Consider the following 57,671-nt stretch of genomic DNA (forward strand, 5'->3'; position numbering starts at 1 on the left):
TAAAACTTCTTTTTGTTTCCTGCAAGAAAAACTTGAAAAATTTTTGAAGCTTTTTTTTCGCCTCATTTCTTTTGTTTTCCTCCCAGTCTATCAATGAACTTTCCGTGTTTTGCGGGGTGCAAATGTAGAAAGCATTTTCAAATCTCGCAAGCTTTTTCGAATCTTTTTTTTTGAAAATTTCTTTCCGTCCGATTCTCCTTTCCTGCCAGTATTTCGATGAACGCCTTCGCTGTTGCGGGTGCAAAAGTAGAACCTTTTTCCGCTTGCGCAAGCTTTTTCAAAGAGTTTTTTTGATATTTTTTCCATGTTTTTCTTAACATTCTAATAACTCGCCGTTTACAGCACAAACTTTTTTTAAGCCTTGTAGGGTTTTTCTGCACTGCTCCATTGTTTTGGCATTTTCCGCCCGTTTCGGCATTCGCTTTTTATGGGGTTTTCAGCCTTTAAGCCCATTTTTTGAAGAAATTCCATGTTTTCAAAAGCAGACATCTTCCGTTTTTAATCCCCCAAAGGCGCAGAGGCGCGAAGCTTTTCCCTCCCTCCCTTCCAAAACCCGCCCTTTTCCCCTCTAAGCCGCCTCTGAAAACCGGCGCCCTAGCCCCGATAGAAGCGGAAATCCTTTTGTGCCGGGGTTCGGCACAAAAGATTGGAGCGGATAGCGGGAAACAGCTCCTGATAAATGCCAAATCTCAATTTTTTAAAATCCAAAATTCCAAATGCTGCCGCGAAAATGGCTTCGGCTTCACTCAGACGGACAAGCTAGATTTTCTCCTTATATATATGTATAAACAATAAACCCGACTGGTTTTGAAAAACTGTCGGGTTGGATATTGTGCTTTACTTTTTAATTAGTCGAAACGGATCGCTTTTACAGGTGATATTTTTGTTATTATATAAGAAGGTATTAATAGCACCAAGAAACAAACACCAACCGTAAGCAGGTTTAACAATAGTATATACATCCAATTTAGATAAACTGGTGCTTGATTTACATAATAGTTTTCAGGATTGAGCTTAATTATACCGAATTGCTGCTGTATTAACAGAATTGAAATTCCGATCAAATTTCCCCAGAATAGTCCACGCAGAATTAGATAAAAGGCATTATATAAAAATATCTTACGTACTGACCAGTTATTGGCCCCCATTGATTTTAAAATTCCAATCATTTGAGTTCTTTCTAAAATGAGAACCAGCAATGCCACTACCATATTAATTGTTGCCACAAGAATCATGACCCCTAAAATGATTACTATATTAAAATCAAATAGCTTAAGCCAGTCAAAAATATAACTGTATTTTTCTACAATGGTTTGTGTATCTAGATTAGAAGAGGTTTTTTCGTAAATTTTATTTCCTGTGGATTTAATTTCATTAAAATCCTTCACAAAAATCTCAAATGCTCCAACTTGGCTCTCACTCCACTTATTGATTCTTTGAATATGGCGAATATCTCCAATAATATATGTTGCATCAAAATCTTGGAATCCAGAATTAAATATTCCGACAATCTTAAATCTACGGCTATTGGGAAGCTTACCTTGCTCTTCTTTTATAAAAAAAGTATTGAATTGGTCTCCAATTTTTAAATTTAAACGATCTGCAAGAAATCTTGAAATAATAACATCTTCATTCAATGCTTTTGCAAAATCTGGAAGTTTACCTTCAACAATATATTCTTTAATATTATTCCAATCGTAATCTGCTCCTACACCTTTAAATATAATTCCTTCAAAAGCATTTTCTGTTCTAATTATTCCAGCTTTACTGGTCACTGCTTGGATATGGCTTACTTCTGGAACTGACTTAAAATTAGGATAAAAATCTTGTTGCTTTGAAATTGGAACTGTTGTAACTTCTGAATTATTATTGTCATAATTAGAAATTATGATTTGGCCATTAAAAGCAGAAACTTTATCGCGAATTTTCTTTTGCAAGCCTATTCCCGTGGCAACAGAAACCATCATCATGATTATTCCGATTGCAATTGCAGAAATCGCAATTTTTATAATCGGCGCCGAGATACTGCTTTTATAATCTTTTGCAGTAATAAGTCTTTTGGCTATGAAATATTCTAAATTCAAATTATGAGTTTTCTTTATGTTGTTTAATTATTTCCTTTCTCAAAAATACATCTTAAAAAAGGAAATCAAGATATTCGTAGAAACAATTGCCTGTTTATTCCATTATAACGGCAGCTTCTTTTTCATTTCCTCGACGATGTTGAATGCTGCTGGACAAATTTCGACGTTTTTCAAAGTTAAATTAGAAATCTGATAAAATTTGTTTCGATCTGTGTGAGGAAACTCTCTACAGGCTTTCGGACGAACATCATAAATCATACAATAATTTTCATTATCTAAAAACGTACATGGAACACTTTGCAAAACATAATCTTTGTCTTCATCAATTCGCAAGTACTGATCAATAAATTGCTGAGGCTTTTGTCTAAAGTGTTTAGAAATTCGTTCTATATCTGCCAAAGTAAACAATGGTCCTGTCGTTTTACAGCAATTAGCACACTTCAAGCAATCCGTCCTTTTAAATTCGGCATCATGCAAATCCTGCATAATGTAATCTAAATTCTTTGGCGGTTTCTTTTTAAGCTTATCAAAATACTTTTTATTCTCGTTATGCTTATCTTTGGCTAACTTACTTAAATTATTTAAAATCTGTTTCAAGTTTAGTATTTAAAGTTGATTTGCAAAATTAAACAACTTTGAACTTGAAACCTTAAACTTTGAACTAAAACAATGAAAGATCTTTTTGGGAAAGCAATATTTGATTTTTACACCAAAAATTCACCTGAAGACATTATTACTGAAACTTCTATTTCTGAAGAAGATGAAATGAGTGTCGAATATCTTTTCCGCTCTTATAACGAAATGCCTAAAATTGAGCAAAAGGCTTTGCAATTGGCAAAAGGAAAAATATTGGATGTAGGGTGCGGAGCTGGAAGTCATGCTTTATCCCTGCAAAATGAACGCAGTTTAAATGTAACCGCTATTGATATTTCTGAAAAAGCAATTGAGACTTGCCGTCTTCGAGGAATAAAAAACGCTAAAGTTGAAAATATTCTCGATTTTGATGGAGAAAAATTCGATACAATTTTACTTCTAATGAACGGAACAGGAATTTTTGGCCAGTTAAAAAACTGCAATTCCTATTTAACTAAACTAAAATCTCTTTTAAATCCTGGCGGACAAATTTTAATTGACAGCTCGGATATCATTTATATGTTTGATGAGGATGAAGATGGCGGAAAATGGATTCCGTCTGAAAATGATTATTATGGAGAGCTCGTTTTTAATATTAGCTATAAAGGAGAAAAAGAAGAACCTTTTGATTGGTTGTATTTGGATTATAACACGCTTCAAAATGCAGCGATTGCCAATGATTTAAATTGTGAACTTGTTCTAGAGGGCGAGCATTATGATTATTTAGCTAGACTTACCATTTAAAAACAAACCATAAAAAACCTATGAAAGAACTAGATTTAGAGAAATTAAAATATCCTGTCGGAAAATTTATTGCTCCAGAAATTTTTTCAGCAGAATATCTTTCTGAAAAAATTAAAGAAATTGAAACTCTTCCAGAAAGATTAGCAAAAGAAACTATTCATTTAACAGATGAACAATTAGACACGCCCTATCGTCCTGACGGATGGACTGTTAGACAAGTCATTCATCATTGCGCAGAAAGTCATATGAATTGTTTTATCAGAATTAAGTGGACATTAACAGAGAACAATCCCGTTATCAAAGCTTATGACGAAGTTCTTTGGTCTGAATTAAAGGATAGCTTAACAATGCCTATTCAACCAACTTTGGAATTATTGAAAGGACTTCATTTCAGACTAGGCTATCTTATGAAAAATTTATCTGAATCTGATTTAGAAAAAACGTTTATACATCCTTCAGATAATTCGGAAAACAAACTCAAAAAAATTATCGGAATGTATGCTTGGCACGGAAACCACCACCTGGCGCATATTACCGCTTTGAAAAACTATAAAAACTGGAGATAATCTGGCGTTTACTTTTTACACAAAACTGTATACTTGTATAAAACAAAAAATCTCTTCAATAGAAGAGATTTTTTGTTTTATGGTATATTAAGATACTTATGTGTCTGCAATGAAACCCTCCATTTTGGATTGTTCATTACATAATCAACAATAAGCGGAGTCATTTCTTCTTTTTTGCTCCATTCTGGCTGAAGGAATAAAATTGCATTATCGTTTACTAATTCTGCCTGCTCTTCTGCAAAAATAAAATCGTGTTTATTATAAATAATCACTTTTAACTCATGAGCATTATCATACACGGTTTGTGTTGGCAGTTTGTTCTTTTTTGGCGAAAGACAAATCCAATCCCAAGTTCCTGATAATGGAAAAGCTCCAGAAGTTTCAATATGAACTTTTAGATTCTTTTCTTTTAATCGTTTTGTTAAAAATGTCATATCCCAAGATAAAGGCTCTCCACCAGTCACTACAACAGTATCGGCATATTTTGCAGCATTTTCAACAATTAAATCCACACTTGTTGGCGGATGAAGCTCGGCGTTCCAGCTTTCTTTCACGTCACACCAATGACATCCTACATCGCATCCACCAATTCTAATAAAATAAGCAGCTCGTCCTGTATGTGAACCTTCTCCTTGGATGGTATAAAACTCTTCCATCAAAGGAAGCATTGCTCCTTTATTTACTTCTAATTGTATTTCTTTTGGTAACATTTTAATATTTTAAGAGTGCAAAGATAGTCAATAATATACGGAACAAAAAAACCGATAGTTTTTTGAACTATCGGTTTTTATATTCTCTTTAAATTTTCTAATTATTTTAAAGCTTTTATAGATTGTGTAGCATATGAATTTGCAGGATCTAAAACTAAAGTTTTATTAAAATATTCAATAGCTTTAGCTTTATCTGTATTAGCATAAGCTGCACCAATACCATTGTAAGCTTCAATAAATTTCTTAGTTACAGCTGGCTTAGCCACTTCTTCAGCACCTTTTGCTGAAATTTTAGTAACGTATTCTTCGTAGTTTTTAATGATTAAATCATCTTTATCCAATAACGAATTAATTCTTGCTTTGTACAAGTATGCTTCATCATAGCTAGGAGCAGTTACTAAAATTTTATCAAAAGCTGCATCAGCTTTCCCTAAAGCAACAGTATCACGGCTTTCCTTTGGTTTACTAGCATTACCATAGTATAAAGAAATTCCATAATAAACGCTGTCATCTAAGTAATTTTTAGACTCAGAATTACCTGCTCCAAGTTCAAAAATAGCAGCAGCTTGTGCGTATTGCTTTTTACCAAATAACTCTTTTCCAAAATCAGCGAATTCTTCTACTACTAAAGGCTCTAATTCAACTGCTTTTTTGATATCAGCTAAACCTGCATCAAAAGCTGCTTGATCTACTGTACCATCAGCTGCAGTTCCTTTTTTGATTTTAGCTAGACCTAAATAGTAGTAATCTCTACCGATAACTTTGTTTCCTGGAGCTTTAATGTAATCTTCAATAGATTTAATAGCTACATCAACATTTCCATTTTCGTAAGCAGCATATCCTAAATATCTGTAGATTCTAGGATTTACTTTATCCTGAGCAATCATTTTGTTTGCAACAGTTTCTAATTGTTTGTAATCTTTAACCAAGATTAAGAAATCTGCATGACGCATTTTAGAATCAAGAGAGTAATCTGTCAAACTTAAGTACTTCTCGTAGTTTGTAATTGCATTTTGCAAGTTAACTTTAGCAGTAGAAGGTTTGTTTCTTGCCCATTTGTAGTATGTTTCAGCAAGTTCTCTGTAAACTGGTCCGTAATTAGCATCTAGCGCGATAACTTCATTAAAAGATTTAATTGCTTCATCGTAAGATTTAGCACCTTTTAATAAAACTCCTAATTGCATTTTCGCTCTCAACAAAGTATTATCAGCTGTAAAAGCATCACGATATGCTTTGTAAGCATCGTTTTGGTTGTTTGCTCCGTAGTAAGCATCTCCAATTGCCAAAAGCGCTTGTGCATTTTGAGGATCTACCAATAAAGCTCTTTTCAAAATGTCAGTAGCACTTTTATAATCTGGATTCTCAGAATTCATATAAGCTCTAGCGATGTAAATAAATTCATTTACATCTTTTTTCTTCATGTCTTTGGTTGCTAAAGTAAAATTAGCTTGAGCAGCAGCAGTATTCTTTGCATCAAGGTCTAATTGTCCTAAACCAATGTAGCTTAAATTTTTCTTATCTGAAGCTTGTAATCCATTATTGTAATAGATTTTTGCAGAATCGACAACTGATTGATTTAAATAAACATTTCCTAAAACAAAATTTGCTTCCCCATCTGAAGGTTTAGCTTTGATGATTGATTTAAGGATCGTTTTTGCTTTATCAAATTGTTCAGCATCAATTGCCTTCTTTGCTTGGTTGATATCTTGCGCACTTGCCGCGGTAGCCGAAGCAACTAATGCAAGACTTAAAATTTTAAATTTATTCATCTTTATTGTAATTAATTTATTCTTTATCTTTTATAATTTCATTTCTAATTTTTAGCTTTCGCCCTGGAGTTTTGTATGGTAACAGGCCTGATTTCAAAATTATTCTTTGGCCAATGTCACCTGCTATGAATGAAGCAAACCCCATTCCTAGCCCAGAATAACCTTGACAATTGATAATAAACAAATCACGTGCCAAAGGGTATTTCCCAATTTCCAAGTCATTTTGAGTTGGACTATAATATTCATTACTGTTCAAACCTTTAACATAAAGAACATTAATTTTATTAATAGTCTCTGTCATATCAGGAGTTGGCTGATAAAACCAATTAATACCAATAACACCAATCATTCCTTCATTTTCTGAAACAAATTTGATTACCTCATTATTTGTTTTAAATGAGAAAACTCCCGATTTAGGTATTTCATTCACTTTTGCTAATTCTTTCATGTAACGAACCGTACTTGAATTAGGATTATCGAAAACAAGGCCTTTAATTTTGCCATCTGTTTTGCCCTGCATGAAATCAATCACAGTTTTCAACGCGATTAATGTATCATTATTGCTTTTGCTTGAAATAAAAGCAATAGCATCATGAGCAAAAGGAGTTACTCTTGGATTAATTTTACTTTTGTCAAAACGAGCTTTTTCTTCTACAGTTAGATCGCGAGTTGTAATTGCGACCTTAGCCTTTTGATTTAACAAATCATTAATTACTTCAGCTTCTGATTCTGGTTTTACCTTAATTTTTGCATCATAGTAAGTACCTTCAAAAACAGCAACCTGATCGTCCACAATTTGTTTTACTGTTTCGTCAACCGCAAGATCAAGTGATCCTTTCAAAATGGTCTCTTTTTCAGTTTCATTCTTGCTTTTTTGGTTGCACATGGCAAACAAAAAGACAAAAACAACCAAACCTAAAGGCTTACTATATTTCAACATAATTATTATTCTTTTGAATTAATTAATCTTAAAAATCTTATTGCAGAGTACACAATTAGTAATCCACCAAAAGCATATCTGTATTTTGGTTCCATGTTAAGTGGGAGTTTTTCCCAAAACATAATCATTAAACCGAGCACAAGATAAATTAAAAAAAACAGTATTCCTAAAACAAGAAGAAATCGCTCTTTGAGCGATTTCTTCTGAATATTATTAAGCATATCTTTTAACATTATTCTGCAGATTGAATAGTAATAGGAAGAGAGTATAATACCCTAACTTTTTTACCATTTTGCTCGCCGGGAGTCCATTTTGGACATTTTTTAAGAACACGAATTGCTTCTGCTCCTGTACCATAACCGATATCTCTTAAAACTTTAATATCTGTTAATGACCCGTCTTTTTCAACTACAAACGTAACGTAAACTTTACCTTTTAAACCTTCTTCTTCTGGAGTTTTGTAGTTGTTTCCTACGAATTTGTAGAATTTCTCAATACCTCCTGGGAAGTCTGGTTTTACTTCGATACCAGCTGTGTTATATACAGTGTTATCTTCTTGTACCACCTCTGCTACTGGTCCTTTTCCAACTGGCTCATCAACAGTTAAAACTGCATCTGGATCTCCTTTGATAGTCTCAGCACCAACTTTTTTGTCTTTTAACTCAACAATTTTTGGTGGGTCTTCAGTTACTTCTTCCGCTTTTGCAACCACAGGTTTAACGAATTTAACCTGATCCACTTTTGGTGGCGGTGGCGGTGGCGGTGGCATGTTAGGCTTAATTTCCTCTTTTTTAGGAGGTAATTTTACCGCAGCCATCTTAACCTCTTTTACCTCTTCTTCTTCTGTTGAGTCTGGCAACAAACTCGCGATAAGAGGAGCAGCAACAGCAGCACTAAAGATAAGAGAACCAATAACAAGTGCTTTCACAGTTGTTTTTCCGTTTGATTTTCTCAGCTCGTATGCTCCATATATCTTATTACGTCCTTCGAATACGATATCAAGCCACTGATTTTTTATAATATCTAATTTCATACTTCTTGATTTTTAAGTCGATAAAACTAAGATTGCTCTTATTTTTTATCTATCACTTTTGTTTCTTCTGGTGTAAACTCAGGAACAATTGCATACGTCTCAACTCCAGTGATAGCCATTTCGTCCAAGATATCAACCAAATTACGGTAATTTGATTTTTTAGTTGGTTTAATGATCACAATGATTCCGTTTTTAGGTTTCCCTAAAGCAGCAGAATATGCTAAAACATTTTTCTTTTGTTTTAACAATTCTCTACGGATACCATCTTTACCATATGCAATATCTTTTGGCCCCACTTTTGGTGTTGCCAATAACCCCATATAGTAAACCATTTTATTATCGCCACCTAACATTACTGTCATGGTACGATTCTCGTCTACCTTAGTATCCTTAACATCTTTTTCGTTATCATCTTTATTTGGCAATGATAAATCCATCGATTGAGGTTTTGACAACGAAGTAGTTAACATAAAGAATGTGATCAATAAGAATGCCAAATCCACCATCGCTGTTAAATCGACTTTCGAATTCTGCTTTTTACTTCTTACTTTACCACCTTTACCACCACCGCCGTCGCCGGTATTTAATTCAGCCATCTTAGTGTATATTTTTTAATTAAAAGTCTCTTCCTCTCTTACCAGTAACTAAGTTAAAGGAATTGATTTTCTGATCTTGCAAAATATCCATAATTTTTCTAATTCTTGGATATTCTTCTTTAGCATCTCCTTTAATCGCAATCTGCAATTCTTTGTCATCCAAATCAATTGTAGCTCTTCTAGAAATTAGAAGCCATTCTTTTAATTGATTATCTAATGAGTCCAAAGGAATTCCAGGCTGGTTTGCTTTGGTTCTGTCAGCCGCTTTCATATCAATGATTTGCTTCAAACCTGTAATTGGCACACCAAAATCATCCATAAGAGCAAATTTGGTTTTATCTTCTTCTGAAAATTCAATACCATATTTTGCACCCATTCCTTCAAGAGTTCTTTTACGAACTTCTCTTCCTTTGATGTCAAAAAATACTTTCCCTTTTCCTATTGTAATAATAGCCAAATCAGTATCTGGCAGTTTACTTATTGCAACAGAAGCAGGCATATCTACAGGCAATGCCTCAGGCACTTTAGCAGTAGCGGTCAAAATAAAGAACGTTAGCAAAAGGAACGCTACATCACACATCGCAGTCATATCTGTCGATGTAGACTTTTTTTTCATTTTTATTTTAGCCATTATCTTTTATTTTATTTTTTTGATATAAAATCAAAAATTAATTATTGTCTTAAACTTCCTCTGAATTTTCTGTAAGTATTCACGATTGTAGTACCAGCCTCATCGATAGAGTAAGTTAAATCGTCAATTTTAGCAGTAAAGAAGTTGTAAGAAACAATTGCTAAGATAGAAGTAGAGATACCTGTAGCAGTGTTGATAAGTGCTTCAGAGATACCTGTTGCAAGAGCAGCTTGGTCAGGAGTACCAGCAGAAGCTAACGCACCAAACGCTTTAATCATACCAGATACAGTTCCTAACAATCCTCCTAATGTACCTAAAGATACTAAAGTAGAGATAATAGTCATGTTTTTCTCTAACATTGGCATTTCTAATGAAGTTGCCTCTTCAATTTCTTTGTGGATTACTTCAGAAGCTTCTTCACTGTTGAATCCTTCTTTTTTAACATCTTGGTATTTTACCAAAGCAGATTTAATTGCGTTTGCAACTGAACCTTGTTGTTTATCGCAAGAAGCGATAGCAGCTTCGATGTTTCCTTCTTTAATACTTCCTTGAACACTTTTCATGAATTTGTCAAGGTTAGTTTTTCCAGCAGCTTTACCAATAACAATAAATCTTTCGATAGAAAAAACAACAACCATTAAAAACATACCTAATAATACTGGTACGATGAAACCTCCTTTATATACTTGTCCTAATGTATTGATTGGATGTCCTGTTTCTGGATTACCTCCTTCGAAGTTAGCAGAATCCCCCATGATTACTTTCCAAATAAACACCCCTACTAAGATACACGCTACAATAATGATTCCTGTGATCATTCCTCCGCCATTTGAAGTGCTTTCTTTTTTAACTTTAACGTTTGCCATTTTTTTTAATTTTAATAGTTTTAAATAATTTTTATTTTTTAGTTATATTTAACTTGTAGAGGAGCAAATTTATACGTTTAGTTTAAATAAAAAAACTTTTTTTAATTTAATTGACCGAAATTTAACTTCGATTTAAAAAATATCTCATTAAATTGGCGGCGTCATTTTTTAAATAAAACAAAAAAAAGGACGATAATTAGAAAAATTACAACGTTTTAGTAAATATTCAAAGATTCCTTTGATATCTTCTTAAAAAGCTGCGAATTTTTTTTTTATTAATTTTTCAATCAAAAAAAGCTTTTTCTTACTAAAAAAAACCACATAAAAAGTATCCAAAAACAAAGCAATACTCATATAACAATCTAAATTACAAATAAAAACATGAATAAAAAAGAGAATTTTATTGCAGATATAAATACAGGGTATTCTTCAAAGGGAGACAGCATCATACTTGGAGGCGCAATGCTTGACGGTGAGCCAATTGCGGAAGCACATGTCAAAATTCCGCTGAAAACTTTAAATCGCCATGGATTAATTGCTGGTGCAACTGGAACCGGAAAAACCAAAACAATCCAGGTTTTTTCGGAGCAACTTTCTAATGCCGGAATTCCTGTATTAATGATGGACATTAAAGGAGATTTTAGCGGTATAGCCAAAGAAGGTAAAGAAGAGGGTTTTATTACAGAACGCCATGCTAAAATAAATGTACCTTATAATGTAGCTGCATTTCCTGTTGAATTAATGTCTTTGTCTAAACAGAATGGAGTTCGTCTACGTGCTACAGTTTCTGAATTTGGCCCTGTACTGTTTTCTCGAATTTTAGACCTAAATGATACCCAGGCAGGAGTTGTAGCGGTTATCTTTAAATATTGCGATGATAATCAAATGCCTTTATTGGATTTAAAGGACATCAAAAAAGTAATTAATTATATTACTGAGGAAGGTAAAGATGAAATTGCTGCTAGTTATGGTAAGATCTCAACTGCCACAACAGGAACCATTCTTAGAAAAATTATAGAACTAGAGCAGCAAGGCGGTGATTTGTTTTTTGGCGAATTGTCTTTTGAAACCGATGATTTAATGCGAATTGATGAAAACGGAAAAGGCTACGTTAATATCATCCGCTTAACGGATATTCAAGATAAATCAAAATTATTCTCGACTTTCATGTTAAGTCTTTTGGCTGAAATTTATCAGAAAATGCCCGAAAAAGGAGATGCAGAGCAACCAGAATTAGTCATCTTTATTGACGAAGCGCATTTAATTTTTAATGAGGCGAGTAAAGCGCTATTAGAGCAAATCGAAACAATAGTGAAATTAATTCGTTCTAAAGGTGTTGGAATTTATTTTGTAACGCAAAACCCAATGGATGTTCCGAGCGGTGTTTTAGCTCAGTTAGGACTAAAGATTCAGCATGCGCTAAGAGCTTTTACAGCCAATGACCGTCAGGCAATTAAAAAGACAGCCGACAACTACCCTACTTCTCCTTATTATAAGACAGATGAATTGTTAACGAGTTTAGGAATTGGAGAGGCTTTAGTTACGGCGCTTAACGAAAAAGGTATCCCAACCCCTCTTGTTGCGACCATGATGCGCGCACCAATGAGCAGAATGGATGTTTTATCTCAAAGTGAAATTGATGAAATAAACGGCAAATCTAAACTAGTTAAAAAATATGCCGAAGAAATTGACCGTGAAAGTGCTTTTGAAATTTTAAACAAAAAACTGGCAGAAGCGACAGAAGCTGCAGCACAACAAGAAGCGCAAGCTCCTACCAAATCTGCAAAAACAGGACCAAGCACTACAGAAGTTGTTACAAAGTCTGTTTTAAAAGTCGTAACAAGCGCTACTTTTATAAGAGGTGTATTTGGAGTTTTGACTAAAATCTTTAAAAAATAAAAGGACTTAACCAACCTAAAATATAAAACCCGACAAATTCTTGAAAATCTGTCGGGTTTATTATTATGTGTAAAGATTATATTTACTTATATAAATAGGTATAAAAACTTAAGCCTGCTCTAATAATGCTAAAATCTTGTTTTCAACTTCTGGGCTGTCCCAGATGTTTTCTATATTTTCCATTCTAAGAACCTCTTCCATAATTCCGTTTTGATAATCTCCGATTGCCAAAGCTTCAGCATACGGGCGATCACTAAAAGTAACGCGGCTATAAAGCGGAATCCATTTGTCTGGATGTTTGTCTGAAAAGACTTTTTCTATTTTCTTTTGCAGTAAGAATTTTTCATCTGCTGTTTTGGTACTCATTTCTAAGAAATTTCGATATGAAAGTTCTGCAATGGCATCTGCATTTGGTTTTCTTGAGATCTGATATTCTGAAAATATTTTTTTCCAATCGTCTTGGTACTTTTCAATCATTTCGCTCAAAACAGTGATATCTTCAAAACCCGCATTCATTCCTTGTCCGTAAAATGGAACTATGGCATGGCAAGCGTCACCAATTAAGGCAATTTTATTTTCGTAAGTCCACGGAAAACATTTCATGGTAACCAGAGTACTGGTTGGATTTTTAAAGAAATCATTTGCCAATTCTGGAATTACTTCAATCGAGTCTGGAAAATTTTTCTCAAAGAAATCTTCTACCATTTTACGGTCTATTAATGATTCAAATGAGTTTTCGCCTTCAAAAGGCATAAACAAAGTACAAGTAAAACTTCCGTCAAGATTAGGAAGTGCAATTAACATGTACTCGCCTCGTGGCCAAATATGAAATGAGTTTTTATCTAATTTATGTGTTCCGTCTGGATTTGCTGGAATATTTAGTTCTTTATATCCCATATTCAAAAATTCCTGAGAATAGTTAAACATGCTCTGGCGCTGCATTCTGTGACGAATTCTAGAGAAAGCGCCATCGGCGCCAAAAACCATATCGAACTTTCTTTCTTCCCACTCGCCTCTTTCACTTTCGCCAATATGAAGCGTAGCATCATTCAAAGTAACGTCCCAAACTTTCTGTTCAAAATGAAATTCAGCTCCAGCTTCTTCGGCAAGATCGATCATTTTTCTGTTTAGTTTTCCTCGTGAAATAGAATATATTGATTCTCCTTCTTGACCGTAATTCTGAAAATTTAGTTTGTCTACCAAGTGAATGGCACGTTTATCCATCGGAATTGCAATTTCTCGAACCGAATCGCCAACACCAACTGCATCCAAAGCTTTCCAGCCACGGTTGGACATTGCTAAATTAATAGAACGGCCAGAAAAATTTATTTTTCGGATATCTGGACTACGGTCATAGACATGAACAGAGTGACCAGCTTTTTTAAGATAAATTGCCAGTAACGATCCTACAAGTCCAGAACCAACAACAGCAATTTTTAAAGATGTTTGCATCGAGGGAAAATCTAATATTGGGTCGTAAAAATAACTAATAATTGTACATGAGCCTTAAAATAAATGAACAAATTGTTTGTAAATAGTGATTCACAAAGATTATCCTGTTTTTTGATGTTTTAAAAATATAACAAATTGTTATTTTGTTCGATTTATTCACAAAAATTAAACAACTAATTTTACTTTCGATTTAATTCATTCCATAAAAAACAAAATTCATGAACAGCGAAATTATCCAATCGGAGATTATTTTAGAAAACGAGAAAGTGCTTTTGATTCCTTTTGAAAACGAAAGAAATATAGAACTCAAAGAAATCATATTTGACGATGAAATCTGGAAATATATGGGAATGTATGTTCGAAACGATCAAGATTTCGAAAACTATATAAAAAGTACATTAAAACAGAAAGCAAACGGGATTTGTTATCCTTTTTTAATAATTGACAAAGCAACTAACAAAGTTGCCGGAAGTACACGCTACGGCTACTTAAATCACGCAAGTCAAAAATGCGAAATTGGATGGACTTGGTACGGCAAAGCTTTTCAGGGAACGGGATTAAATCAAGCATGCAAATTTGAATTGCTGAATTTTGGTTTCGAACAAATTCAATTTAGAAGAATACAATTCAGCGCCGATCTTGAAAATATAAGATCGCAAAAAGCAATTGAAAAACTAGGCGCTGTAAAAGAAGGCGTTTTCAGAAACAATTATGTCGATTCTGAGGGAAAAAGTAAAGATGACGTTTATTTTAGTATTATTTCTGAAGAATGGGAAAATACTAAACAGGATTATTTTAGAGAATATAGTAAAAATATATTTTAGGAAACTAAAATCACTATTTTTGACTTTTAACATAACTAAATCCCAATGACTTTTAGAAAATTAATGCCTGGATTATTCATATTCTTTTTTTCCATTTCTATAAACTCTCAAAACACGCTCAAAAGCGTATATGATATAGAAGACAATTTTCCTGCGGAGATGAAAAGAGCTAAAATGTTTATTGACAAATTATGTTCTGACATCCTTATTTATGATTTGATTGTTGGCGGCAATAATACTTACAGTTCGAATTATCAATTTAAATTAAAGTCTACATCAGATTTAAATTATGAATTGCCATATACAAATGGATTATCGCTTTATTTTATAGATTTTAAAACTAAAAAACCTTTAAAAGAGCACACATTATATGTTGATTATTCTTTTGATTATTTAAAATATAAACCTGAGTTTGTTTTAGACAAAAATACCTTTTCGGCTTTCTCTTATTTTAATCTAGCGACTGAAATCAATGAGTATTCGGATAAGGAAATCGTAAAGCAAATTTTGACAAATTTATTTGTTGAGCCTTCTTTTGAAAAAAGATTTTCGCTCTTTCTAAAAAAAATAAACGGTAAATATAAACTTGATAATCCTTCGCCTAAAGAGGTTTTTGGAGAAGAGGAAGAACTAAATACTGATGAAAAAATTGAAAAAATAACTGAATCTTTAAAAGACCAATTTGACGAAGAGTTTCACCAAGTGCTCTTTAATACTTTTATACTAGAGAAAACTGATGACAAAAAGACTTTTGAAAATTTAAGTAAATTATTTTCTAAAAATATTACAGAATCTGTTGATGACGTTTTGCAACAAAAAATTCTTATCAATACAAACAAAAGTTGCTTTCTAAAAGTGCCTAATCAATATCTAAATATTCTAAATGAAGAACATTCATTTCCAGTTAATTCGATTGAAATTAAATTAGATTTTAAGAATAAAAATCTAATACTAAATTTTTCTAATGAAGGTACTAAACTAGTTTTAAAAAACAGTAAATCGGTCAGCATTAATAAAATTTTAAACGAAGTAAACGTAACTACAAATAGTTTACAAATAACTATTTCTGAGTTAGATACAAAATTAATTGTTAGCGACAAATACAATAAAGACAATTACACCATTACATTATTAAAGTAGCACACGATTATTTAAAGAATAAAAAACACACCCCAGCCATAAAGCTGGGGTTTTTAATTGAATTGAACTTTTACTAATCATCATTCTCTTTCCAATTAGATTGTATTAAAGTGAAACAAATTGAACAATTGCGCGTCTTACTTTTTAATCCATTTCACACTAATCAATCAAAACCATGAAAAAATCAATTCTTTTACTATTAATGGCCTTTTTATCTGCAGCAGCTATTTATGCTCAAACAGAACCAATAAAATATGGCAACAACAAGGAAGCTGGAAATTATAAAGAAATTAACGGTTTTAAAATGTACTACGAAATTTATGGAACCGGAAAACCTTTGGTTTTACTTCATGGCAATGGCGGTTCTATTAAAGGCCACAGCAAAAGAATTGAATATTTTAAAAAGCAATATCAGGTTATTGCAATTGACAGCAGAGGGCACGGAAAATCTATTGATCCTTCTAACAAGCAATTGAATTATAACGAAATGGCAGATGATGTGAGCGCTTTACTTGACTCGTTAAAAATAAAAAATGCCTACATCTGGGGACAAAGCGATGGTGGAATTTTAGGTTTATTGCTTGCTATTCATCATCCGGACAAAACCGAAAAAATTGCTGTTTTTGGAGCTAATTTATATCCTGGAAAAAAAGCAGTTTACAGCGAAATTGATCAATTGGTTTTAGACACCTTAAAAGCCACGAAAGATCCTCACACAAAAAACTTATATACTTTATTGGCAAAACAGCCTAATATTTCTAAAAAGGATCTACAGAAAATAACATGTCCTGTGTTGATAATGTCAGGAGATCGAGATGCTATTAGACTAGAGCATTCTATAGAAATATTTGATAATATTCCGAATTCGAACTTTTTTGTAATGCCTGGCGCAACACATTTTGGAGCTTATGAAAAACCAGAATTATTCAATTTAATTGTTACGAGTTTTTTTAATGATCCTTTTAATAAGACATCTACTGTGGATATATTTACAGGAAAAAAATAAATCTAAAACTAAAAACCCAGCTTTACAGCTGGGTTTTATATTGAATTAATTTACCTTTTAAAGAACTGACTTATTTTACTTCTTCAAAATCTCCTGGTTTCCAGCTTCCATCAAAAGCAGCTTTTTCAGGCCCATAAATACGTATGTAAACAAACCAACCTTTATTTGGAATTGTTTTTATCCATTGCCCTTCTTTGCCTTCAGGCGCTTTTGGTCCAAAATACAAATCAATTGTTTTACCACCTATTTTATCTTTAAGCTCAAACATAGAACGAAGTGCTGCCTTATTTTGATCTGTAGCAATCTGACTTCTTGTTTCGGCATCATAAACTGTGGCAGACCAGAAAAGTTTTGCTGGTACAGGTGTTGGAAGCGTAAGTTTATAGGTTTTACTTCCATCAACATAATTCCCTGTATTGTCTTTCAATCCTAACCAATATAAAGACCCAGAGCCTTCCTGACGTCTAAACATTGCTGGAGAAGCACCTATTGCTTGGTAGAACCAAGTTTCTCTCGCGTCTATATCAACATAATTCTGCGTATTAAAATCTCCATTTTCAGGACGAAGCCCAACCCACTCCCATTGGCGGTCTTTCCAAACTATACGATCTGGACGACGATCGGCGAACGATTGCACGCGCATTTGAGCATTGGCAATTTTTGCTGCTTTTGAAAGTATATTTTTCATACGTTCATCCGGCGTAAAAGGTTTTCCTTTTGCAATTCCTAGCACTGCCAATTCTCCGTAATAGTTACGATATCCATCATAAGATGGTTCACGATCAATAACTTCTTTTAAAACTTCCCAGTATTTAAAAGTTGTCTCATATTTTAAAGGCGTACTATTTTGCGGTTTGTCTGTTAATGGAAGCCAAGTTGGCTCTTTCCAGTCGGAAGTTTTATTAAACGGATAAACTTTTACTGTTGTTAAGCGTTCCAAAGCTCCTTTTACATCTCCGCCAACAGGAAGCGAACGAACGCCAACAGTTAGATTGTCAGAAGAAGCATGCCAAACATAATATCCGGCAGATGGTATTGCTCCTTTATATCCAAACGGAAGAATTAAGTGTTTCCCTCCCTTTCCTGCATCTGGCCCTGGAATTCCCATATCGGCAACCCAGCGCTGATTAACGTCCATAGCCACTACGATAAGTGGGCCTGTCGGAATTTCGACAACCATAGGGCCTTTGGACAAATCCAAAACTACTGGAGCATAAGGTGTGTCTGAATTTAAGGTATAACCTATTTGTCCTGGTTTTGTATCCAATGTTCCAAAAACGGAATTGGCTTTTACTCCAATTTCAAGATTTCCTAGACCAATTGCTGCGCCAGAAACTGTTGGATAGAAAAATTTATAGGTTTGTATAGCACGATTAAGATCGGCATCATAGTATGCTTTTTGTATAGTTGCCTCTGTTGGATATCCACCAACAAATTCATAGCCATCTACACTTGAAAAATCTGTAGCAACGCTTTCATTATTTATTGTGGTTTCTTTCTTGCAGGCAGTTGAAAAAAGAAATAATGAAAACAAACAAGGAATGATTTTTTTCATAATAATTAAATTTGAACTTGAATTAGGGATAAATTTCCAATCAAATTTAAATCTACTCTATACAATATTAACCACTTACATTCTTCAAATAGGTTTCAAGTTATAAAATGAAACCTGTTTTTTATGTGCATTCATTTTTACTTCATTCTATTTTTAGTCTAAATTTGAAATCAAATTGGCAAATAAAATTTAAATATGCAGGTATATTCAGAACATTACGTCAGTCATAAAACCGAACGGTTTGTCAATAAAATCTGGTGCTTAGACAACAGCATCGGCGAAAGCCTAATCGAAAATAAATTGGTTTTGCCAAACGGCTGTTTTAATCTTGCTATTGTTAACGGCAATTCGATTGAAGTTCATACGAGTAAAAACAAATACGAAATGAACGAAGGTATTTATTTCTGCTCTCAAATGACTAATAAAGTGCTCGTTAATATTCAGCCGAAAGCAAAAGTTACCATAATCCAGCTTCATACTTGGACGCTTTCTCTGTTTCCTAAATACGATTTGAGCAATTTTACAGATTCGATTATTAAAATTAATTCAGCAGAATTGCCTTTTAAAGTGGAGATTCAATCTGATATTGAAATACTATTAAAAACAATTAATGCTTATTTTGAAGCATTAGCAGATTCGCATCAAAATGTAATTGAAAAAATCTGTGAAATTATACGACTTCGCGAAGATGAAATTTCGGTTTCAGAAATCGGAAAGTTGTTGAATTCTTCACAGCGTTTACTTCAAATAAAATTTAAAACGACGACTGGACTTACGATTAAAAAATACATTCAGATTTTAAAATTCAGAAAATCGGTCGATCAAATGCTGAACGCCGATTTAGAGAAAATGAGTTTAACCGAAATTGCACTTTATAATAAATACTTCGATCAATCGCATTTTATCAGAAAGTTTAAAGATGTGACTAAAACAACTCCAAAAATGTTCAATCCTGATTTGTATTTTCTTTCGCAAAAAAGATAAAATTTCGCTTTTATACAATTTTGGTACTTTTGATTGAAGTATTCTTGCAGAATCAATAATCATCAATCAATCATCAAAATGAAAATTATCAATCCCTTTTTGTTTCAATTAAAAAGTATTTTAGTTGGAATTTTATTCTTTCAAATACAAATTGGTTTTTCTCAAGAAGAAAAAACCTCTGCTTTGTATAAAACTATTATGTCAAAAGACAGTCTTTTATTTGATATTGGTTTTAATACTTGCGATGTAAAACAATTCGAAAATTTATATACTGAAGATTTCGAGTTTTATCATGACAAAGACAGCGTTTCGGATAAAGCGAGATTTCTAAAGACTTTTAAAAGTGGTATTTGTTCTCCAACTAGAAAATACAATTACCGCAGAGAATTAATTTCTGGAACTACCGAAATTTATCCGTTGTTTAAAAATGGCATTTTATACGGTGCGATTCAAATGGGAACGCATCGCTTTTATGAAACTTCTGCTGGTAATCCTGAACAAGCAGGAAGCTTTGCTAAATTCACTCATCTTTGGCTCTTAAAAAATAAAGAGTGGAAATTGGCAAGATCGCTAAGCTACAATCATCAAATGACTAGTTCTACGGCGGGCTTAACTGGTCTTTTTGACAATGATCAGGTAACGGAAAAATGGCTAAAAGAAAATAATGTTCCTGCTTTAGGAATTGGAATTATTTCGGATGGAAAACTGAAGCAAATAAAAACTTTTGGTAATCTGAAACGTGATGTTCCCGCACCTTATAACACGATTTGGAATGTTGCTTCGCTAACCAAACCAGTAACTGCAATTGTTGCTTTGAAATTGGTTTCGCAAGGAAAATGGAATTTAGACGAACCGCTTAATAAATATTGGATTGATCCAGATATTGCTAAAGATCCGAATCATAAATTATTGACGACAAGAATTGTTTTAAGCCATCAAACTGGTTTTCCGAATTGGAGGGATTTTAATGAATCTAAAAAATTAGATTTCAAATTTAAACCGGGAACGCAATACCAATATTCTGGAGAAGGTTTTGAATATCTGCGAAAAGCATTAGAGAAAAAATTTCACAAAACATTAGATCAATTGGCTTCAGAATTAGTTTTTGATCCTTTAAAGATGAACGATTCTCAATTTATATGGAATGATAAAATTGATCTTTCGAGATATGCCGTTAATTATGACAAAGACGGTAATGCTTACGACCCGACTAAAAATAAAACCGCAAGCGCTGCAGACGATCTTTTGACTACAGTTGAAGATTATGGCAGATTTTTATCTAGCATAATGAATAGCGAAGGCTTAAGCAAAAAGGTTTTTGACGATATGATTTCGCATCAAGTCCAGACGAAAAAAAACAAATATTTTGGTTTGGGTTTTGAAATCTATGATTTAGGAAACGAAAATTATGCGCTTTCTCACGGCGGAGCTGATAAAGGTGTTCAGACTATTTTTATTCTTCTTCCGAAAACGAAACAAGGTTTAATCATTTTTACCAATGTTGATGATGGCTACAAAGTTTATGAAAATATAGTCGTTCATTATCTAGGAGAAAATGGCCGAAAAATAGTCGATATCGAAACCAAATAATTGCTATCGCCATCAGATATTAATTTTAATCTGAGTAACATGTTCAAATTATTTATCCTTTTATTAGTATACATAAGTAAAATTTTAACTGCTTAAGAGCACTAAAAATATCTGTTAGTTATGAGCATAGGCCTACTTTTTAAGTAAATGGTCTGTGCTCTACTTTTTTATATTCCGAAAAAAAATAAAAATTTTGGATTAATCTTGAAACCAAATCACAAAACAATCGTCTAACCTTTTAGGACATCTGTTTATTTCATTCAAGAAGTTTCAATCATCAATCAAAAACAAATTTCATTAATCTAAAACCATAATCAATCCCTTATGAAAAAATCAATCAAACTTATTGTGCTTTTTGTCGCTTTTCAGCTTTCGTCATTTAGCACATTTGCTCAAGATAAAGCACAGCAAATCGAACAGCTTTTAAGGAAATACACCGAATACGGACAATTTAACGGTTCGGCTTTGGTGGCGGAAAACGGAAAAGTAATTTTCAAAAAAGGTTTTGGTTCTGCCAACATGGAATGGAATATTCAGAATCAACCTGATACCAAATTCAGATTGGGTTCTATTAGTAAACAATTTACTGCTCTTTTGATTGTAAAACTGGCAGAAGACGGAAAAATAAAACTAGATGTGCCTATTACCACTTATCTTCCACATTATCCAAAAGAAAACGGTGATAAAATCACCATTCATCATTTATTGACTCATACTTCAGGAATTCCAAATTATACCAGCGCGCCTAACTTCTTTAAAGATAAAGCAAGAAATCCTTATGCTCCAGAAGCTTTTGTAAAGACATTTTCTAGTCTGCCTCTTGAATTTACTCCAGGCGAAAAATTCAATTACAGCAATTCGGGTTATTTTTTATTGGGGTACATTATCGAAAAAATTACAGGCAAAACATATGAGCAGAATTTACAAGAAACTATTTTCACGCCTTTAAAAATGGTTAATTCTGGTTACGATCATAGTGACATAGTTCTAAAAAACAGAGCTTCTGGTTATGAAAAAGAAGGAAAGAAAATTGTAAACGCCGCTTATATTGATATGAGTATTCCGTACGCTGCAGGATCTTTATATTCTACTGTAGAAGATTTGTATTTGTGGGATCAGGCGCTTTATACCAATAAATTGCTTTCTGAAAAATCAATGGAATCTTTATTCAAACCTTACATTAAAGCATGGAATGGCTTTTATGGCTACGGATGGTCAACTTACGAAGTTCCAAACGGAAATGATAAATTAACTGTTATTGAACACGGTGGCGGTATCAACGGATTTAACACTATTATTTCTCGTATTCCGAAAGACAAAAATCTTGTGGTTTTATTGAATAATACTGGAGGAACTGTTTTGGGAGAAATGAATACTGCAATACGTTCAATATTATACAATCAGCCTTTTAACCAGCCAAAGAAATCTCTGGCTCTTGATCTATTGGATGTTTATAACGAAAAAGGTGCAGTAGCAGGAACAGAAACTTACAAAAAACTGAAAAACGATCCAACTTATGCCATTAAAGAAGGTGATATGAACAGAGTTGGATATCAATTGCTTCAAACTGGAAAAAAGAAAGAAGCCATCGAAGTTTTCAAAATCAACGTTGATACTTTTCCAAAATCTGGAAATGTTTATGATAGTTTAGGTGAAGCTTATTTGGCTGATGGAGATAAAAAACTGGCAATTGCTAACTACAAGAAATCGGTGGAATTGGATCCTACAAATGAAGGTGGAAAAAAAGTTTTAGAAGAACTTTCTAAAAAATAAAGACAGCGTATTCTAGATTAAATTCTTATAATGGCTCCGATAAAACAGCTCTAGCAGATGTTTTATCGGAGTTTTTTGTTACAACTTGGGACATTCAAAATTGGGAAATTATTTTTTAAAAATAGTATTTTAGCCTCACCCAAAATAATTGAATAACCTATGAAAAATCTAAACCAACACCATTTTCTGGTTGCGTTCCTGTGTCTTTTTATTTCTTCTAAATCTTTATCTCAAAGTAATCAGCCATTGATGCCAAGTCAGCAGAACAAAATCATAATCGATAAAATTGTTGAAGCAACTCGGTATAAAAACTATGTTATTGATTTTTGCCTTTCAAAAATAAATGAAGCAACAGCAAAAGAAGGTTGGAATGACCAAAAGGCAATGGAAATTACCCAAAGCATTAATTACAAAAATTTTAGAGATGCGATTTACAACAGTTTTGTTGTATTTGACGAAGTTGAACTAGAAACTTTATTAAAAGCCTATGAAAAAGACCCAACTTATCAAACCCAAAATGTTATGACCAACAATAAAGTTTTAATTAATAATCTAAACATTTTTGCAAATGATATTGTACTTGGGAAGTATATTTCTAAGTAAGGTGCTAAGGTGCTGAGATGATGAGATGCTGAGATTTTTAACCTTTGTCAAAATTTAAAATTTGACAAAGGTTGTAACCTGAAACTTCAAAAATGAAACTTGAAACCTGAAACAAAAAAACTACTTCTTAGGTTTCAAAATCAGTTTCGTCGATGTTTTTATGATTTCGTCTTTGTTCAATTTCATTTTTCTGAACTTTCCTGCGTTGTACATTTCAGCTTGATCGTCGTAATGTTTGCTGAAAGGATTTCCAGATTGTCCTGTTGGCAAAATACTCCAGCTGTTTTCTACATCGGCAAAATCGACAATTCTTCTGGTTGAAGGTCCGCCTTTCGTGTAATACTTTCCTTCATCATTAAATCCGAAGAATAAATTATTGATTACTTCATTTGAACCTGGAGAATTAAAAGGCCCCACATTAAACAATCCGCGAAGCGCTTTGACTTTTCCTAGCGGATGCTCGTGTTCTACCGTATGTACTTTTCCCCAATTCCATTCTGAAACATTTTCTCCTAACTGATTCTGCAAGGCAGCAACAGCATCATGAAAAGATTTTGAAACAATGTCTGTTCTGGTTTCTTTTACATTTTTTGTTTTGATATTATCCCACCAAACCGAATTTTCATTTTTTATCTGATTGGCAATAACTTGTTTTCCTAAAGAAATTCCTAGAAACAAATTGAAGTTGTCTTTACCCATTTCGTCTTCAAACGTATTTTTCAAATACAAATAAATCCATTTGTTGTAAATCGTTGGCGCAACATCTTCAACATTTGTTGTTCCTTTCCAAGATTTTAAAACTTTTAAAACTTCTTTTTCATTATTAGAAAGTGGCTTATTATCTAAACTTGCTATTAAATTATTCGAAACTTCAACTGCAACATCCGAAGTATTATCATAAATCATTTTACTGATAGCTTCTTTATCCCAATCTGATTTTGCATCTAAAATCCCCGAAATTCTTTTGGCGCGATCTTCTGGCAAATAATATCCAGGATATAAATAACCATTATCTATAGCTTCTGGCTGATTATTGGCTGAATAAACATATCCCCATTCTGGATTTTCAGCCGACGGGTTTTGCTCGAAATCTAGAAATTTAGTGATATCATCTTTACCGCTTGAGCCGTCCAAAATTAAATGCGTGTTAACGCCTTCATTATGTCGGTACAATCTCCCGCTCGCCCACCAAGCCACATTTCCTTTTGCATCGCCATACATTACATTTAATCCCGGTGCGGCAATTAAACTCACTGCCTTTTTAAAATCGTCAGTATTTTTGGCATGCGAAAGTCCATAAGCCGCGTCTAAAATCTGAATTGGCTCTCTGGTATAAGTCCAAGACATTGCAATTGGATTTTTCTTTTCTAAACGATCTATAAAATCATTCATAACTGGACCATGACGTGTAATCTTAACTGTCAAGACAACATCTGAAGAATCTTTTACTTTTATTGTTTTTTTTCTGATTTCGTATTTACTGAAACCTGTTGGGGTCTGATAATGAGAAGCATCGTCTGCTTTATTTTTTTCTTGATAAAAATCGATATCATCATTTTCAAACATCGTTAAACCATAAGCATAATCTCTATTGTGTGCCAAAAGCGGAAATGGAGTTCCAGCCAAATAACACCCGTATAATTCCTGTTGTGGCGTTACAATATGTGCTTCGTACCAAGTTGCGGGTTGCGAAAACCCGATATGCGGATCATTAGCAAAAATAACCTTTCCTGTTTTCGATTTATGCGGCCCAACAACCCAGCTGTTGCTTCCAACAAATGGAGGAATCGGAGACTGATCCAGCATTGCAGTTATAGATTTTGAAATCTCGCTATATTCTTCTGTTTTCTCTTTTGAAATTTTGATTTTCGTATTATTAAATTCTCCTTCAATACCTAAGTCTTTCAAATAAGCAGCACCATATTTATTTTTAATATCTGTCAATAAAGGATCTGTTTTCTGAGCCATAGCAAAACTGAAAGACATGTAGCCAAAAATATTATAAACGTCATTTATAGTAAATTTTTGTTTTTTTACACCAACCAAAGTAAATTCTATTGGCGTCACTCCTTCCTCCAGATATTGATTAATTCCGTCCAGATAAGCTTGAGTCAGTTTATAACTTTCGCTGTTTTTATCCAATTTGGCAATGGCTTTCGCCGAAGCTTCTTCGATTCCAATCCCAGCAAAAAAGGTATCATTTTTAAGCGCAACACCTCCAAAGATTTCAGACAAACGTCCAGGCGCAATTCGGCGTAACAATTCCATCTGCCATAATCTTTCCTGCGCGTGTACATAACCAAGTGCAGTCATAGCATCTTTTTCAGAATCTGCATAAATATGAGGTACTCCAAAATCATCAAAATAAACTGTGGTTTCTTTTTCCAGATTACTCAATTGTACAGAACCTTCATATTTTGGTTTTAGATGAAAAATATAAGCGCACAAACCAATCGCAAGAATTACAATAACCACCAATAATGTCAGCAGGATTTTTTTAATTATTCTCATATTCTAAAAAAGTAAAAAAAGATGAAATTCGTAATAATGTAACTTTTCTTCAAAATCTTATAAGAGACAACAGTCTTTAAAAGTCTAAATTTATGTATTTAAAATTAATCCTATAAATGTCTGTATATAAAAAAATAGCGATTGTTGTAATTTCTCTTCTTGCACTTGTAATTCTTGCCAACATCGGGCTGAATTACTGGATTAAAAAACAGCTTCCAATCATTATTCACGAAAAAAATAAAACCGCATATAATATTAACTATGAAAAAATTGAAGTCTCTCTTTTTTCTAGAAATATTCATGCACAGACTTTATTGGTAAGTCCGAAAAATGAACCTAAAGACAGTAAAAATGGGCTTTTCGCCAAAATTGAGTCTATTACGATTAAACATTTTAATATTTGGGATTTAGCATTTCGCGATATTATTCAAGCCGAAAGCATCATCATCAATAAACCTCGAGTGATTTTGTACAAAAAAGGCGAAAAGCTCATAAACAACAGCAAAAGTATTAGAACCGAAATTGTAGATCCTTTTCGTAAAATTATAGCCGTTTCCAATATTTACCTGAACGATGGAACGGTCGATGTGGTTTCTCTGGATACGGACAAGCCGATTTTCAGCATTAAAAAAATTCTTTTAAAACTGGAAGGTATATTAATTACTGATGCTACACTAAAAGAAAAAATTCCGCTTCAATATAAAAGCTATGCCTTGGTCTGTGACAGTTTGTTTTACAGACCAAATATTTTCTACCACATCAACATCGGAAAAATAAGTACCGAAAAGAATTTTTTAAAGATTAATAATTTCTCTAATCTTCCTCAGTTTAGCCGAAGAGAATTTACAAAACGTCTTGAAAAAGAAAAGGATATTTACAATTTAAAATTTGACTCAGCACAAGTTGAAAAAATGGATTGGGGCTTTAAAAACGACCGCTTTTATTTTAAAGCCAATTCGCTGGTGATTAATCATTTTGATGCTAATATTTACCGCGGAAAAATGGTAAAAGACGATCCAAGCAAAAAATATCTTTACAATCATTTATTGCGAAATCTAAAATTCCCTCTTCAAATTGACACTTTGCAAGTTCTTAAATCGAAATTGGTTTATGAAGAAGAACTTGATTTTGCTAAAGGGCCAGGAATGCTAACTTTTGACAAATTCAATTTACAAGCAACGAATCTGCGAAGCGGTTTTGGTCTGAAAAAAACGGATGATGTAAAAATTAAAGTCAAATGTATTTTCATGAAGAATTCTCCGCTTGATGTCGATTGGCGTTTTAATGTTCTGGACAAAAGTGACGGATTTCATATTCAAGGCATGATTTCAAATTTTGATGTTGGAGCTATGACAAAATTCACTAAACCCTACATCAACAGTACTTTTACCGGAACTTTCAATAAATACCGTTTTAATTTCTACGGAAACGACAACGGATCGAAAGGAAATGCTTCATTGGATTATGAAGATCTGAAAGTAAAATTATACCAAAAGAAAAGCCCAGAAAAAGAAGCCAAACTCAAAACGGCAGTTGCTAATTTATTAGTTAAAAACGATTCGAAAGAAAAACCCAAAACCGCCGAAGTCGAAGTTGAACGGCTTCAAGATCGATCGTTCTACAATCTTTTGTGGAGAAGTATTGCAGAATCATTGAAGAAGATTTTGATTTAGAATATTATTTTTCAGCCACAAATTGCACGAATTGGCACTAATTTTTTATTCGCAGTGTAAAAAAAGAAAAATTCGAGAAAATTTATGCAATTCGTGACAATCTTTTTACACTATCCGCAATCCCATTCAAACCTGACAATTATCAGGTTTTAGGAAAATTTATTTTTCTTCATTTGTTCCTATTTTAATCCGAATACAAATGACAAAAAATAACCTGCATACTTTTCATATTCCAGTAATGGGATTGGCTTATACCATAGACAGCCCTATTCGAGTAGCGCAGTACGGAATTTCATCTGTTGTTGCTTTAGCAGACGATGATCTGATTGAGAAGATGCGTAATTTTTACAGCACAAAATTCAATATTCCTTACGAAGAAATCACTCAAAAATTTCACGACTACCGCGCTGAAAGAATTACCTCTTATTTAAATTTAATCGATAAAATTGTAAAAGAGAAATTCGAAAATTTCAAAACAGAATTGGCAGAAAGCAAAACAGCTTTAGAAAACTTTATGTCAATGCTGCCAAATACTTCTGACATTAAAAAAGGATTTCAGAATTTATTGGATGACGGAATTGCTTTTAAAGAGAACATCCAAAATTATATCGAAACCAATCTTTTTCCAGGAGAAATCGATGTTAACATTATGACCAAATTGGACAAAGATAATTTTGTTAAAAATGAACAGCTTCCAATTGAGTTTAATGATGCACATGCTGCTTTAAGAGGTTTTGCCAAAAGTAATCTAGAATCTTCTGTAGTGCTTTCTGCTGGAATGAATCCGAGATTGTTTGGTTACTTCGAAAACTTCAAAGATTTTTTTCCAAATGAAAATAACGAACTGAAAAAGAAAATTATCTTAAAAGTAAGTGATTTTAGATCGGCTATGATTCAAGGAAATTTCTTGGCCAAAAAAGGGCTTTGGGTTTCAGAATATCGAATAGAATCGGGATTAAACTGCGGCGGACATGCCTTTGCTACCGACGGACTCTTATTGGGCACGATTTTAGAAGAATTCAAGCAGAAAAAAGAACAATTGGTACAATCGGCCCACGATTTAATGATTAAGGCTTTACAGGCAAAAAATCAGCCTATTCCTGAAAATCCGTTAGAATTAAAAATTACGGTTCAAGGCGGCGTTGGAACTGCAGCAGAACATGAGTTTTTATTAGACGAATATAACGTTGATTCTGTAGGCTGGGGTTCGCCATTTTTATTAGTTCCAGAAGCGACATCTGTCGATAAAGAAACTCGTAATTTATTAATGAATGCCAAAGAAGATGATTTTTATTTAAGCAATATTTCTCCTTTGGGAGTTCCTTTTAATACTTTGAAAGGAACTACAAATGAATTTTTAAAGCAAAAGCGAATTCATGAAAACAAAGCAGGAAGTTCTTGTCCGAAGAAATTTTTAGCTTTAAGCAAAGAATACGACCCACACGGAATTTGCACAGCTTCAAAAAAATATCAGGATATTAAGCTGGAAGAATTAGAAGCAAAAAAGAATTCGATTTCTTCAGATGAATTTGAGAAAAGCAAAATCAAAATCACCGAAAAATCCTGTCTTTGTGTTGGTTTGGCCAATGCTTCTTATCTAGAAAATGACATTAAAATAAAAGGTCAGGCACAAGGCGTAGTAATTTGCCCTGGGCCAAACTTAGCTTATTTTGATCAGGAAGTTTCTTTAAAAGAAATGATCCAGCATATTTATCAAGGCAAATCGGTTATTAGAACTGAGCGCCCAAACTTGTTTATAAAAGAGCTTAAAATGTATATTACCTATTTTAGAAATGAAATTCAATCTATTTCTGGAGAACTTACAGCGGCTCAGCTTAAAAAATTGAATTCTTTTAAATCTAATCTGTTAGATGGAATTGAGTATTATAAAAATTTATTTGAATCGACGTCAGTCTTTAAGGGTCATCTTGATCAACTCGATTCTTGTAAATCAGAATTAGTTGGTATTAAAATTCCCGTTTCAGAGTTGGTTTAAAATTGAAAACCCCAAATTATTATCTAATTTGGGGTTTGTTTTTATTTATAGAATAACTATTCTTTCTTTTTGTTTTTACTGTCAATAACAGCTCCTGTTCCAGTTCCTACCGCAGCTCCAGCTAAACCTCCAATAATCGCACCTTCTCCTTTTTTCTTACTGACAATTGCGCCAGTTGCAGCACCTACTCCAGCACCAATTACAGCACCTTTAGCGGTTGCACTCCAACCTTTCTTTTTAGCTGGTGCAGCTGTTGTTGTAGCGGCGGCTTGCTGATGCACTACTACAACTTTCTCTTTTTGAGCTTCGATCTTTTCCTCGTTTAATTTCGCCATTTCAGTCTTCATCGAATCGATAACACGCTGTTTGTTAATCTCAACTTTCATTGAATCAATGCTGGCTTGTTTAGCTTTATTTATATCTTCTTTGCTTTGATTTTGGCAAGAAGTTAAAAATATCACGGTCAATAAAATATATAAGCCTTTCATGATTGTAATTTTTTAAAATTATACATTACAAATTAAGGAATATCTGCTATAATGTTTATTACAGAATTCTTATGAAAGTTTATAAGATTTGAAGATTGATGTTTGTTTCTCGCTGTGTTTTATTTTTCAAGCTGAATGATTTATGCTCGCAAAGTCGCGAAGGCGCAAAGTTTTTATTTTTAAGTTTAATAGCATTCAGCTAAAACTTGGATGAAAAAGTCATCAAAAGAAAAGGCTTTAGCTAAACTGAACTCGTTTGGCTAAAGCCCTCTTAACTTCATCTTTAATACCTCCAGCTAAAGCTGGAGGCTATTGAGAAAAAAATCTTTTTAATCTGTGGCTTAAAAAAACTTTGCGCCTTCGCGCCTTTGCGAGATTAATTTTTTACTTCCCTAAAATTCCTTTTTTCAGAATTTGCCCGAAATCATACATATCTTCATAAGAGCAATATAACGGAACTGGTGCTAGACGAATAACGTTTGGTTCGCGCCAATCTGTAATGACACCATTTTTCATTAAATAATCAAACAAGGCTCTTCCTTCTCCGTGAAGGAAAACAGATAATTGTGAAGCTCTTTCTTCTGGGTTAGAAGGTGTAATAATTTCGAAGGTGCTTTCTACTTCTTTATCAATTTCATGAAGAATAAATTCCAAGTAAGAAGTAATATGATCGCGTTTTGCAATTAAAGTATCCATTCCAACCTCAGCAAACATTTCTACTGAAGCCAAATATGGTGCTAAAGATAAAACCGGAAGATTACTAATCTGCCATCCATCTGCACCGTGAACCGGATCAAAATTAGGTTCCATTTTAAAACGGCGCTCTTTGTTGTGTCCCCACCATCCTGCAAATCTTGGCAAGTCTGAATTATGATGTTTTTCGTGAACAAAACAACCCGAAGCATTTCCTGGGCCTGAATTCATATATTTATAACTGCACCAAGCAGCAAAATCTACATTCCAATCATGAAGTTCTAATTTGATATTTCCTGCCGCGTGTGCTAAATCCCATCCTACTTTGGCTCCAGCTTTTTGTCCGGCGGCAGTGATGGTTTTAATATCAAAAACTTGTCCGGTATAATAATTAACTCCACCAATTAAAACTAAAGCCAGTTCGTCTCCAACTTCTTCAATTTTTGCTAAGACATCTTCTAGACGAATATTGTGTTCTCCTTCACGACGTTTGATTTCTACAATTGCATCTTCAGTTTTATAACCATGAAAATTGACCTGACTTTGAAACATATATTGATCTGACGGGAAAGCTTTTTCTTCGCATATAATTTTATAACGCTTCCCTTTTGGCTGGTAAAAAGAAACCATCAGTAAGTGAAGATTTACAGTCAAAGTATTCATCACCGTAACTTCAGATGGAAGCGCACCCACAATTTTACTCAAAGGTTCTGCAAATCTTTCTTGATAATCCCACCAAGGTTTTTCGGCATAAAAATGACCTTCAACTGCCAAATTTGCCCAATCATCCATTATTTCATCAACATAAGCTTTGGTGCGTTTTGGCTGTAAGCCTAGTGAATTTCCTGTAAAATAAATTACTCGTTTGTCGTTTACTTTTGGAAAAATAAATTGTTCCTGATAGTGGTTTAATGTGTCTTTCGAATCTAGCTCTCGTGCAAATTCGCGTGTATTTTGAAAAGTCATTGTGTTTTTGTTTTGTCTGCTAAAATAACAAAATTTGTTTGTTTTGTTTCAGGTTTAAGATTTCAAGTTAATAGGTAGTGTGTCTTTTAACCGCAAAGTTCGCAAAGGTTTTCTTTACTCAGTTTGTGTTTGCCGAATGTAAAAGAACGCAAAGCTTTGCGAACTTTGCGATTTTAAACGCAAAGGTCACAAGGTTTTTTTACTCAGTTTGTGTTTGCCACGTGCAAAAGAACGCAAAGCTTTGCGAACTTTGCGTTTGTAAACGTTAGCTTAGATAAAAATCCTTGCGAACTTTGCGGTTAAAAGACACAAAGTATATTAACTTGAAGCTTGAAACCTGAAACTTGAAACCATTAAAAAACAGAAAACCCGACAGCTTCTAAAAAACTGTCGGGTCTCCTTTATAATATAAATTCTAATTAAAGAATTAACATCGCGTCTCCGTAAGAATAGAATTTGTATCCTTCTTTGATCGCTTCATCGTATGCTTTTTTCATTAAATCGTGTCCACAGAAAGCAGAAATCATCATTAATAATGTTGATTTTGGTGTGTGAAAGTTTGTAATCATACAGTTTGCAATACTAAAATCGTGAGGAGGGAAAATAAATTTATTTGTCCATCCTTCGTAAGGATTCAAAGTATTAGCAGAAGAAACAGAACTTTCAATTGCACGCATAGAAGTTGTTCCGACTGCGCAAATACGTTTTTTCTTTGCTTTTCCTTCGTTTACAATATCACACGCTTTTTGAGTGATGATCAATTCCTCAGAATCCATTTTGTGTTTAGATAAATCTTCTACCTCAACTGGGTTAAAAGTACCTAAACCAACGTGTAAAGTTACCTCAGCAAAATTTACTCCTTTAATTTCTAATTTCTTCAAAAGGTGTTTTGAGAAGTGTAAACCAGCAGTTGGTGCCGCTACAGCTCCTTCTTCTTTTGCATAGATTGTTTGGTATCTTTCAGCATCTTCAGCAGTAACTTCTCTGTTGATGTATTTAGGAATTGGAGTTTCTCCAAGTTCTGTCAATTTGTTTCTGAATTCTTCGTAAGACCCATCGTATAAGAAACGTAATGTTCTACCACGAGAAGTTGTATTATCGATTACTTCAGCAACTAACGAATCGTCATCACCAAAATAAAGTTTATTTCCGATACGGATTTTTCTAGCGGGATCAACCAAAACATCCCAAAGGCGTTGCTCAGAATTTAATTCTCTTAATAAGAAAACTTCAATTCTAGCTCCAGTTTTTTCTTTGTTTCCGTACAAACGTGCAGGGAAAACTTTTGTATTATTAAGAATTAAAACGTCTCCGTCATCAAAATAGTTGATCACGTCTTTAAACATTTTATGTTCGATAGTGTTTTTTTTACGGTCAATTACCATTAAACGAGATTCATCTCTATTTTCTGCTGGGAATTCAGCCAAAAGTTCTTTCGGTAAATTGAAATTGAAGTGTGATAATTTCATATTTGAATTGTTGATTTTAGAGTGTAGCTTTTAGATTTGTTTATCTAAAATTTTAAATCGGTTGCAAATATACGATTGTGAGATAGGCGTTGTCAAGTCTTTTGACGTTTATTTTCAAAAGTCCTTGATTTTGTGAGGTTTCGAGATGGCTAAAAAATGCTTTTTTTCTACAAAAAACATTTTCAACCTATTATTGTCATTTTGACGAAGCAGAAATCTCCGCAAGTAACTCCATTCCAATAAGCTAATCTTTGTAGAGCTTCTTGCGGAGATTTCTCCTTCGTCGAAATGACAAACTTTGTGAGTACAATCAAATTCACGCATAAAAAAACCTCTCGTTAAAACCAGAGGCTATGTTTTATTGAATTTTAATTGAACTTACTATTACTTATATGGTTCAAAAAAATTTACAATTCTGTTATTTGAAAGTTTAAAGCTTTTAAATCGTTCCAGAAATCTGGGTAAGATTTAGAAACTACTTCGGCATCATCAATAATAATTGGAACTTTTATTGCTAATGGTGCAAATGCCATTGCCATGCGGTGATCGTTGTATGTTGCAATATGCACATCATGATTAATATCGCCAGAACGCAATAAAGTCAAGCTATCATTAGTAACAGAAATATTAGCTCCTAATTTTGTAAGCTCAATTCTTAAAGCTTCTAGTCGGTCTGTTTCCTTAATTTTTAAAGTATGAAGTCCTGTTAGATGACATCCAATTCCTAAACCTAAACAAGTAACTACGATAGTTTGAGCGATATCTGGCGTATTGTTCAATTCAAAATTTACATCTTCGTAATTGAATCCAGAAACTTTTTCCAAAGTCATTTTGTTGTTTTGGAAAGTAGTCTTCACCCCCATCTTCTCATAAAGAGAAACCAATTCAGAATCTCCTTGAAGACTGTTTTCTTTATAACTGCTTAAAGTAATTTTAGCCGCATCAGACAAAGCTACAAGGCTAAAGAAATAAGAAGCCGAACTCCAGTCTGACTCTACCACCATTTCTTTAGTTTCAACTGATTCTTTAGGGAATACCTTAATCACATTTCCTTCAAAACTCGTTTTAATATCTAAATCAGCTAGCAAAGCTAAAGTCATTTTGATATACGGAATCGAAGTAATTTCTCCTTCTAAAGTCAGTTCTAGACCATTATCTAATTTTGAAGCGACTAATAAAAGTGCCGAAATATATTGGCTGCTTACATTGGCTGCCAAAGTTACTTTTGAATCTGTAACTTTTTTTCCTTTAATTCGAATTGGCGGATAACCTACTTCTTTCTCATATGAAATCTCAACACCCAATTGTGCCAAAGCTTCCACTAAAATTTTAATCGGACGCTCCTGCATTCTGCTAGAACCTGTCAAAACCACTTCTCTACCTTCGTTAACCGAAAAATAAGCAGTAAGAAAACGCATTGCTGTTCCTGCGTGATGAATATCTACAATTTCATCATTTCCTGCCAATGCTTTCTGCATTACTTCGCTGTCGTCTGAGTTGGAAGTATTGGCTAAAGTAATATTTGGAAATAATGCTTTTAATAACAATAAGCGGTTCGTTTCACTTTTAGAACCGGTGATATTTAGTTGCGAATCATCAATAGTGAATATTGAATTCGTGCTTAATTTTAAATTCATTTTTTTAATTGTAAGTTGTGCATTATGAATTAGGAATGATTAGAAACATAATTCAGCCCCGCAATTTACCACTCCCCATTCATAATTCAAAATTCAAAACTCATAATTCAGAACTTATGAATGATATTTCACAATTATTTCAATTTATCATTGTTTTTGTGACGATCTTTATCTCTAACCGATTTTAGATCCATTTTTTTATCGAAAGATGCTTGTAAATCGATTCCTGTTTGATTGGCTAAACACAGTACAACAAAAACAACATCGGCCAATTCTTCTCCTAAATCTTTGTTTTTATCACTTTCTTTTTCAGATTGTTCTCCATAACGGCGCGCAATGATTCTAGCAACCTCGCCAACTTCTTCTGTCAGCTGTGCCATATTGGTCAATTCGTTAAAGTAGCGAACACCATGTTCTTTTATCCAAGTATCAACAGCTAATTGTGCATTTTTCAAATCCATCTTCTATATCTTTTTAAGAATTATTTTTTCATTTTGGCTTACGATCATCTTCTGAAAAAACTCTTTTATCATTCCGTAATACTCGGCTACAAAAATACTACTGTTGATTTCTTTTTGGCTCACAATTTGAATTTTGTTTTCAGAAACCGAAAAATTTAAAATAAAAGACATCAGCTTGTCCTCTGAAGATATTCTAAATGGTTTAGGAAGTGATTCTACAGTATATCCCTGCGGAATTTCAATATTCAAATTAAACTTTTCTATGTTTTTATATCCAAAATAAACAGGCATTTGCCTTTTTTCTTGATTGAACGGATTTTTACTTTGGGTAAAAAACAATAAAGGGTTTACAAAAATCTTCCCATCAATAATATCCGAACGGTTGCTTGAAGCAAAAGAAAAAGTTTCTATGACCGACTGATCTAAGTTTGATTTCTGATTTTCGATTGCATAATTTGAAATCTCTAAACCTCCCAATCTATTCTCTAATTTTTCAAGATAAGCGTCTTCCGTTTTAGTATTATTTTCTTCTCTAAAACTGTATGCATCATAATCTGTTCGTTGAACTCGAGCCTGACCATTCATTTTTCCGTCAGGATTTATTTTGACTATAAGACTGTAAATTTCTTTAGACTGTTGTGTTGGATCTAATTGAATTTCTTCAGAACTGCCATCTTTTTTGATTAATCTTCCGTTCCAATTTAAAACATTTAATGGTAAAATGTTTGGCGCCGTAAGTTTATGACTTGCATCCAAAAGAGTTTTTTTACCATCAATTTCGGCCGCAACTATTACATAATTGAATCCCGTTCTTGTTGGATACACTGGAAGTCCATTTTGTATAGTACTTACCAAAACAGGATTGGCTTCTATACCAGCCGCACGAAGCATATTTATCAGAATAAAATTGATTTCTGCGACATTACCAGTTTGATCTTTATAAGCTTTTTCGACTCCTTTTTCTGTATAACAGCTATTAATCTCATTCCAATTCATTCGATTTTTAACATACGTAAAAATCAGATTTAATCTTTCCGTTTTATCTTCTACATTAGACAATAATTTATTCAGATCATCTGTAAATAAACTGCCTTGATTTAATTGTTTTCCAAAGCTGTCATCTTTAAAAATAGTTTTTGCCACACCTTCCCAAGTTAAACTGTAATCTTTTACAGGCTGATCAGGAAGACGCACTCTTTCTAATTCTTGCTGAATGCTTCCGCGATAATTTTCAAGATTATTAATGTAAGGTTCCTCTTTTAATGCCGGAACATCTTTTCCTTTATAAAAAGTTTCAATCTGTTTATAATTAAATGAGCTTGTCTGACTGTAAGCATTATCAAAACTCTGACTAGCGCCTGTAAATTTAGATTCTGTTTCTAACGGAATTCCTCCAATTAAAATGGGTTTGTAAATATAAAATTCTGGAATCTGTGTTTTGTAATAAAAATAGTCAACAGGAATACTGAACTGAACATCAAAATCGGGAAACTTCACCAGATTTTCAGATCTTAAAACATATTTATATTCAATAATAGAACCTACTTTTACATTGGGCAAAGTAATCGTCTTTTCTTTCCAATATTGATTGATTTTGTTTTTAAACTCGCCCTGATTATTTAATTTAGTTTTTACGATGTTGCCATTTTCTAAATTATAGGTCACTGCATCTGAAAATTCCAAACGATCTTCATTTAACTTATCATAACCGATATAAAAACGCACTTTCTGGTCGGCCCAGCTTAAACCTTCTTTTTTATAAATTTTGATTTTCACTTCGCAGACATGGTTGGCATAAAATCCAACATCTTTATTATAGCCAAAATAAGTTCTTCCTTTTTTAAACAAGATAGCAGCGGGTGCGCTACTATCTTTAGGATGAACTTTTTCATTTAACTCTGCAATAGTTACTTTTCCCAAGTCATAATTTTGAGCTTGAATAGTTATTGTACTTCCCAAAAGGGTGATACAAATTAGAAGGAATCTCAGCATAATTAAATACGTTTCAAAACGATTTTTTCCGTTTCTTTTTCTACCATTGTTTTATAATACTCTTTCAGCATCTCATATTTTTCAGCAGATACGATAGCTTCATTTATTTGATGCAAAATAGACAACTGAAGTTTATTATCATTTGCAGCTATATTAAATTTAAAAACACCCAAATTATCTTCCATTGTTACAGCAGCTGGGGCTGGCAATGTTTCAACCACAAAGCCTTCTGGTATTTCAATATTAATACTGTACTTATCTGTGAATGGAAAACTAAAATCTACTGGATATTCTCTACTTTCCTGCTTAAACGGATTATTATTTGTCGCAAAAAACAACATTGGATTCAAATAAATTTTACCTCCAATAACTTCGCACAAGTCGTTTCCTGTAAAAGAATAGCTTTCTATAATAGGAAGAAGAATATCCTTTTCGTTTGTTTTTGAATAATCGCTGATTTCGATTTTTTTATTCTTGTTTTCTAGCTTTTCTAAATATTCTTCTTCTTTTAAACCTTCAATATTGCCACGCGTAATCATGGCGTTATAATCCATGTATTGTCTTCTTGTTTTTCCGGTAACTTTTCCAGCGCTATCGATACTGTAATTCATAAAAACATTATCAACAGAAGTTTTCTCTGGCATTAAATTAATTTCTTCTGATGAACCATCTTTTCTAATTAATCTTCCTGACCAATTTAAAACTCTAAGTGGCAAAACATTCGGAACCGTAAATTTTTCTGACGCATCTAGTAAAACATATCCGTTTGGAGTTTCTACCGCAGCAATTACGTAATTGAATGCCGTTCTGTTAGGAAACAACGCTATTCCGTTTGAACGTGTACTTACCAAAACTGGATTTGCTGTTAATCCTGAATAACGAAGCATCGCTGTAAGCATTAAATTTATATCGGCAATATTTCCCGTTTTTTCTTTGTACGCTTTTTTAACTCCATTATCACAGCCATAACCGTAATATTTATTCCATTTTACGTTTGATTTTACGTGATTTAAAATAACTAAGATTTTCTCTTCAGGCGTATTGATTCCTGAAAGTATTTTTTTCAAATCATCTTCAAAATAACCTGTTTTATTAAGCTCAGGACCAAAATCATCATAATCATAAATTGTTCTTACAACCGAAGCCCAATCTGCAGAATATTCTTTAAGCACCTGATTTGGAAATTTCGTCATTGATAATTCGTGAGCAACAGACGATGTATAATTATCAATATTGTTAACATAAGCCTCATCTTTCATTGCTGGAAAATCTACCGCTTTGTACGTAACTTGATCTTCCATATAACTTAAATAATCAGTAGAAAAATTAGTCGATGTCACACGTCCACCCGATCTTTCCTTGTTATTAAAAGTGATACTTTTGGCAACCCTTGCTGTTGTTGCCTTAGGAAAAAAATAACCTTTTTGTCTTGGACTGAAAGTGTAATATTCGGGAATGAATGTTGAAAATTCAGAATAGTTCACTGGAATACTCGTTTGAAAATCCCAATCTCTTATTATTTCCTGTGGACATTTAATACTATATTTAAATTCAATAACAGAACCTTCTTTTACATTAGGCATTGTTATTTTTTTTAAGCTTTTATATTTATTTAGTACTTCCTCAAAAACGCCATCACTTTTAAGCTTCGTTTTTTCAATTTTACCGCCAACTATGTTGTAAGTTACAGCATCCGAAAAAGACACTTTCTCTCTTAGACCAGAATAATTATAGAACCAAACATCCTGGTTTGCCCAATCTAGGCCTTCTTTTTTGTAAATTTTAATTCTGGTTTCTACATCTGTCACTGTGACAAAACCATCATTAACATCATACTCAATTCTTGCTGTTCCTTTTTTATACAAAATAGCGGCTGTCGCTGCCGAATCTTTCGGGTGCGTCTTTTGTTCTAATTCTGCAATGGATACTTTTCCTAATTTAAATTCCTGCGACATCGCTTTTGAAGCGATCAATAAAAGCACAGTGAGACTAAATAATTTAATAATTTTCATTGGTAATTTTTGGTTTACTTTGGTTACACTTGTTAGTTTTTGGTTAATATTATTTTAGCGTTATCGTTTCTCGAGACTTGTTCCATAAATAGGCGATACTCGTCATATTCTTTGTTCGAATATTTTCCTTTATTTAAAAACATCGATCTTTTGTAAGTCAGTTTATTACTGTCTTTTTTAATGATTTCGGTTTTGTATTCGCCAAATTTGCCTTTTAGCTCATAATTGGAAGGCAGGAATTCGATACTGAAACCTTCTGGAAGATTGATTTCAATTTCATCGGTATCTAAAAAACCACGTTGTATTTGAAAAGGATTTTTTCGGTTTCTAATCCGTTTTACGTTTCCTGTATATTGATTGAAAGCATCGACTACAAAAATCATTTTGTTACCCGTAATAGCTCCATAATTTACAGCACTTATCTGAACATCTTCAGTAAAACGAATATTTTCTTTATCATTTGTAAAAGTAATTTTACCTAGTTTCAAGTTGTTGATATTATCCCAATACTCTTTATAATGTTCCTCTTTTTCATTTGGCTGCATGGTTTCTACTCGAGATTTAGAAGCATACACACTTCCTTGAGAGGCTATTTTTAAAGTGCCAGAAAAATTTCCAGTTGGATCAATTGTGTAAACTCCTTTCCCTACTTGCGTGTTTCCTTTATCATCGTAGATTTTAGTTCGTACAATTTGCCCTCCTTCAGGTTTTACAACCAAAACATCGCGATCGTCAGTAAAAATTCCTTGATATCCAAACGGATCGTCCTGACTTGTACATTCTAACCAGATATAATTATCTTTATTAGGAATGGCTAAAATCATATGATTCCCTTGCATCGAAACAAAATCAGATTGAATATTTTCTTTGTAACGATCACCATATAAAATAGTATTATAAGATGGAACATCTACAACCTCTAAAAGCGCTTTTGTATAGTTTGACAACGCTTTGCAATCTCCATATCCTAAACGGTCAACATCGTTGGCTAGCATAGGTTTCCAACCGCCAATGCCAATTGCAATGTTTACATATCGCGATTTTTTTTGTACATAATCGTAAATGATTTTAGCTTTCTTGATAGGATCTTTTTCATCTCCAACCAATGCTTTAATTTTTGCTTTGGTATCTTCTGTCAAAACAGTCGTACCGGTTAAGATTTTATCTTCATACCATTTCCCAAATGCTTCCCAAGTAGTAGCATTTCCGTCCACTCCTTCTAAGTGAAAGTTTTCTAATCCCATCATGACTTTAGGAAAAAGATCTGAAGGAGAAGGGCTAAGATCTTCTTGTTTTTGAGCCGTGATATTTGTTGCTGTATAACTTAGATTTGTATCTGTATCGGCTGTTTTGGTTATGTTGAAGTTATCAAATTGGAACTCTTTTTTCTTAAAGCCCAATCCTTTCGGGAAAGTTACATTCAAAACGCATTTTTCTACGCTCAAATAATAACCTCCAATAAAATACCATTTTGGTATAAATGCAGTATTTGAAGTTTCAACTTCGCTGGTATAAGCAATTGTAAAAGGATAGGAAATGGGTGTATAATTTAAATAAAGCACTCGATTGTCAGAAAAAAGAGTACTTCCGCCTACAGCGCTCTGATCTTTAAAATCTTTTCTTTTGATTTTTTTTATCTCATTCCCCAATGCATCATAAACTACAGCTTCGATATTTTTTATTGAAGTTGTTTTATCATAATGACAGTATGCGTCAATATCATTTAGACCCTTTTCATTTAAAACAGAAACCACTCTTTGGGTCTTAATATTCATACTTCTTTGCGAAGCAATAACAATATCCATTTGGTCTAAACGAAGAACAGCATTGGCATTATGTTTTAAACTATCTGGAATAGAAAGAATAGGATAATTGCTCTTTTGGGCGAATGAATTAAGGGTTGTTAAGAATAAAAATAACGCAAAAAAAAGGTTTTTCATTAGTAGGGATTTTCGTCAAATATATATTATTTTCAGAAATCCTTAACAAATGTTTAATAATATTTTTACTCTCTGTTTTTGCTATCCATTACAATGGTAACGGGCCCGTCATTGAGAAGACTGACTTTCATATCGGCACCAAAAATTCCTGTTTGCACTTTCTTGCCCAACTCTTTTTCTATTGCTTGAACAAAATTCTCGTACGTCGGAATTGCAAAATCTGGTTTTGAGGCTTTTATATAAGAAGGACGGTTTCCTTTCTTAGTGGATGCATGAAGTGTAAACTGACTTACAACAATAATATCGCCGTCAATATCCTGCACCGAACAATTCATAACATCATTTTCGTCTCCAAAAATTCTCATTTTAATTATTTTCCCAGCCAACCAATCAATATCTTCTTGTGTATCGGTATCTTCAATTCCGACTAAAACCAATAAACCTTTTTGAATGTTGGCAACAATTTTAGAATCAACTGCTACTGATGCTTGGGAAACTCTTTGGATAACTACTCTCATAGAAAATTGTGAATTGTGAATGGTAAATTGTGAATTATGTAGTGCTTAGTTTTTGCTTGGAGGTTATAATAATTGAAGCTAAAATTTTATTTATTTCCACAATATCAGACTTTACAGATTGAAATTGAATCTCATTTAAGTAATTGGATTGAAAAAGCAATTCAAGCCAATAATCTGTTTCATTTGCTTCTTTTTGTGCAATTGCAAGTTTATGAATAAAGTCTTTTTTACTTTCTGCTTGCTCAGATTCTCTAATTAATGCACCTATCGCCGTACCACTGCGAAGTAATTGTTTACTCAAAACATACTCCTTTTTATCATCTTTTAAAAATTGAAAAAGTTTAATAATTCTAAGTGCAAAATTAAAAGACTTTGTTTTAATTATGTTATCAGCCATAATTCAAAATTCAAAATTCACAATTTACCATTCACAATTACTTACGTGTTTCATCACTAGCAGCGCGATCTTCACCATACGTATCGGTGCGGTAATGCTCTTCGTCGCCTTCAAGAATTTTAAGGTAACTATTATATCGTGACCAAGCAATTTCATCTTTTTCTAAAGCTGCTTTTATGGCACAATGAGGTTCTTCTTTGTGTAAACAGTTGTTAAACTTACATTGATCTTTCAGTTTGAAGAATTCAGGAAAATAACCACTAATTTCTGATGGTTCCATATCAACAATTCCGAAACCTTTAATTCCCGGCGTATCAATAATTCGAGCATCAAAAGACAAATCATACATTTCGGCAAAAGTTGTAGTGTGCTGCCCTTGCTTGCTTTGTTCTGAAATTACTGAAGTTTTTAAATGAAGACTTGGTTCTAGTGCGTTAACCAAAGTTGATTTTCCAACACCAGAGTGTCCAGAAAACATACTTACTTTACCAATCATCATTTCTTTTAGCTTGTCAACGCCTTTGTTTTCTGTCGAAGAAATACGAAGACATTTATATCCAATTTCAGAATAAATATGCTGCAAATAAAGCTGATCGTCTAAAGTCTGATCTGTTAAAGTATCAATTTTATTAAAAACAAGAATGGCTTCAATTCCGTATGCTTCTGCAGTAACCAAAAAACGATCAATAAAACTTGTCGTTGTTGGCGGATTATCAATTGTAATCAATAAAAAAACCTGATCGATATTAGAAGCAATAATATGAATCTGTTTTGATAAGTTAACCGATTTACGAACGATATAGTTTTTTCTTTCGTGAATAGTATGAATTGTTCCTGTAATGGCATCTGAAGTTTCATCCAACTCATAATCAACAATATCACCTACAGCAATAGGATTGGTACTTTTAATACCTTTTATTCTGAATTTCCCTTTCATACGGCATTCCACAAAATCTCCATTTTGAGATTTTACGGTGTACCAGCTTCCTGTAGATTTATAAACGGTTCCTGTCATTCTTTAATTTTAGATTGTAAATTTTAGATTTTAGATTACGCTTTAAAACCTAAAAAATAAAAGGCAAAATTACGTTTTTAGAATGGAACAACGCAATTTCGCCTTTTAAATTTGAAAGACATATCCTTAATTTGCAGACTTTACCAAACTATTTCGGCTAAAGTTTCATTCTCTTTTACTTTTCCTAGTTGAATTGTTTTTAAAGTTCGCGATACTTTGCCCGCTTTTGTGGTATAAATTTCAACCATAATTGTTGCTGGGCCATTTTCGGTTAATTCGCTTTCGCCAAAATAATCAGTTTTGATTTGATATTTTCCTTTTACCGCATTTCTGATGATATATTGCTCTGGGCCGTAACCTTCTGTGAAATCTTTTGAAAATCTTCCTCCAATTTGTGTTGAAGTATGGCTGTAATAACATTCTTCATTTGTTGGCTCAATTACATGTAAATCTAAATCAATATCCATTTGGTTCCAGTTCATAATAATTCGGATATCAACCGGCATTTTAGCAAGGTATTTTTTGTCTAGTTTTCCCGTTTTTAAACCAGAATGCTCAGACATTAAACGATTAACATCCATCAAAACAATATCTTCAATACCTTCGTATTGTCCGCTCATTTCTCCATAATAATTCACTTCAAGCGATTTTACCAATTCATCAAATGCTTCTTGATATTTTCCGGCATCTTCAAGCGCCAAAGCATAATCTCTTAGGCTCTGAGGTTCGTGAGATCTCCATTTTTCAACTTGTTTTGCAGTAAACAAGGCATCGTCATAATCTTTCCATTGTCTCAAAGTATAAGTCAATGTTTTATAAAGCTGATGATTTTCTAAACCTAAATCGGCAATATTACTGATAACTAGCAATGCTTTCTTAACATCTCCCTGATTGTAGAAAAAGTGCGCCACATCAAAATAAAAGCTTGGATTTCTTTCCTGAGCTTTTCTCAATTCGAAATACAAATCGTATTGTTTTTCTTTTGGTGCAGATGCCAATGCTTTTAAATACAATCGATCTGGATTCCAACTTTTTGTTTGAACGACTCCATTATTTGAAGACTTCTTTTTTGTTGTTATAATAATAACTCCATTTACTCCCCTGCTGCCATAAGCAGCAATTCTTGCGGCATCTTTCAAAACATCCACTGCTTCGATATCATCTGATTTTAAATCCGCCAATTCTCCCTCATAAAATTGACCATCAACTATAATTAGAGGCTTTTTTGAATCTCCAGATAAATAAGCTCTACTGAAATTTGAATCTTGCGAAAGATCCTTATTTTTTGAAGTGTCTTCTTCGAGAGCACCAACAACATCAGATTTTTTTTGCATTCCGAATCCTACTACAACTGTTTCATCTAATTTAGTAGAATTTGAATCTTCCTTAATTACCTCACTTCCAACTTTCTTATCTTTTAATTCAACAATTTTTGGTACGTCATCAGTAACCTCTTCTGCTTTTGCAACAACTGGCGAAACAAATTTTACCTGATCCACTTTTGGCGCAGATGGCGGAGGAGGCGTATTATATACAGCATTATCTTCTTCAATTACTGTTTCAACTGGTCCTTTTCCAACAGGCTCATCAACTGTCAGTACTGCATCAGGATCTCCTTTTATAGTTTCAGATGCTACTCTTCTTTCCATATTTCTAGCTCTATTTCTACCATTTGGAGGTGGAGGTGGCGGTGGAACTTGTCTATTGTACTTATATTTAGATGCGATTTTCTGCCCTGCGTATTTGACGTCTTTTTTCCACCAGGCGTTTATACTGGCAAAATAACTTTCAATACTTTCCCAATTATTTTTTTGCTGTGCTAATGTAGCATTATGCTCCTGTTTTTTAATTAAATCAAATTCAGCACGTAATTCTGCTGGCGGCAAAATATCGTACATAATATAATCCCGAACATTTTCGAGAACAATCAATGATGTGTTTTTGGTTACAATTCCGAATTTCTTTCCAAGAAGCTCAATTTCATCTGCGTTTTTAGTGTATTGCAATTCAAGATTGGCAATTTTTTTCTGCGCCCAAAGTTTTTCAACATTTACGTCATTAGAATTTTGAACCGCTACATCAAGCGTAATTTTCTTTTCTAAAGTAACTTCATTATCATAGCCAAATAACAACGTAATTTCATTTTTTGGATTCAAAGAAATACCAGAAAAACTAAAATTCCCTGAAACCGAAGTTCCTTCCATAGGAAATAAATCGGTTACGGTTAAATTCTCTTTTATGCCTAGAAACTTCAAATTTGTATTTGTCAATTTATCCAAAGCAGTTTCTGCATTTATCTGATTTAAATTGATAAAATTACCTCCCGTTTTCATCGAAGAAAAATTCAAAAAGGCAAAATCTGCAGAAACAGAAGAGGTAATGGTATAAACAGGTTTTTTAGTTTTTGGCAGAAGATTTTCACTCAATGATGATAATCCATCAGAGAAAAACAAGTATTCACTCTGATTTTCAAAACTAATCTGCGAATAACGTGTTCCTCCATCATATTTTGTTTTTTCTAAAACGGCTTTTAATTCAGACCAATTTCCATTTGAAATCACAAATTCTTTTTGTTTTTCGAAAGTATAATTCAGAAAGTATAAAGTCACTTTCGTATTTTTTATTTTCTGAAAATAAGCTTCTAACAAATCCAATTCTTTTTTCAAATCACGCGTTTGACAGCTCAATGAATTGTCCCAAATCAAACCAATTGAACTTGGAATTTTCTTTGCCATTTTAGCTCCATCGACAAAAGCATTTCCGTAGAAATAATATTGCCCACCAGCATTCTGCATTACAACACTCGGAATATCTTGCTGAATTGGAATTTTAAAAAGTAATTTTTCAGCAGGTTGATAGTTTTCTTTCTTTTCAGAAGCTTCAAAAGATTGATTCCATTTTGAGAAAACAATTTCTTTTTCAGAATCTCCCGTCACAACAGGTTTTGCAGCGGCACCTAAAACCGAAACATTAATTTCAAATTTATCTAACTTTTTAGGATAACGGCTCAAAAGCTGATACGCCAAATTATCTTTGTCTGAAGCCGAAAGTTCTTCTTCGTAACCAATAACAACAATTCGTTCACCATTTGGCATTAACGGATAAATTCTAGTTTTAAAATTGTTCCCATCGACTTTTTCCAACAATCCTGGATCGACACGACGATGTTCGATGGCTTCAAAAACTTGTTTCCCTTTATTTTTATTTACCGGAACAGCTTCTCGCAATTTTCCATTAATATCAATCGCATATCTAGAAACCGAAACATTTTCAGGCAACGGAAAAATAAGCTCTGCTTCCATTTGACGATTTCCCGAATTAAAAAAATGCATTTCGGCTGTAGTGTAAGCAATATTGCCAACGATTTTCACATTGACTTTCAATTGACTCATTCTTACTTTCTCAGCTTCCTCTCCTTTAACGGTAAGCTCCGGACTTTGTGCAAAAGTTTTTGTGCCCGTAAAAACGAGAAAGAAAAACAATACCTTCAAATTCATTTGAAAAATGCGCGGCATAGACGAAAACAATTTTAATTTCATGATACAAAAATTAAGGTTCATATTGTTATAGAGAACAAAAAACGATAAAAGGTTGGGAAGATATTACTTATTTTCAAAAAAAAATCTCCAAAGCCCGAAAGCAATGGAGATTTAATATAAAAAACAATCTAATTTTAAATGTGTGATATAATTGAACCCAATAACAAGTTTTTTTCAAAACTTAATTTAACTTATATCATTTATATGGTTTGAAAGAAAATTATGCGTTGAAAATTTTCTCTTGGTGACCAATACTTTCTTGGTGAATTGCTTTGAACATTCTTAAAACAAATTCTTCAGTAAGACCTTTTTTCTCACCTTCCAAAATCATTTTTCCTAAGATTTCGTTCCAACGGTTGTTTTGAAGAATCGCAACGTTTGCATCTTTTTTCACTTGACCAATTTCGTCAGCCACTTTCATACGTTTTCCTAGCAATTCTAATAAGTTAGCATCCAAAACGTCGATGTTAGCTCTTAACTTAGTCATTTTTTGGCTGTACTCGTCTGTAGTATCATCCGTTTTTCTGATCGTCAAATCTTTAATGATTTGTTTCAAAGAATCTGGAGTTACTTGTTGCGCAGCATCAGACCAAGCATTATCTGGATCGTAGTGCGTTTCGATAATCATACCATCATAGTTCAAATCTAAAGCCTCTTGAGTTACTTCAAAAATCATTTTACGATCTCCTGTAATGTGAGATGGGTCGATGATTAATGGCAAATCAGGGAATTTATTTTGCAATTCGATAGCAATCTGCCATTCTGGAATGTTTCTGTATTTTGTTTTTTCGTAAGTAGAGAAACCTCTGTGAATAACACCTAATTTCTCAATTCCAGCCATGTGTAAACGCTCAACACCACCTAACCATAAAGCTAAATCTGGGTTTACTGGGTTTTTAACCAAAACAATTTTATCTGTACCTTTCAACGTATCAGCAATTTCTTGAACTGCGAAAGGGTTTGCAGTTGTACGAGCACCAACCCATAAAACGTCGATATCGTGTTCTAAAGCTAGTTTACAATGCGCTGCAGTTGCTACTTCAGTTCCCATTAATAAACCAGTTTCAGCTTTTGCTTTTTGCAACCATTTTAATCCGATTTCACCAACACCTTCAAATCCTCCTGGACGAGTTCTTGGTTTCCAGATTCCAGCTCTGAATACACTAACTTTTGAATCTTTTAATTCGTGAGCGATTTTCAAAACCTGATCTTCAGTTTCTGCACTACAAGGTCCAGCTATCACAAGTGGGTGATTTAAATTGAAATCTTCTAACCACTTTCTCATTTCTTTCTTATTTTCCATCTTAATTCTAATTTACTTTTTAGTTGTTGTTAATCCGTTTAGTATTTCTTTTATTTTATTTGTGCTTTCCATTTCTTCAAAAATGGCGTTGTAATCTTCTTCTTTTAGCAAATCTCTAAACCGACTCAGGTTTGATATATAAGCTTCTAAAGTTTCCAGAACGTATTCTTTATTTTGTTTAAATATTGGTGTCCACATTGCGGGCGAACTTTTTGCCAAACGAACAGTGCTTTCAAATCCACTCCCCGCCATATCAAAAATATCCTGTTCGTCTTTTTCTTTATTCATTACCGTTTTTCCTAGCATAAACGAACTAATGTGCGATAAATGCGAAACATAGGCAATGTGTTTATCATGTGAAATGGGATCCATATATCGAATTCTCATTCCGATTGAAGTAAAAAGATTTAATGCTTTTTCTTGTAATTTAAAAGCTGTCTTTTCGACTTCGCAAATAATGTTTGTTTTTCCTTGAAACAAGCCTCTTATCGCTGCTGATGGTCCCGAGAACTCTGTTCCGGCAATTGGGTGCGTTGCAATAAAATTTCTTCTTTTTGGGTGATTGGCTACTGCTTCACAAATTGGCTTTTTAGTCGATCCTACTTCAAAAACAATTGTTTTATCTCCTACCGAATCCAAAACTTTAGGCAAAACCGTCAGCGCTACATCTACTGGAACCGAAACAATTACAAAATCTGCTTTTTGCAAATCTTCAAAACTTCCAGCTTCATCAATAACTCCCAACTCAATTGCTTGCTGCAAATGCTGTTCGTTACTATCGATTCCTAAAATAGTCGCATCAGGATAACGTCCTTTTATCTCTAGCACCATCGAACCGCCTATTAACCCTATTCCTATTACGTATACTCTCATATCTTTTTTAAATTCCAAGTTTTAAAATTGCTTCGTCTATTCGCTATCGCTCGGGTCCAAATTCCAGATCTTACTTTTCAATTTGTCACCCTGAGCGAAGTCGAAGGGCGTTCCAATTGCCAAGGGCTTCGACTCCGCTCAGCCTGACAATCTGGATAAAATCTTAATACTTAATTCTAAAGTCTTAATACTAAAATCGATCTATCGCTTCCTGTACTTTTTCTTCTTTCACACACAATGAGAATCTGATATAACCTTCGCCGTTGCTTCCAAAAATGGTTCCCGGTGTAATGAAAATATGTTTCTCATATAATATTTCGTCAATGAACTTCTCTGCTGATTCTATTCCTTCTGGAAGTTTTGCCCAAACGAAAAGTCCAACTCCTTCTTTATACACTTTGCAGTTTAATTTTTCTGCTAGTTTCTCCGTCAATTCTCTACGGCGTCTGTAAATTTTGTTTTGATCTTCAAACCAAGATTTATCACATTTTAAAGCGGCGATTGCTCCTTTTTGAATTCCGTAGAACATTCCGCTGTCCATGTTGCTTTTTACTTTTAGGACTGCATCGATAATTTCAGGATTTCCTAAAACCATTCCTACTCTCCATCCGGCCATGTTGAACGTTTTACTAAGTGAATTCAATTCTAAAGCCACCTCTTTCGCTCCTTCAACCTGCAATAAACTCATCGGATTATCATTCAAAACAAAACTATACGGATTGTCGTTGATTAATAATATGTTGTGTTTTTTAGCAAAAGCAACCAATTTTTCAAATAACGCTAAACTTCCTCTCGCTCCTGTTGGCATGTGTGGATATCCCAGCCACATAATTTTTACTTTCTCCAGCTCTAATTTTTCTAAAGCTTCAAAATCTGGTTCCCATGCGTTTTCTTCTTTCAAATCATAATAAACCGGAACTGCTCCAACCAAATTGGTTACCGAAGTATACGTTGGATAACCTGGATTTGGAATTAAAACGTGATCGCCTTCATTTAAAAATGCTAACGAGATGTGCATAATTCCTTCTTTCGAACCCATTAATGGTAAAATCTCATTATTCGGATTCACTTCAACACCAAACTGATCACGATAAAAATCTGCCATCGCCTGTCTCATTTCTGGTAATCCCTGATAGCTTTGATAACCATGCCCGTTTTCATCTTGAATTGCGGCAGCGACTGCTTCAATTACTGCTTTTGACGGACTCAAATCAGGGCTTCCAATTCCCATATTGATGATCGATTTTCCTTCAGACATTAACTGACGAACTTCTCTTAGTTTTGATGAGAAGTAGTATTCTTCAACTGTGTCTAATCGTTTTGCTGTTGTAATCATTTCTATTTTTTATTAAAAAATGCTTTAGGCTTTAGGCCGTAAGCTATATGCTTTTTCTTTTTTGTCCTCCTGAGCGAAGTCGAAGGACTTTCCAATTGGAACGTGGGCTTCGACTTTGCTCAGCCCGACAATCTAAAATCTTAATTCGTTAATCTTCAATCTAAAATCAACTTTCCAACTTTAAGACTCACTTAAAGGTTTTGTATTTTTATATTCTCCCAACACTTTAAAATATTCTGCCATGATATTTAATAAGGCTTTAGCTTTTGCAAAATCTTCGTATTTCTCGAATGTTACGTCAACGAAGAATGAATACTTCCAAGGCGTTTCAATTTTTGGAAGCGACTGTATTTTTGTCAAATTCAGTTTACAGTCGCTCATTACATTTAAAACTGCTGCTAAGCTTCCTCTTTTGTGATCTAATTCAAATTTTACAGAGGCTCTGTTGATTTCGCTTTCTGGCAAAAATGAATTTTGTTTTTTGATGATTACGAAACGGGTCATATTGTTTTTGATCGTTTGAATCGATGACGCAATAATATCCAAATCATACATTTCAGAAGCCGTTACACTTGCAATTGCTGCAATACCAGTCAATTGTTTTTCCTGAATTCTTCTTGCCGTTTCGGCTGTATCTTTATCCTCAACCAATTTGATATTTGGATATTGTTTCAGGAAATCCATACACTGCAAAAGTGCCATTGGGTGCGAATGAACTTCTCTAATATCTTCAATTTTCTGACCTTTTAAAGCCATTAAATTCTGCTGAATGTTTAAATAATGCTCTCCAATTATGTGCAAATTATTCTTGTCAATCAATGCATAATTCGGGATAATCGGCCCTGCAATCGAATTTTCAATCGCCATAACAGCCTGATCAGATTTTCCGGCAATAAGGCTGTCGATCAATTCTTCAAAAGACAAACACTCATCAATATCCACATTTTCAGAGAAATACTCTTTTACAACCTGATGATGAAATGATCCTTTAATACCTTGTATTGCAATTTTCGTTGTCATATAGTCAAAAAAAAATCCTGATTTGCATCAGGATTGTATATTAGTTTTATTTGTCTTAAAATTTTTCTCAAATAACCATAGCACAATCCTCACTTCTACTAAAGAAGAAATAAAAAGAGTTGCTAAAATAAAAACGGTTACTTGCCATTTTGTTTGTGTTTTGTTTTAAATTCTCTGCGAATGTATAAATTATTTTTAGTGCACCAAAAAAAAGATTGCATTTTATGAAACAAAAAAGGATTTCTTAACAAATTTAGCAGGTTTTGTATGATAATATAAAAATATCGGCTTAAAATGAGAATATTAAAAAGAGATTCTGAGGTTTTAAGTTGCTGAGATGCTAAGTTTTTTTTGCCACGAATTCACGGATTAGTGCAAATCTCTGTGAAATTAGATTCTAATCACACAGATTACTTAGTGTTATTGTCATTTCGACCGAAGGGAGAAATCACACTCGTAAATCGACAAAGATTGGCGATATACTGTGTGGAATTTCTAGTGCGATTTCTCCCTTCGGTCGAAATGACAAAGATTGCGATTATGCAAACAACCCTGAAATTGGTTTATTTGCAATTCCAATTTTAGAATAATCGAAGTTCATTTTTTCTTTTAATAAAGAAGCATAAACACTTCTGAAATCTATTTCGTATTTCAAATCGCCATTATCTAAGTCGGCTAAATTTGGGTTTTTTCCTAAAATGGTTCCTTTATTATTTCCTCCTATAATAAACATTGGCGCTGCAGTTCCATGATCGGTTCCGCTTCCGTTGTCTTTTACTCGTCTTCCAAATTCGGAGAAAACTACGACTGTAACATTCTGCAATAATTGCGATTGTTTTAAATCATAATAAAAACTATATAAGGAATCATTTAAATCTGTCAATTTTCTTTCGTGAATTGAGAGCTGATTATCGTGTGTATCAAATCCGTTAAGCGATGTGTAATACACTTTTGAATTTAAGTTCCCTTTTATCAATCGAGCAATCCATTCCAAGTTTTTCGATAATTCTGTTTTTGGATAACTGATTTCCGTTTTTGATTTTGCTAAAGCTTTCTGGATTTCATCTGAACCTTCGGTAACCGAATTGGCAATTTTTCGAACAAAATCCAAATGCGGATTTTTAGATAAAGTTACATCTTCATCTTTTGATTTTACCTTAAATCGGTCTGGATCTTTTACCGTTATAAAATTCGGCTCCACTCCTTTTAAAGCCAAATTATCAATCGAATCTAAATTGATTCCAGCCGTCGCTTGATGTCCGTTGCATTGCAAATCCAGAAATCTTCCAAGCCAGCCTTCATTTATATATTTATTAGAATCGGTTGCCGTCTGCCAGATTTCCTGACTTCTAAAATGCGAACGAATAGGTTCTGGATAACCCACATTCTGAATTACCGTTAAATCTCCATTTTGCTGCATTTGAGCAAAATCTTTTAACGAAGGATGAAAGGCCATTCCTTTATTCTTTCCAACAACCAAATCTTTATTTAAAGCAATCTTCGTTCTTAAATCGTAATACAACGGATCATCGTACGGAATAAAAGTATTTAAACCATCGTTTCCGCCATTCAGCTGAACAAAAACGACACATTGCTCTCCCACAACCAAATTGTTCTGAGAACCAAAAGCATGTAAAAAATCAGGAAGCACCAGCAGTCCGCCTGTAAAAGTTCCGGTCAGTGTTAGAAAATTTCTTCTGTTCATGATTACTGCTTTTTAGATTAATTGATATTCGGGAAGTTTTGTGATATAATTAAAAAGTCGAACCACAGCAAAATCAGCATGCGGATCTTTGGGATCAAAATCGTATTTCAACAGATTCTCCATATCCTTTTGTTCCGAATCATTAACGGCAAATAATAATCGGTCTGACAATTCAGAAATAATCGTTTTATTATTTCCACCAGAATCAAAAGCGACTTTTACAGCCGTTTTTTCATATTCCGATTTTTCCTTTTCAACTCCATTTATCATCGTTTTTAAAACCTTTCGGTTTAGACTTTTCCCACTGCACAATAAATCGGCTGTATTATTTCGTTGGAGATAAATTTGCGAAGTCAGCCAAGAATTTCCGCCGTCCCAACCTTTTACATTTACCTGATTATACAAATCCATTCCCTGCTGTTTTATAAACGCCATAATTGCCGCATCATCAACATTTTCAATTTGCAACTCGTCGCAAAGCTGTAAAATATAAACCAGCGGATTTTTGATTTTATTTCCAGAATTTTCTTTTTTGAATTCTTCCGTAAAGATTTTAGTCAATAAAGGTTCGATCTCAAACTTTTGCTTTCGGAAATAATCGCCATAATAAACTACTAAATCTTCGGGCGGATTATCATAAATAAACCATTTCAGGATTTTTCGTGTAATGAGATACGGAATGTTTTTCTGTTCGAAAATAATATCGACTAAATCATCCGCTTTCCAATTTCCGGTTTTTCCGAAATAGATTTTATCGCTATTATCTTCTATATTTTTTCTGTAAACTGCACCTTCATCTCCGACATTTAAACCGGCCAAAGCTTTTGCGCCGTTTTTAATATCGTCTTCGGTATAATTTCCAATTCCGATTGTAAACAATTCGAGTAATTCACGGCTTAGGTTTTCATTCACTTTACCTTTTTTATTATCTCCATTATCGAGATACCGAACCATGGCATTTGATTTTAGAATCTGTTTGGTTAATTCTTTAAAATTTCCAAAGGCATTTTCGCGCAAAATCATATTATGCTGATAAATCCAGTAATTGATTTTTACTTTTTGAGAAGTCGAAACAAAATGATTGTGCCAGAAACAAACCATGTTTTCGCGAAGCGGTAATTCGTCATTACGCATTTTCGCAATCCACCATCTTTTAAATTCGGCAGTGGCTTGATTTTCTTTTTTCTGAATTTCTTTCTTGGTTTCGGGACCGGAAGTCTTGATTATTTCCCGAACTTGTTTCAGCTCCAAAGTGGTTTTAGGCTGATCTTGCAGAAAGTCTGGAACTGTTGTATCAAATTTTGATTTATAGGATTGCTTTAGAAATTTTTCTAAGCCGAGTTTTTCAATTTTTGAAGTTTGTTTTCCTGAAAAACCTAATCGAAGGGACCAAAGACTGCTTTTTTTCATTGTTCAGAAATTATTACAATAAGACTTGAGTTTCTTTTAAAGGTTTAATTCTTTTAAAGATGCTAAGTCGCTGAGATTCTAAGGTGCTGAGTTTTGAAAAGTCTTTGGTAATAATTAGAACGGGGAATTTTTGGGGATATTGTTTTCAGAATATTAAACAATTATAATCAAACATAGCCTGTGGTTTCAACCACGGGCTATATTATTAGAAATTCATCTATAAATTTTTTATTTTCATCAACATAAAGAAAATAATTACCAATCTTTTTTTCAGCTTTAGAAAGTTCTAATTTGATTTCAATACAAGGAGTAGGAATAAAACCATGATCAATTAAAATTGAAATAGATTTTGAAAGAATGTCATCATAATTAATATCTCCATATTCCGCGCGATTTATATTTTGAAAATATTGCATTGCCAATTGATAATATTCATTTTTATTATTAGTGACATGTAAATTAGCATTCATAATTTTTTGATTAAAAAATTGACCTATTATCTTTTAATAGAATCCAATGTTTGTTGATTAATTTGCTTTCTTTCTATCATAAACTTAAACCAGTTTTCTAATTTTTGCTTATCCTTTTTTTCCATTTTACTAATATCAATTTGAGGAAAATTGGTATGATCTATTGCATGTTTCTCTAAAATAGCATCGTAATAATCATAGTAAGCTCTTTCATAATTAAAATTCTCCGCCATAATTTTCGCGTACACCATTACACTATCTGTACTTTCACGAAAACAACAATCTTTAAAACTATAAAAAAGTTCATCATAAGCATCAACATCACCATGCTTTTTAACCCGATTAATTAATGTATCATAATTTGTTGTCCTAGAACTTATAGTTCTAACCTCATCTTGATTAATTTCCTCTATATTATTTTCTTTTTGAGTTTGCACGTGCTCCACCTTTTCTTTACATGAAATAAGGCACAATAAAAAAACTAACCCTAAAATCTTATTCATACACATTGTTTAAATACAATTTAACAAAAAAAGCAGCTATCATTACAATAACTGCTTTCTATTACAAAGAATAAATCTTTCCTCTTTACTCTATTTTCTTTCTTCTAAAAAAGATTAAGACCCACACATCTCACAATCTTCTGGATCTGCCGCTTGTGCTTTTAAAAGCATTGCTTTATAATCCTCAACACTGATTGCTTCCGTTTCTGCAACTAAAGATGGAGCTGTTTCTTCTTTTTTATCGTTGTTCAATGTGAATTTAATCGCATCTACAGCCGCTTTTGTTCTTAAGTAATACATTCCTGTTTTTAAACCAGACTGCCAAGCGTAGAAGTGCATTGAAGTCAATTTAGAATAGTTTGCATCCTGCATGAACAAGTTCAAAGATTGAGACTGGTCAATAAAGTATCCTCTTTGACGTGACATGTCGATAATATCTTTCATCGACATTTCCCAAACTGTTTTGTAAAGATCTTTTAAGTCTTGCGGAATGATATTGATGTTTTGAACAGAACCATTATGACGCATAATTTCTTGTTTCAAATCTTCGTTCCATAAACCTAGTTTTACTAAATCTTCTAGCAAATGTTTGTTTACCACGATGAACTCTCCAGACAATACACGACGTGTGTAAATGTTTGATGTATATGGTTCAAAAGCTTCGTTGTTTCCAAGAATCTGTGAAGTCGATGCAGTTGGCATTGGCGCAACTAACAACGAGTTACGAACTCCATGCTCTACCACTTCTTGTCTTAATGAAGCCCAGTCCCAACGGCCTGATAATTCTTCATCTTTCATTCCCCACATATTGTATTGGAATTCTCCTTGTGACATTGGAGAACCTTCAAAAGTTGAATATGGTCCTTCTTCTTTTGCCATTTCCATAGAAGCGGTTACGGCTGCAAAGTATAAAGTTTCAAAAATCTCTTGGTTCAATTTTTTAGCTTCATCGCTTGTAAACGGCATACGCAACATAATGAAAGCATCTGCTAAACCTTGCACACCTAAACCTACTGGGCGGTGACGCATGTTAGAGTTTTCAGCTTCTTGAACTGGGTAATAGTTTCTGTCGATTACTTTGTTCAAGTTACGAGTTACACGTTTTGTAACATTATAAAGTGCTTGGTGATCAAATTGTCCATTTTCGATGAACATTGGCAATGAGATAGAAGCCAAGTTACAAACTGCAATTTCATCTTTAGAAGTAAACTCCATAATCTCTGTACACAAGTTAGAAGAACGAATAGTTCCTAAATTCTTGTGGTTCGATTTACGGTTTGCTGCATCTTTGTACAACATATATGGCGTTCCAGTCTCGATTTGAGATTCTAGGATTTTCTCCCATAACTCACGAGCACGGATTGTTTTTCTTCCTTTTCCTCTAAATTCGTAGTCGGTATATAATGCTTCGAATTCATCTCCGTAAACATCATATAATCCTGGACATTCGTTAGGACACATTAAAGTCCAAGTTGAATCTTCCTGAACACGTTTCATGAATAAATCTGAAGTCCACATCGCGAAGAATAAATCTCTCGCACGCATTTCTTCTTTTCCTGTATTTTTCTTCAAATCCAAGAAATCAAAAATATCAGCATGCCAAGTTTCGATATAAATCGCAAAACTTCCTTTACGTTTTCCACCACCTTGATCTACATAACGAGCGGTATCGTTGAAAACTCTCAACATCGGAACAATTCCGTTTGAAGTTCCGTTTGTACCACGAATGTAAGATCCAGTTGCACGAACATTATGAATAGAAAGTCCGATTCCTCCCGCAGATTGCGAGATTTTTGCTGTTTGTTTTAATGTATCGTAAATACCATCAATACTATCATCTTGCATTGCCAAAAGGAAACAAGAAGACATTTGAGGTTTTGGAGTTCCTGCATTAAACAACGTTGGCGTTGCATGCGTAAAGAACTTTTTAGACATTAAATCGTAAGTTTCAATTACCGATTTTAAATCGTCTAAGTGAATACCAACAGAAACACGCATTAACATGTGCTGTGGACGCTCCACGATTTTTCCGTTTATTTTAAGAAGATAAGAACGCTCTAAAGTTTTAAAACCAAAGTAGTCGTAATTAAAATCTCTTGTATAAATAATATGAGAATCTAAAAAAGCAGCATTTTCTTGAATTACTTTGTACACATCGTCAGCAATTAATGGAGCGTCTTGTCCATTTCTTGGATTCACATAGTTGTACATATCTTTCATCGTTTCAGAGAAAGATTTTTTAGTATTTGAATGTAGATTAGAAATAGCTATACGAGCTGCCAATTGAGCATAATCTGGATGCGCAATTGTCATAGAAGCCGCCGTTTCTGCTGCAAGATTATCCAA

General features: G+C 33.5%; 47 protein-coding genes (1 of these 47 running past the window's edge). 12 read left to right on the forward strand and 35 right to left on the reverse strand.

Going from position 1 to position 57,671, the window contains the following annotated elements; translation table 11 throughout:
- The 3 genes from SOM12_RS15325 to SOM12_RS15335 form a co-directional block, all read right to left on the reverse strand.
- A partial coding sequence (locus tag SOM12_RS15325; protein ID WP_320494074.1) for a hypothetical protein occupies positions 1-244 on the reverse strand: 244 nt, incomplete at its 3' end.
- Between the two features lie 604 nt (positions 245-848).
- Positions 849-2,084, reverse strand: coding sequence for an ABC transporter permease (locus SOM12_RS15330; protein ID WP_320494075.1), 1,236 nt, complete (start codon positions 2,082-2,084; stop codon positions 849-851).
- Between the two features lie 102 nt (positions 2,085-2,186).
- Positions 2,187-2,681, reverse strand: a complete 495-nt coding sequence (locus SOM12_RS15335) for a YkgJ family cysteine cluster protein (RefSeq protein WP_198855503.1) — start codon at positions 2,679-2,681, stop codon at positions 2,187-2,189.
- Positions 2,682-2,753: 72 nt separating this feature from the next.
- Between SOM12_RS15335 and SOM12_RS15340 the strand changes: the two genes are divergently transcribed.
- A complete protein-coding gene (locus tag SOM12_RS15340) occupies positions 2,754-3,461 on the forward strand; it encodes a class I SAM-dependent methyltransferase (RefSeq protein ID WP_095928214.1) in 708 nt (235 codons plus the stop codon).
- A 20-nt stretch (positions 3,462-3,481) separates the two neighbouring features.
- Positions 3,482-4,027, forward strand: coding sequence for a YfiT family bacillithiol transferase (locus tag SOM12_RS15345; protein ID WP_320494076.1), 546 nt, complete (start codon positions 3,482-3,484; stop codon positions 4,025-4,027).
- Positions 4,028-4,104: 77 nt separating this feature from the next.
- Here the strand turns inward: SOM12_RS15345 and SOM12_RS15350 are convergent, their stop codons facing one another.
- The 8 genes from SOM12_RS15350 to SOM12_RS15385 all read right to left on the reverse strand — a co-directional run bounded on the left by SOM12_RS15350 (position 4,105) and on the right by SOM12_RS15385 (position 10,572).
- Positions 4,105-4,737, reverse strand: a complete 633-nt coding sequence (locus SOM12_RS15350; RefSeq protein ID WP_248728404.1) for a 7-carboxy-7-deazaguanine synthase QueE — start codon at positions 4,735-4,737, stop codon at positions 4,105-4,107.
- A gap of 101 nt (positions 4,738-4,838) precedes the next feature.
- Positions 4,839-6,506 carry a tetratricopeptide repeat protein gene (locus tag SOM12_RS15355; protein ID WP_320494079.1) on the reverse strand — a complete coding sequence of 556 codons (1,668 nt, stop codon included), beginning with the start codon at positions 6,504-6,506 and terminating at the stop codon, positions 4,839-4,841.
- A 16-nt stretch (positions 6,507-6,522) separates the two neighbouring features.
- On the reverse strand, positions 6,523-7,446 hold the full coding sequence (locus tag SOM12_RS15360; protein ID WP_320494081.1) for a substrate-binding domain-containing protein: 924 nt from the start codon (positions 7,444-7,446) through the stop codon (positions 6,523-6,525).
- A 5-nt stretch (positions 7,447-7,451) separates the two neighbouring features.
- Positions 7,452-7,679 (reverse strand): hypothetical protein, encoded by a 228-nt coding sequence (locus tag SOM12_RS15365; RefSeq protein ID WP_095928219.1) that lies wholly within the window; start codon positions 7,677-7,679, stop codon positions 7,452-7,454.
- Positions 7,679-8,479, reverse strand: coding sequence for an energy transducer TonB (locus tag SOM12_RS15370; protein WP_095928220.1), 801 nt, complete (start codon positions 8,477-8,479; stop codon positions 7,679-7,681). Before SOM12_RS15370 ends, SOM12_RS15365 begins: the two co-directional genes overlap by 1 nt.
- A gap of 38 nt (positions 8,480-8,517) precedes the next feature.
- The gene (locus tag SOM12_RS15375) at positions 8,518-9,075 is read right to left on the reverse strand and encodes an ExbD/TolR family protein (protein WP_095928221.1); all 558 of its coding nucleotides are present in this window, start codon (positions 9,073-9,075) and stop codon (positions 8,518-8,520) included.
- A 19-nt stretch (positions 9,076-9,094) separates the two neighbouring features.
- The gene (locus tag SOM12_RS15380) at positions 9,095-9,706 is read right to left on the reverse strand and encodes an ExbD/TolR family protein (protein WP_095928222.1); all 612 of its coding nucleotides are present in this window, start codon (positions 9,704-9,706) and stop codon (positions 9,095-9,097) included.
- Positions 9,707-9,747: 41 nt separating this feature from the next.
- Positions 9,748-10,572 (reverse strand): MotA/TolQ/ExbB proton channel family protein, encoded by an 825-nt coding sequence (locus SOM12_RS15385; protein ID WP_008464979.1) that lies wholly within the window; start codon positions 10,570-10,572, stop codon positions 9,748-9,750.
- A gap of 381 nt (positions 10,573-10,953) precedes the next feature.
- Between SOM12_RS15385 and SOM12_RS15390 the strand changes: the two genes are divergently transcribed.
- Complete coding sequence (locus SOM12_RS15390; protein ID WP_320494082.1) at positions 10,954-12,471, forward strand: helicase HerA-like domain-containing protein; 1,518 nt, start codon at positions 10,954-10,956, stop codon at positions 12,469-12,471.
- A 108-nt stretch (positions 12,472-12,579) separates the two neighbouring features.
- Here the strand turns inward: SOM12_RS15390 and SOM12_RS15395 are convergent, their stop codons facing one another.
- A complete protein-coding gene (locus SOM12_RS15395) occupies positions 12,580-13,923 on the reverse strand; it encodes an FAD-dependent oxidoreductase (RefSeq protein WP_250835044.1) in 1,344 nt (447 codons plus the stop codon).
- 218 nt (positions 13,924-14,141) lie between these two features.
- Here SOM12_RS15395 and SOM12_RS15400 point away from each other — a divergent pair, with 218 nt between their 5' ends.
- The 3 genes from SOM12_RS15400 (at position 14,142) to SOM12_RS15410 (ending at position 16,893) form a co-directional block, all read left to right on the forward strand.
- On the forward strand, positions 14,142-14,747 hold the full coding sequence (locus tag SOM12_RS15400) for a GNAT family protein (RefSeq protein ID WP_320494084.1): 606 nt from the start codon (positions 14,142-14,144) through the stop codon (positions 14,745-14,747).
- Between the two features lie 45 nt (positions 14,748-14,792).
- Positions 14,793-15,887, forward strand: coding sequence for a hypothetical protein (locus SOM12_RS15405; RefSeq protein ID WP_320494085.1), 1,095 nt, complete (start codon positions 14,793-14,795; stop codon positions 15,885-15,887).
- A gap of 175 nt (positions 15,888-16,062) precedes the next feature.
- Positions 16,063-16,893 carry an alpha/beta hydrolase gene (locus SOM12_RS15410; RefSeq protein ID WP_320494086.1) on the forward strand — a complete coding sequence of 277 codons (831 nt, stop codon included), beginning with the start codon at positions 16,063-16,065 and terminating at the stop codon, positions 16,891-16,893.
- A 70-nt stretch (positions 16,894-16,963) separates the two neighbouring features.
- Here SOM12_RS15410 and SOM12_RS15415 read toward each other — a convergent pair whose 3' ends face one another.
- Positions 16,964-18,448 (reverse strand): DUF1254 domain-containing protein, encoded by a 1,485-nt coding sequence (locus tag SOM12_RS15415; protein WP_320494087.1) that lies wholly within the window; start codon positions 18,446-18,448, stop codon positions 16,964-16,966.
- A gap of 195 nt (positions 18,449-18,643) precedes the next feature.
- Between SOM12_RS15415 and SOM12_RS15420 the strand changes: the two genes are divergently transcribed.
- The 4 genes from SOM12_RS15420 to SOM12_RS15435 all read left to right on the forward strand — a co-directional run bounded on the left by SOM12_RS15420 (position 18,644) and on the right by SOM12_RS15435 (position 23,398).
- Positions 18,644-19,432 carry an AraC family transcriptional regulator gene (locus SOM12_RS15420; RefSeq protein ID WP_320494088.1) on the forward strand — a complete coding sequence of 263 codons (789 nt, stop codon included), beginning with the start codon at positions 18,644-18,646 and terminating at the stop codon, positions 19,430-19,432.
- Positions 19,433-19,510: 78 nt separating this feature from the next.
- Positions 19,511-21,022: a serine hydrolase gene (locus SOM12_RS15425; RefSeq protein WP_320494089.1), complete on the forward strand. Its 1,512-nt coding sequence runs from the start codon at positions 19,511-19,513 to the stop codon at positions 21,020-21,022.
- 324 nt (positions 21,023-21,346) lie between these two features.
- Positions 21,347-22,795: a serine hydrolase gene (locus SOM12_RS15430; protein WP_320494090.1), complete on the forward strand. Its 1,449-nt coding sequence runs from the start codon at positions 21,347-21,349 to the stop codon at positions 22,793-22,795.
- A 159-nt stretch (positions 22,796-22,954) separates the two neighbouring features.
- Positions 22,955-23,398 carry a hypothetical protein gene (locus SOM12_RS15435; protein ID WP_320494091.1) on the forward strand — a complete coding sequence of 148 codons (444 nt, stop codon included), beginning with the start codon at positions 22,955-22,957 and terminating at the stop codon, positions 23,396-23,398.
- A 120-nt stretch (positions 23,399-23,518) separates the two neighbouring features.
- Here SOM12_RS15435 and SOM12_RS15440 read toward each other — a convergent pair whose 3' ends face one another.
- Complete coding sequence (locus SOM12_RS15440) at positions 23,519-25,909, reverse strand: penicillin acylase family protein (protein WP_320494093.1); 2,391 nt, start codon at positions 25,907-25,909, stop codon at positions 23,519-23,521.
- A 116-nt stretch (positions 25,910-26,025) separates the two neighbouring features.
- On the opposite strand from SOM12_RS15440, the gene SOM12_RS15445 reads away from it, so the two are divergent.
- Together SOM12_RS15445 and SOM12_RS15450 are read left to right on the forward strand one after the other, a co-directional pair.
- The gene (locus SOM12_RS15445) at positions 26,026-27,582 is read left to right on the forward strand and encodes a hypothetical protein (protein ID WP_320494094.1); all 1,557 of its coding nucleotides are present in this window, start codon (positions 26,026-26,028) and stop codon (positions 27,580-27,582) included.
- Positions 27,583-27,781: 199 nt separating this feature from the next.
- Complete coding sequence (locus SOM12_RS15450; protein ID WP_320494095.1) at positions 27,782-29,578, forward strand: hypothetical protein; 1,797 nt, start codon at positions 27,782-27,784, stop codon at positions 29,576-29,578.
- A 56-nt stretch (positions 29,579-29,634) separates the two neighbouring features.
- On the opposite strand, the gene SOM12_RS15455 is transcribed toward SOM12_RS15450, so the two are convergent.
- The 21 genes from SOM12_RS15455 to SOM12_RS15555 all read right to left on the reverse strand — a co-directional run.
- Positions 29,635-30,066, reverse strand: a complete 432-nt coding sequence (locus SOM12_RS15455; protein ID WP_320494096.1) for a YMGG-like glycine zipper-containing protein — start codon at positions 30,064-30,066, stop codon at positions 29,635-29,637.
- A gap of 384 nt (positions 30,067-30,450) precedes the next feature.
- Positions 30,451-31,725, reverse strand: coding sequence for a kynureninase (kynU, locus tag SOM12_RS15460; protein WP_320494097.1), 1,275 nt, complete (start codon positions 31,723-31,725; stop codon positions 30,451-30,453).
- A gap of 419 nt (positions 31,726-32,144) precedes the next feature.
- A complete protein-coding gene (queA, locus tag SOM12_RS15465) occupies positions 32,145-33,194 on the reverse strand; it encodes a tRNA preQ1(34) S-adenosylmethionine ribosyltransferase-isomerase QueA (RefSeq protein WP_095928237.1) in 1,050 nt (349 codons plus the stop codon).
- A gap of 407 nt (positions 33,195-33,601) precedes the next feature.
- On the reverse strand, positions 33,602-34,831 hold the full coding sequence (locus SOM12_RS15470) for a 3-phosphoshikimate 1-carboxyvinyltransferase (protein WP_095928238.1): 1,230 nt from the start codon (positions 34,829-34,831) through the stop codon (positions 33,602-33,604).
- 134 nt (positions 34,832-34,965) lie between these two features.
- A complete protein-coding gene (locus SOM12_RS15475; RefSeq protein ID WP_095928239.1) occupies positions 34,966-35,292 on the reverse strand; it encodes a nucleotide pyrophosphohydrolase in 327 nt (108 codons plus the stop codon).
- 3 nt (positions 35,293-35,295) lie between these two features.
- The gene (locus SOM12_RS15480) at positions 35,296-37,251 is read right to left on the reverse strand and encodes a DUF3857 domain-containing protein (RefSeq protein ID WP_320494100.1); all 1,956 of its coding nucleotides are present in this window, start codon (positions 37,249-37,251) and stop codon (positions 35,296-35,298) included.
- Between the two features lie 35 nt (positions 37,252-37,286).
- Complete coding sequence (locus SOM12_RS15485) at positions 37,287-39,296, reverse strand: DUF3857 domain-containing protein (protein ID WP_320494101.1); 2,010 nt, start codon at positions 39,294-39,296, stop codon at positions 37,287-37,289.
- A 32-nt stretch (positions 39,297-39,328) separates the two neighbouring features.
- Positions 39,329-41,236: a DUF3857 domain-containing protein gene (locus tag SOM12_RS15490; protein ID WP_320494102.1), complete on the reverse strand. Its 1,908-nt coding sequence runs from the start codon at positions 41,234-41,236 to the stop codon at positions 39,329-39,331.
- A 65-nt stretch (positions 41,237-41,301) separates the two neighbouring features.
- Positions 41,302-41,754, reverse strand: a complete 453-nt coding sequence (gene dtd, locus SOM12_RS15495; RefSeq protein WP_320494103.1) for a D-aminoacyl-tRNA deacylase — start codon at positions 41,752-41,754, stop codon at positions 41,302-41,304.
- Positions 41,755-41,788: 34 nt separating this feature from the next.
- Complete coding sequence (locus SOM12_RS15500; protein WP_320494105.1) at positions 41,789-42,151, reverse strand: four helix bundle protein; 363 nt, start codon at positions 42,149-42,151, stop codon at positions 41,789-41,791.
- 37 nt (positions 42,152-42,188) lie between these two features.
- Entirely contained in the window at positions 42,189-43,166 is a 978-nt protein-coding gene (rsgA, locus tag SOM12_RS15505) for a ribosome small subunit-dependent GTPase A (RefSeq protein WP_095928245.1), read from the reverse strand.
- 140 nt (positions 43,167-43,306) lie between these two features.
- Entirely contained in the window at positions 43,307-46,705 is a 3,399-nt protein-coding gene (locus tag SOM12_RS15510) for a VIT domain-containing protein (RefSeq protein WP_320494107.1), read from the reverse strand.
- A gap of 220 nt (positions 46,706-46,925) precedes the next feature.
- Positions 46,926-48,008 carry a bifunctional 3-deoxy-7-phosphoheptulonate synthase/chorismate mutase type II gene (locus tag SOM12_RS15515; protein WP_095928247.1) on the reverse strand — a complete coding sequence of 361 codons (1,083 nt, stop codon included), beginning with the start codon at positions 48,006-48,008 and terminating at the stop codon, positions 46,926-46,928.
- A gap of 12 nt (positions 48,009-48,020) precedes the next feature.
- A complete protein-coding gene (locus tag SOM12_RS15520; protein WP_320494108.1) occupies positions 48,021-48,881 on the reverse strand; it encodes a prephenate dehydrogenase in 861 nt (286 codons plus the stop codon).
- Positions 48,882-49,071: 190 nt separating this feature from the next.
- Positions 49,072-50,217: a pyridoxal phosphate-dependent aminotransferase gene (locus SOM12_RS15525; protein ID WP_320494109.1), complete on the reverse strand. Its 1,146-nt coding sequence runs from the start codon at positions 50,215-50,217 to the stop codon at positions 49,072-49,074.
- 180 nt (positions 50,218-50,397) lie between these two features.
- Positions 50,398-51,237 (reverse strand): prephenate dehydratase, encoded by an 840-nt coding sequence (locus SOM12_RS15530; RefSeq protein ID WP_095928250.1) that lies wholly within the window; start codon positions 51,235-51,237, stop codon positions 50,398-50,400.
- Between the two features lie 538 nt (positions 51,238-51,775).
- Positions 51,776-52,942 (reverse strand): DUF1501 domain-containing protein, encoded by a 1,167-nt coding sequence (locus tag SOM12_RS15535; protein ID WP_320494110.1) that lies wholly within the window; start codon positions 52,940-52,942, stop codon positions 51,776-51,778.
- Between the two features lie 12 nt (positions 52,943-52,954).
- The gene (locus SOM12_RS15540; RefSeq protein WP_320494112.1) at positions 52,955-54,352 is read right to left on the reverse strand and encodes a DUF1800 domain-containing protein; all 1,398 of its coding nucleotides are present in this window, start codon (positions 54,350-54,352) and stop codon (positions 52,955-52,957) included.
- Positions 54,353-54,549: 197 nt separating this feature from the next.
- On the reverse strand, positions 54,550-54,822 hold the full coding sequence (locus SOM12_RS15545) for a hypothetical protein (RefSeq protein WP_320494114.1): 273 nt from the start codon (positions 54,820-54,822) through the stop codon (positions 54,550-54,552).
- A gap of 26 nt (positions 54,823-54,848) precedes the next feature.
- Complete coding sequence (locus tag SOM12_RS15550) at positions 54,849-55,325, reverse strand: hypothetical protein (protein WP_320494115.1); 477 nt, start codon at positions 55,323-55,325, stop codon at positions 54,849-54,851.
- Positions 55,326-55,439: 114 nt separating this feature from the next.
- Positions 55,440-57,671: the 3' portion of a ribonucleoside-diphosphate reductase subunit alpha gene (locus SOM12_RS15555; protein WP_320494116.1), read on the reverse strand. 162 nt of this gene lie beyond the right edge of the window; 2,232 of the gene's 2,394 nt are visible here — the last part of the coding sequence; its start codon lies beyond the right edge, outside the window; the stop codon is at positions 55,440-55,442.

The organism is Flavobacterium sp. CFBP9031, from assembly GCF_034044945.1.
Taxonomy (GTDB): Bacteria; Bacteroidota; Bacteroidia; order Flavobacteriales; family Flavobacteriaceae; genus Flavobacterium.

What these genes read in the sequence shown, in the direction of transcription:
- SOM12_RS15385 (WP_008464979.1), bottom strand. Translation starts at nt 10,572, where the DNA reads ATGGCAAACGTTAAAGTTAAAAAAGAAAGCACTTCAAATGGCGGAGGA.
- SOM12_RS15340 (WP_095928214.1), top strand. Translation starts at nt 2,754, where the DNA reads ATGAAAGATCTTTTTGGGAAAGCAATATTTGATTTTTACACCAAAAAT.
- SOM12_RS15445 (WP_320494094.1), top strand. Translation starts at nt 26,026, where the DNA reads ATGTCTGTATATAAAAAAATAGCGATTGTTGTAATTTCTCTTCTTGCA.
- SOM12_RS15545 (WP_320494114.1), bottom strand. Translation starts at nt 54,822, where the DNA reads ATGAATGCTAATTTACATGTCACTAATAATAAAAATGAATATTATCAA.
- SOM12_RS15410 (WP_320494086.1), top strand. Translation starts at nt 16,063, where the DNA reads ATGAAAAAATCAATTCTTTTACTATTAATGGCCTTTTTATCTGCAGCA.
- SOM12_RS15405 (WP_320494085.1), top strand. Translation starts at nt 14,793, where the DNA reads ATGACTTTTAGAAAATTAATGCCTGGATTATTCATATTCTTTTTTTCC.
- kynU (WP_320494097.1), bottom strand. Translation starts at nt 31,725, where the DNA reads ATGACTTTTCAAAATACACGCGAATTTGCACGAGAGCTAGATTCGAAA.
- SOM12_RS15510 (WP_320494107.1), bottom strand. Translation starts at nt 46,705, where the DNA reads ATGAAATTAAAATTGTTTTCGTCTATGCCGCGCATTTTTCAAATGAAT.
- SOM12_RS15440 (WP_320494093.1), bottom strand. Translation starts at nt 25,909, where the DNA reads ATGAGAATAATTAAAAAAATCCTGCTGACATTATTGGTGGTTATTGTA.
- SOM12_RS15345 (WP_320494076.1), top strand. Translation starts at nt 3,482, where the DNA reads ATGAAAGAACTAGATTTAGAGAAATTAAAATATCCTGTCGGAAAATTT.
- dtd (WP_320494103.1), bottom strand. Translation starts at nt 41,754, where the DNA reads ATGAGAGTAGTTATCCAAAGAGTTTCCCAAGCATCAGTAGCAGTTGAT.
- SOM12_RS15350 (WP_248728404.1), bottom strand. Translation starts at nt 4,737, where the DNA reads ATGTTACCAAAAGAAATACAATTAGAAGTAAATAAAGGAGCAATGCTT.
- SOM12_RS15435 (WP_320494091.1), top strand. Translation starts at nt 22,955, where the DNA reads ATGAAAAATCTAAACCAACACCATTTTCTGGTTGCGTTCCTGTGTCTT.
- SOM12_RS15520 (WP_320494108.1), bottom strand. Translation starts at nt 48,881, where the DNA reads ATGAGAGTATACGTAATAGGAATAGGGTTAATAGGCGGTTCGATGGTG.
- SOM12_RS15550 (WP_320494115.1), bottom strand. Translation starts at nt 55,325, where the DNA reads ATGAATAAGATTTTAGGGTTAGTTTTTTTATTGTGCCTTATTTCATGT.
- SOM12_RS15525 (WP_320494109.1), bottom strand. Translation starts at nt 50,217, where the DNA reads ATGATTACAACAGCAAAACGATTAGACACAGTTGAAGAATACTACTTC.
- SOM12_RS15370 (WP_095928220.1), bottom strand. Translation starts at nt 8,479, where the DNA reads ATGAAATTAGATATTATAAAAAATCAGTGGCTTGATATCGTATTCGAA.
- SOM12_RS15500 (WP_320494105.1), bottom strand. Translation starts at nt 42,151, where the DNA reads ATGGCTGATAACATAATTAAAACAAAGTCTTTTAATTTTGCACTTAGA.
- SOM12_RS15540 (WP_320494112.1), bottom strand. Translation starts at nt 54,352, where the DNA reads ATGAAAAAAAGCAGTCTTTGGTCCCTTCGATTAGGTTTTTCAGGAAAA.
- queA (WP_095928237.1), bottom strand. Translation starts at nt 33,194, where the DNA reads ATGAAATTATCACACTTCAATTTCAATTTACCGAAAGAACTTTTGGCT.
- SOM12_RS15470 (WP_095928238.1), bottom strand. Translation starts at nt 34,831, where the DNA reads ATGAATTTAAAATTAAGCACGAATTCAATATTCACTATTGATGATTCG.
- SOM12_RS15475 (WP_095928239.1), bottom strand. Translation starts at nt 35,292, where the DNA reads ATGGATTTGAAAAATGCACAATTAGCTGTTGATACTTGGATAAAAGAA.
- SOM12_RS15395 (WP_250835044.1), bottom strand. Translation starts at nt 13,923, where the DNA reads ATGCAAACATCTTTAAAAATTGCTGTTGTTGGTTCTGGACTTGTAGGA.
- SOM12_RS15485 (WP_320494101.1), bottom strand. Translation starts at nt 39,296, where the DNA reads ATGAAAATTATTAAATTATTTAGTCTCACTGTGCTTTTATTGATCGCT.
- SOM12_RS15390 (WP_320494082.1), top strand. Translation starts at nt 10,954, where the DNA reads ATGAATAAAAAAGAGAATTTTATTGCAGATATAAATACAGGGTATTCT.
- SOM12_RS15375 (WP_095928221.1), bottom strand. Translation starts at nt 9,075, where the DNA reads ATGGCTGAATTAAATACCGGCGACGGCGGTGGTGGTAAAGGTGGTAAA.
- SOM12_RS15400 (WP_320494084.1), top strand. Translation starts at nt 14,142, where the DNA reads ATGAACAGCGAAATTATCCAATCGGAGATTATTTTAGAAAACGAGAAA.
- SOM12_RS15535 (WP_320494110.1), bottom strand. Translation starts at nt 52,942, where the DNA reads ATGAACAGAAGAAATTTTCTAACACTGACCGGAACTTTTACAGGCGGA.
- SOM12_RS15425 (WP_320494089.1), top strand. Translation starts at nt 19,511, where the DNA reads ATGAAAATTATCAATCCCTTTTTGTTTCAATTAAAAAGTATTTTAGTT.
- SOM12_RS15450 (WP_320494095.1), top strand. Translation starts at nt 27,782, where the DNA reads ATGACAAAAAATAACCTGCATACTTTTCATATTCCAGTAATGGGATTG.
- SOM12_RS15355 (WP_320494079.1), bottom strand. Translation starts at nt 6,506, where the DNA reads ATGAATAAATTTAAAATTTTAAGTCTTGCATTAGTTGCTTCGGCTACC.
- SOM12_RS15360 (WP_320494081.1), bottom strand. Translation starts at nt 7,446, where the DNA reads ATGTTGAAATATAGTAAGCCTTTAGGTTTGGTTGTTTTTGTCTTTTTG.
- SOM12_RS15490 (WP_320494102.1), bottom strand. Translation starts at nt 41,236, where the DNA reads ATGAAAAACCTTTTTTTTGCGTTATTTTTATTCTTAACAACCCTTAAT.
- SOM12_RS15420 (WP_320494088.1), top strand. Translation starts at nt 18,644, where the DNA reads ATGCAGGTATATTCAGAACATTACGTCAGTCATAAAACCGAACGGTTT.
- SOM12_RS15455 (WP_320494096.1), bottom strand. Translation starts at nt 30,066, where the DNA reads ATGAAAGGCTTATATATTTTATTGACCGTGATATTTTTAACTTCTTGC.
- SOM12_RS15430 (WP_320494090.1), top strand. Translation starts at nt 21,347, where the DNA reads ATGAAAAAATCAATCAAACTTATTGTGCTTTTTGTCGCTTTTCAGCTT.
- rsgA (WP_095928245.1), bottom strand. Translation starts at nt 43,166, where the DNA reads ATGACAGGAACCGTTTATAAATCTACAGGAAGCTGGTACACCGTAAAA.
- SOM12_RS15415 (WP_320494087.1), bottom strand. Translation starts at nt 18,448, where the DNA reads ATGAAAAAAATCATTCCTTGTTTGTTTTCATTATTTCTTTTTTCAACT.
- SOM12_RS15515 (WP_095928247.1), bottom strand. Translation starts at nt 48,008, where the DNA reads ATGGAAAATAAGAAAGAAATGAGAAAGTGGTTAGAAGATTTCAATTTA.
- SOM12_RS15365 (WP_095928219.1), bottom strand. Translation starts at nt 7,679, where the DNA reads ATGTTAAAAGATATGCTTAATAATATTCAGAAGAAATCGCTCAAAGAG.
- SOM12_RS15530 (WP_095928250.1), bottom strand. Translation starts at nt 51,237, where the DNA reads ATGACAACGAAAATTGCAATACAAGGTATTAAAGGATCATTTCATCAT.
- SOM12_RS15380 (WP_095928222.1), bottom strand. Translation starts at nt 9,706, where the DNA reads ATGGCTAAAATAAAAATGAAAAAAAAGTCTACATCGACAGATATGACT.